The sequence below is a fragment of the Sphingobium sp. RC1 genome (genome assembly GCF_059738765.1).
On record NZ_AP027309.1, the window covers coordinates 115344 to 171739 of the forward strand.

Sequence of the window (56396 nt, forward strand, 5' to 3'; positions counted from 1 at the left end):
CGATGAACGCCTGCGCGCCCAGGGCATCGAAGCGCAACAGCTCCGCTGCGCTCACCTGCCCATTGGCAGAAATCGCGATGTCGCCGGAACCGATCGTGACCGCCTGTCCGCTGACCCGGCCGTTCACCGCCACCCGTCCGGCGGCATTCAACAGCACATCGCCACTCGCCACGGCATTGGCGATCGCCATCCCGCTACTCGACCCCAGGCTGATGTTCCGCCCCAGCGCCGTGATCGCACCCTGCGCCAGCAGATCGTTCACTACCAGATCGCCAGCCCCGGCATCCAACGCCGCCGCTCCACCCGAAGCCAGAGCCTGCGCGCTGATCCCCGATCCGTTCATCGTCAGCAGTCCCGCCGAACGCAGCGATGCGCCCGCCGCGCTGATGCCGCCCGGCGTGTCGAGGGCAATGCTGGCCGCCGACAGGCTGTCCGTGCCTGCCGTCCGTCCGGTATGGCTGAACGCGATGTTCGTGCCCGAATAGCCGGTCAGCGCGCCCGTCACCGCCAGCGCGCCACCGCCGTTGAACGCAAAGGACAGCGGCCCTTCCGTCAGGAAATCGGCCGCCCCATCGACCTGCACCACATTGCCCGACGCGGCAAAGCTGATGCCGGTGAAGCCCGGCACTACGGTGCCCAACGCATGCAAGGTCATCGGCCCGGCCACGCGCAGGCCGCCGCCCGCAGCGCTGCTGCTGTCGGTAAAGCTGATCCGGCCGCCCGCGTCGCCATTGGCGGTCATCGACAGTGAAGCCAGCTGCCGCTGCACACCCACGCCCAGCGCGACGCTGCCGCCGTTGGTGAGGGAAGCTGTCCCGCCGCTCGTCAGGCCGTCGATCCCGCCCGCGCCTGCCAGTCCCGCCGCGCCATCCGCGACGATGGAAAGCGGCCCCATCAGGAAGTCACCCTCGTTCGCTGCGAACGAGGCGACGCCGCCTGCGCCCGCTCCACCGTTGCCGCCCGCACCATTGGCGAGCGCCGGGTCGCTCGCAACGCCGCCATTGGCGCCCGCGCCGCCCTGACCAACCGCCGTGATGCTGTAGGCGGGAAGCGTCGAAATGCTGTTGCTTACAAGCAATTTTCCGCCGTCGATCCGCAATGTAGCCGACCCGCCCGCCGCGTCTCCGCCCGAACCGCCTGCGCCACCGGCAAGCCCGTCGATCCCGGCCGAACCGGCGCCGCCGGTCGCATTGCCGCTCAACACCAGTTCCGCGCCCGTTACCGCGCTCGCCCCGGCGTTCACCGCGAACAGCGCCGTCCCGCCCTGTGCGCCACCGCCATCCGCACCCGCGAGGCCCAGCCCGCTCTGGAATGCGCCAGTGCCGCCCGCGCCGCCCAGCGCTTCGGCCAGAACGCCGATGTCGTCCGCGTCGAGCGAGGTCGATGCGCCGGTCAGTCCCAGCGTCGCCGTGCCGCCAAAGGCATCGCCGCCCCGGCCCGCCGCTCCGATGAACGCCGCGCCGCCAGCGCCGCCAAAGCCGGAAGCCGACACGCGCAACTCGCCGCTGACGCTGGTCGCGCCAAAACCGATGTTGAGCGCAGCGATGCCACCAGTGCCCGTGCCGCCCGCGCCACTGCTAGCGCTATCCGCGCCCACGCTACCAAAGCCGTCGGCGCTGACGATCAGGCTGGCAAAGCTGGGATCGACGTCGATCAGCATGTCCGCCGTGCCGCCCTGGCCCGATCCGCCCGCGCCGCCCTGACCGGGTCCATAGGCATAGATGGGCTGGTCGTTGACATCGAAACCGCTGATATAGCCGTTGATGCCCGCCAGGCCGCCCTGCCCTTCGGCCGACACGGTCAACGCGCCGATCGCATGGCCTTCGCTCAGATAGGCGACGCGCGCCGTGCCGCCCATGCCGTTGCCTGCCGCGCCGCCGGCCGCATCGCTGCTGTTATTGCCGCCCGCGCCACCGACGCCCGCCGCCGACACCAGCAGCGACGGCGCGGTCAGCGCCCCGCTCGCCAGCGTCAGTTCCGCCGTGCCGCCAGTGCCATTGCCGCCCACGCCCGCTATGTAAAAGCCGCCCGATCCATCCGAACCGGCCATGCCGCCTGCGCCGCCATAGCCCAGCGCCCCGATGCTGAGGTCCTCAGTGACGATGATCTGGCCGGTGCCGCCCGCGCCCATCAGCAACCGGGCGGTGCCGCCGAAGCCCGCGCCGCCATCCGCGCCATTGGGGCCGTTATAATTATAATAGGCAAACGGATCGCCGCCGCCGCCCACGCCATTTGCCTCGATACGAATGGCATCGGCGTTCAGCACGCCGCCGCGCGATTCCAGAACGGCCGTGCCGCCTGTGCCCGATCCGGCCAGGCTCGATACTTGGTCAATGGCGTTCGCCGCCACCGCCTCACCACCGACGCCCCCCGCGCCCAGTTGCAGATTGGCGATGTTGGCGGTGCCGCCGGTCATCAGGAACTGGACCGATCCGCCCTGCCCGCTGCCAGCCTGAAACGGCGTGACGCCATCGCCGCATGACGGGCAGTTGACGGAGGAAGACCCGCCCTGCCCATTGGCCTCTGCATACAGGCTGCCCGCATCGAAACTGCCGCCCGCGACCAGGAAATTGACTGACCCGCCAGTGCCGTTTCCGCCATCGCCCTCGTTAAAGGCCGAACCTCCCGAACTGAACGCAGAGCCGCCGAAACTCAACGCGGCCATCAAGCCGAACGATCCTTCCGTGGAAGCGCCATCAGCCGAAGCATAGAGAGCGCCGAAACGCACCACCGCGTCCCCTGCTGCACCGGCCCGGCTCTCCACCGCTATGCCGCCGCCCAGCCCGTCGCCACCCCGACCCGCTACGCCATCGAAGGATTCCGTGCCGCCGCCCACGCCTTTCGCGTGCAGATACAGACTACCATCCGCCACAAAGCTCGCGTCGGTCGCATGGATCAGGATCGACCCGCCCGTGCCATTCGCCCCGTTTGCGCCATAGCCGCCCCGGCCATCGGCGGTGATGTTGCAATAGAAGGTGCAATCGGCGGCGAAACTGCCACGCAGTCCGTTTGCGCTACTTGCCGACAGGGTGATGCTGCCCCCTGTGCCGGTCCCCGCCGCGCCGCTGGAGTCCCCGCCCGCCGCACTGGCATATATGTCAAAACGGCCGGTCGCGATGCTACCACCCGCCGCCGAAACGTTGATCGTCCCGCCCGCCGCGTTGCCGCCTGTGATGGAAGGGAGGGGGAAGCTGTTTTGGATTCCTGCGGACGCCCTCAGAATCATGCCGCCAAAATCGATCGCGCCCGCCAGCGGCCCGCTCGGTCCTGCCGCGGTTCGTGCCGATACGGCGATAGCTCCGGCCGTCGCATTCCCTGCGCTGTCGCTGCCGACCCTCGCCGTCGCATCGGCATTGGCGAACAGGCTAGCCGCGCTGATCGAACCGCCTGCCGCGATGACATTGATTGCACCCCCCGTCGCATCGCCACCGGCCAACACCGGAGAATTAATGCCTCCCAGCCCAAAGGCGCTGGCGTCCAGCCGCATCGTCCCGGTAACGTCGATCTGGCCATTGCCCGTTGGCAAGGCGCTGCCGCCAAAGGTCAGGACGTCGATTGTCCCACCCGTGCCGCCAATCCCGGCGGCCAGGTTCATGTCGCCGCCGACGCTGATGCTGCCGCCCTGATCGGCGCGCACGGTGATCGCCTCGCCTGCTTTCAGGTCCATGGTGCCGGTGGCCGCTATGGCTCCCGCAGCGCCGGATTGCAGCGTGATCGATCGTTCCGCCGTCAGGTTGAGGTTCGCGAAGTTCGCAGCAGCGCTTGGCTGAACGACGATATTGCCGGTCGCGTGCCCGTTCACGTCCGGTTGCCAGGTCCCGCCGCCGATGCTGACGCTCGCCTCGCCGGTGCCGGTCACATTGCGCGCGCCGATGGCGTTGTCCGCTACGTCATATCCGGCGGCCAGCACCACCGCGCTGCCCGACTGCACCGCGCTTGCCGCCGCGTCGTAGCCGACATTGCCGGACAATAGCATGGTCAGCGCCTGATTCTTTGGCATCGCAACCATGAAGACATGCTGCGGATCGGTGACCGTCGCGCCCGGCCGTTCTGTGGTGCCCGTATGCACTACACCATTGGTATCGGTCGTGCCCGCGCTGATGCTGATGTCGAACAGGCCGTTATTTATTGTAATGTCGACTGCTTCTGCGCCGACATAGGCCGCCCCGCCGTTGACGCTGACCGTGCCGCCCTGCACCACGCGCGGCGCCACCAGCGCGACGTAGCTGCCGCTCGACAGCGCGTTGATCTGCGCGCCCGGTTTCAGTTCGACCGATGTCAGGACGTTGCCGGGACCGCGAAAGCGGATCTCGCCCCCGCTCCCATAAAGCCCGCCGGTCGTGTCGATGTCATTGCTGGTCAGCACCAGCGACCCGACATTGAACAAGGCGTTAGGACCAGCCACGATCCCGCCCGGCGCGTAGAACCACACCTTGCCGCCCGTGCTGCCGTTGATCTGACTTTGCACCGTGCCGTTCAGTTCGATCACTCGCGAAACCGACACTCCGCTGCCGTTCACCGGGAGGATTCGGTTGAGCACAGTGAAGTCACTGAAACCACTGAAGACGACAGTGTTATTCTGGGGAAGGAAGTCGATCGGGCCGGTGCCGCTCGTATCGTCAGGCGTCCAGTTGATAATCGCCTCAGACGAATTCAACGTGATGGTGTCGGTCCCGGCGGATGATCCTTGCGAAACAAAGGCATCGCCCGATTGTACCGAATAGCTGCCCTGAAAGGCCTTGTTGACCTGCGCCACGCCAGCGCCGCAGCCAACCGCGAGCGCAACCGCGCTGGAGCGGCCCAACAGGGTCAAAAGCCAGGATTTGCTACGTTTTGCCGACATTAACGCCTCCACGGCAGAATTCGAGTGCTAAGTGACAACAGCAACCGCGTGTCGCCCCGCTCCGTCTGCAACCCCGCGCGCCGCAGCGGCGTTGCCAACGTCAGGTCGATCCGCGCATGATTGGACCAGGTCGCCCGCACTCCGCCACCGGCCGAATAGAGCTTTTGCGGATCAAGCCCGGCAAAGACGCTGCTTTGGTGCCACATCCACGCCGCGTCGAAGAAAAGGAAAGGCTGCACCGCGATCGCGCCCGGCCCCTTCGGCGTGATCCGTCCGTAACGGACCTCCGCCCCGAACCCGACGCCGCTGTCCCCCGTCAGCGTGCCCGGATCATAGCCCCGCCCGACGGTATAATTGCCCGCGCTCATCTGTTCATAGGACAGCAGCGGGTCGGGGCTATATTGCGCGCGTGGCGACAGCGCGAAGGTCAGCTTCGGCGTTGGGCGATATTCCGCCTGCACCCCTGCCCTCATCAGAAAAGCGGAGGCGTCTCCGTCCAACTGTCCCGTCGGAATGCAGGCGGCCTGATTGCCGCAAGGCTCGCTCGCCCCCAGCCCGGCGAGCCCGTGGCGCAGTTCCAGATTACCGCCGATCCGCCATCTGGGTTCGATCGCCGAATAGCCGGTCGTGCTGCCCAGGCTGTCGGGATCGATCGCCTCTCCCTCCAGCCGAAGAAACAGCACCCGGAGCCGGTCGCGCGACAAGGGCAGAGAGCCGATGCGCAGGTCCTGATCGACCACGTCCAGCCCACCACTCGCCAACAGCGTGTGCACCTGTCGCCGCACGAGGGGATAGGTCAGGGCGGCCGAGGCGATCATCGTTCTGGACGACAGGTCCAGCCCGTCGATATCCGGCTTGCTCCAGGCATAGGTGAAGTCGCCCGACAACCGCAGCCCGTCGCTGCCCAGCGCCATGCTGTGCCCGACTTGTAACACCGTCTGCTCGCTCGGTTGCACGGTGTTGAAGATGCTGACGACCGTGCTGTCCCCCATCCCGGTCAGGTCGTTGAAGCGCACCCGCGCGAGGCCGCCGAAGCGGCCCACCGCATTGCTGCCGAGATTCTGGACATTGACGTCCATCTCTATCCGGCGGCGCACCACCTGCACTTCGCCGATGACCTCGCCGGGCGCCGTCCCGGCGGGACGCAGCGCCAGCCGCACGTCATAGCCCGGCAGGTCGCGCGCCAGCAGCAGGTGCCGTTCCGCCTCATGCACGTTGAACAGCGGTTGCCCCTTGAGCGCTTCCATATGCGCGGCAATCAGCCGTTCGCTCCGGCCCGCGTCGCCCCGCACCTCGATAGCGACCAGCCGCGCCATCAATATGTCGAAACGGACGGTGCCGCCTTTCTCGATCCGTTGCGGCGGGACCTGCACGGCCGCCAGATAGCCCAACTGCCGCAGCGCCGTCGCAGCCCGGTCGCGGACCTCGCACAGGCTGGCGATCGGCACGTCGCGCCCGGCTAGGTCCCCCCAGCTGTCCTTCAGGATGGCCGCGTCCACGCCGCGAAGGCCGTCAAACTGCACATCGGTAAAGTTCACGGTCACATTGGCAAAGCGCGGATCGGCCAAGGGGCAAGGCGCCCGCTCCACGCCACCCTCGACGGTCAGACGGCTTCCTTCGCCCGCGACATCGGCGGCCTGCTGCCCCGGGGACAATTCCTCCCGCGTGGGTGCGCGCGGGGCGACCTGCGCCATGGCGGGCATTGGCGCCATGGCAGTCAGTGCCAACGCCATCCGCCATTGCGCACGCCCCGTCATGCGCGATGTTGCTGCCCCCTGAAACCCCATAGCCGTCTCATTCCCCCAAAGTGCGACGGGAGCGGCCATATGGCCTGTCGTCCCTGTCGCTGCGACCGTCCGGGAAAGGCGCTCTGCCCGTCGCCCGTCGGCTTATCAAGTCCCTAGCGCGCCGCCGTATCGATCAACAGATCAAGCTGCGCCTGGCATCCATGCGCGATCAGCGCCGATGCCATGTTGTCGATGCCGCCAGCGGGCGCTCCCAGCAGCGCGAAGCGAATGTCGGTGGAACGCCCATCGGCATCCACCCGATAGGTTGCGCCATCCTTGACCGGGAGCGCTGCGGGCCATGCCGCCATCGCCTCCCCAGCGGCGAAGCTGGCCGTACCCTGCGCGCCACCGCCGCTGATGCTGACGGCTGCCGATTTTTTGACATCGGCTCGCCACAAGCGCACGGCGGCGGGATCGGACACGCATAGCGGCCCCGGCTGCGCAACATCGACCAACCACAGATTGGGGCGCTTCGCCACCGCAGACGCGTCCCCCAAGGCGCCGCGCACGGCCCCGGTGCGCGCCCGGCGAACCCTTTTCGTATCAAGCAGCGCGGCCATGGTCACATTGGAAGCAGGCACTGTCGCCGCTGCGGTCACGCTGAAACGGCCCGGTCCACGCAGCGTTCGCGTGCCCTTCGCATCGAGCAAGGTCACCACGTCCCCCGCCTTCAGCAGAAGTGCCCCGCCATCCGCCAGCTTCTTGCCCGGCGCATAGCTGCCCGCCGAGGGTCCCGAAGACCGCACCACCAGGCTGTCGGCCCATGCAGGCGTCCCAGCGCCCACGGCCACCGCCATCCCGAGCGCCATCGCCCCCTTAGCCCAGACCATAAGTTCCTCCGTCCCCAATATATTCATAGCGATACACCAGATTGGCGAGAGCCGCATCATCCGGATGCTCCTGCGCCACTGCCTTGAGATCGGCCAGCCCCGTCGCCCGCTTCTCCGCATCTTCGGTGTCGAAAACGGCAAGCGCGGCGCTCAGTCGAGCGCGATCGGCGGTCGCGAAATCAGGCGCTGGTTCAAACAGGTCGACCGGCGTTGACCGCCCGCGAAGGCGGACCCGGCCCATCGGCCGCCACCAGTCGAGGCCGGATCGTTCCATTGCTTCTCGGGAAACCAGCACTGACGTTTCCAGCGCCTTGTTCGCCGCTTCCAGCCGCGCGGCGGTGTTCATGCTGTCGCCCAGAGCCGTATATTGAATGCGCCCTTCGCCGCCGAAATTCCCGACGATCGCATCACCATGATGCAGCCCCACCCGCGTTCGACCGATCGGCGGGACGCCGGGCGGCAGATCGCGCCGGAACACCTCCCCCGCCTGCCACATGGCATAGGCGGCGAGCGCGGCGTTGCGCCCGTCATCCTCGCGCGCGATCGGCGCGCCCCAGAAAGCCACAACCGCATCGCCGACGAATTTGTCGATGGTCCCGCCATGCGCCAGGACGACGTCGCTCAACATGTCGAGATAGCGGTTCAGCAACTGCGCCACCATTTCCGGGGCGATTGCGTGGCTAAGTTTGGTGAAGCCCTCCAGATCGGTGAAGAGGGTGAAGATGGGCCGTTTTTCGCCGTGCAGCGCCAGCTTCTCCGGCTCCGCCAGAATCTGCGCGGCGATGTCGCGGGGCAGATATTTGCCCAGCGCCGCCTGCGCGAAGCGGCGCTGTTGCGAATTGACCGCCCTTGCCGCGGCGCTGACTGCCGCAAAGGTGACGACCCAGCCCAGCGCCCAACCGGCGGCGGGCAATCCTTTGGTTTCCCAGCCGCTTGCCTGCAACCAGAGCGGCAAGCCCGCTATCGCCACGGCCTGAAGTCCAAGCGCGGGCACCAGCCAGAACCAACGGAAATCCGCGAGGCTGGTGAGCGCTGCGGCTAGCACGATGACCGCCGCCGCGATCCACAATGCCCAGCCGGGGACCGCAGGCAGCACAGCGCGATCGAGCAGTTGCGCCAGCATGGTGGCATGGACTTCCAGCCCGATCATGGTCGATTTCGCCTGCCGTCCGGACAGCGGCGTTTCGAACTGATCGATATCGACGATGTCGCCGCCGATCAGCACATGCCGACCCCGGACCATTGGGGCCAGAGCAGCGGCCATGGAGGGGTCCGCGAGCAGATCGATCTGAAGGCTCGGGATCACGGGTTCTTCCGATCCGTCCGCTTGGGGCCGCGGCATGCGGAAACGGATAGCGCCGCCATAATGCGCAAAGGATGCCGACGGGTGCATCGCCAGCGACAGCAGCGGTGGCTGGCCCGGCACTGGCTTTGGCCAGCTGCGCGCGACATTGTCGGAATCCGTTTCCAGGCGGATGCTTGCGGGCCTGACCCTGGAGGTCCGCGCCTCAGCGATGAACCGGTCCAGATATTGCTGCTGTTCAAAGATGATCTGTTCGCGGTTGTCGCCGAAATTGGCGTAGCCGAGCCAGACCGGCGTGCGCATCGCGTGCAGCGCCGACAATAGCTGCGCGTCTTCATCCTGCGGCTGGTCGAACAATATATCGATGCCGATAGAGGTTGCGCCCATCGCGTCCAGATTGCGCAGCGCCCGCGCCAAAAGCCCCCGATCCAGTGGCGAGCGTTTGCGCGTCGCGATCAGCGTCTGGTCATCATAGACGACCATCAGGATGCGCTTGTCCTGCTCGACACGGGGGGCGAAAGTGGCCGTGCGCCAATCATACAGGCCGCGCTCCGCGTCGGCGGTCGGCATCTCCCGCTCTGAACCGGCGGCGCCCAATGGTTTGGTCCAGTTCCACCCCGCAACGAACAGCGCCAGCAGCAATAACAGCGCCGTCCCGGCAAGCCGCCATCGCCCCGCGTCCTGCATGACGCGCGCGCCGCGGCGCAACAGGCCCTGCGCCGCCATCGGGATCAGCGCCGGGCGATCAACGGACGGGCGCCATCGCCTATGACGGCAAAGCCGGACCAGTAGAAAGGATGCGAAGTATCCGCGTCGTCCATCAGCTGAATCTGGGCCGAACGCAGCGCCTCAGCCACGGGTTGGTCGGGAGCCGCCGCGAACAGCCCGGCCATCAGCCTTTCGGTCGCGCGATATTCTTCGGGAGCAGGCCAATGGCTCGCGATGATGGAACGGCCGCCCGCGCCGATGAATGCGCGTACCAAGCCGTCGAGCGCTCCGCCGCTGCCGGAAAGCCCGGCCGCGCGGGTCGTTTCGGCCCCCGCCGCCCCGGCCGTGTCGCAGGCCGACAATATGACAAGGTCCGCATCCAGCCGCAGATCGAAGATTTCGCCAAATTGCAGCAAGCCGTCCGACCCGGCCTTTGGCGCAAAGCTGGTCAGCAAGGCTGGACGGGCCGGGCATCCCGCGCGCGGCGGCGTGACAAGGCCGTGGGTGGCGAAATGCAGGATGCGGAAGTGGTTGAGGTCATTGCGCGCCTTGACCGCCTCGTCAGTGAAGGCCGCGCCGGTTACCAGTTCGCTGCCCGAGGTTCCAACCGCCTGCGCCGCCTGACGCAACTCGTCCGCCGGGATCGGGTGACTCCACTGGGCAGGCGACCAGCTGCAATCGTCAGCCTGACCGGGCAGCGCGCCACGCGTCAGGGCGGCAAGCCTTGGTCCGGCAATCGGCGCATTGTCGCCAAAGCCGATATAGCTTTGCGGTGCGCCCGACGGCGGCGTCAGCCGGGCGTCGCGGAAGGCGCGAGCCGACAAGGCGGTGCTCACCGCATGATCGCGGCCGAGCCAGTCGATGCCCCGGAAGTCGAACTCATCGCCGCCCTTTTCCAGCCGCGCGGCATAGGCATCGACGCCCGGCTGACTGGCGACCAGCAGATTGACCGGCAGTTGCAGCATCGCGCCGTCCGGCTCGAAGATCAGATGCCGCGCGGCCTTCAGCCGTTCATCGATCGGGCCGAACAGGTCGAGATAGAGGCTGCGCGCCACCGGCAGATCGAGCGCATAGGTGGACTGCACACCCGCGACATCGGTCGAAATCGTATCGCGCAGCGCCGCGACCTTGCGCGCCACCTCGCCAGCGCTGATGGGCAAGCGGAAGCCCGTTGCCCCCTGCCCGTCTATCCACAGCGCGTAGAGGGCATCGCCAAGCTGGGCGAGCTTGTAATAGCCCTCCCCCGCCTTCAACGTTCCGCGCATTTCCCCAAGGGTCAGCGCTTGCGGGCTGACGGCACGATATTGCGGATAGGCGGCCAGTGCCGTCAACGTCGCGGCCTGATCGGTCGCCAGCGCGTCGATCTCCGCCTGCCGCCGCGCGATCTCATCCTGGGTCGCGCTGTCGTCGCTACCCGCTTCACGCAATTGGGCGAGCGCGATGCGGCCGCGCTCTATATCGCGCGACAGAGATGTCGACTGGCGGAAAAGACGCGCGGCCTCTCCGTCGCCCGCCGACAATTCGCGGCTCAGCAATTCCAGCGTCTCTGCCGCACCGGGTCGCACCAGCAATTGCGACGCTTCGAACAGGTCCGCCGCCAGTTCGGGGCGTCGGGGCATTTCGGACGTGAGCAGCGTGAAATAGGGCTGCAACTGGTTCGCCATCGCCGTCAGCGTGCCACGATTGGCCACGGTGGACGTCATGATCGCGCGATAGGTCTTCAGCGCCTCATCGGTCCGCCCGCGCCGCACGAGGAAGGCGCCCAGCCGGGCACGCGCGCCGTTGAGGGCCATCGTTTCGGGATATTGGGCGGCGATCAGGCTGACGGCTTGATTGAGCCGCGCCTCGGCACCGCCATAATCCTGTTCCGCTTCGTGCGTCAGCGCGATCTCGCCCAGCAGTTGCGCGCGCAGGCGGGTGATCGATGTCACGCGGCCATCGCGCACCCGCTGCACGTCGTGGAGCGCCTGGGTGAGCACGGTGCGCGCCTCCCGAGGCTTGCCCGACAGGCGCAAGATGGTGCCGCGCAATTGCTGTGCTTGCGCATCGAGTATGGCCGCCCGCTCACGCGGCGTAAGTGCTGTATCCTGCCGTACGCCCAGTGCCCGCGTTTCAGGCGCCCCACTGCTCAGTTCCGCCGCCACGTCGTTCGGCAGGGTCAATGCGCCATCAGTGCCAGCGGCAAGGGCCGTACCGCCTTCCACGGGCTGGTCGAGCAAGGCGAGCGCGCCCTGAAGGTCCTGCTGATTAAGGTGATGCACAGCTTCGAAATTACGGCGCAGGCGGAGTTGGACAGCATCTGCCGTCGGCACTGCGCGAGCCTGGGCAAAGGCGGCATCGGCCTGATCGAACAGGCCAAGGTTGGACAATTGCAAACCGTGGTTCACGAGATATTCGTGTTGTCGGTTCGCCCGTTCGGCGGGGCTTAAGGCTTGCGTATCGGGATCGCGGGCGAGGCGGTCGGTCAGGCTGTCGAAAAATTCGGCGGCCTCGGCATAGTTGCCGGAAGCGTTGCGGCGATAACCCTCCGCCATCACGGTCTGCGGGTCGAGGGTCGCCGCCTGCATCCGGGCAAAGGCTGCCGCATTGCCGCCGCCGGTCGTGACGATGTCGATCTTGCCCGGCACGGTGCGACCCGACGTGACGGTGCGGAGGCCAAGGTCCAGGACCGTGTCATAGGGCGCGAAGCCCTGCGTCACATAAAGCGTCTTGCCCCGTTCGACGGACAGGATGCGGTAAGCGCCCGCTTCGCTGGAGCAATGGCGGACTGTTACTGCGCCAATATCGGGCAAGGTCATTCCGCCCGGCGCACCGCAGTTCACGGCAGATCGGCGCGATGCCGACAGTCTTTCGAGCAGCGCCCCTTCGTTATCGACCCCGCTCCGCCGGAGCGCATAGATGCGGCCTACCGGACGCGCGGCGTCACGACATACAACGGCCCAGGCGCGATCGAACATGGTGCGGCTTGCCGGGTCGCCGTTGACACTTTGCGCCTGACAGAGCGCTCCGCCGCCGCTGCCGATGCGAAAGCTGTCCTGCAACAGCGGCCGGTCGAGCTCCGACTGCGCGGCCAGCGCAGATGACAGGCCCAAAGCGCCCAGCCCGGCCAAGATCCGACAGAAATTTCCTATAGCGCTCAAGGCTATCCCCCCAGCCTCGCCGGATCTGTCCGTGCAAGCCCCCCATGGCGGGACCCGGCGCGCTCTTCATAGCGCCGCCCCAGCTTGCCGCAAGGTAAAAGAGGGGTGTCGCGCCGATCCGATGCAGCGCTTAAACCAGCATTTCGTTGGGGGTGAGCGCCGCCGCCTCCCGCAGGGACGCAAGGTTGGGGATCCGCAGCCACTTGGATTGCAATTCCACCAGCCCCCGTGCCCGCATAGTCTGTAGCGTCCGGTTGACATGCACCGGTGTCAGGCCGGTAAGGTCCGCAATTTCCATCTGCGTAAGCGGCATCGCGCATTGCTGGCCATAGGTCAGACCCGACGCACGCATGCGTCCGAACAGTTCCAGAAGCAGATGCGCCAAACGCTCCAGCGCGGTCTTGCGGCCGAGCGTTACCAGCCAGTTGGTCTGCCGATCGATGACCTCGGCCAGGCTTTTCCAGCAGGCTTGATGGCTTTCCACCAGAAGCGTTCCATCGGAAACGCAGGGAAGGCGCGTGGCCCGCACATTGGTGAGCGCAACTATGGGCTGAGAAGGCCGTTTGCCCAGCGCCCAATGTGGTTCGCAAATGTCGCCGGGCAGGTACAGACCGGTGATCTGGCGCCGTCCGTCAGGTAGCAACCGATACCGGCACGCCCAGCCCTCATCAATTTGGAAAATGGCTTCGGGCTGTTCATCCTCCCGAGCGAGAAACTGATGCGGACGAAAATGGCAGTCGGATTCCTTAACCGCAACCTGGCCTAACATGGGCAATTCCCTGTCGATGCCCCCATGAAGAGCATAGCTAAAATATGTAAGCCGCCCTTTACCCATGTTGGAGCCATTAAGCCGTTGCGGCGAAATGGTGCGTAAGGACGACAGTCGTCCGGACTATTCAGTTTGACTTCATTGTGACGGTGAGTTGCCCTCGCCAGTCCGACAAATCCGATAAAAGCAATTTAGATTTGACCTATCACATTGCATATATATGTTCTAAGATTGTAATTTGATGTTTTATACATCATTCGAGGGCCAATGATCACTTCTCAGCAAATGCGGGCCGCACGAGCATTGCTCGGAATTGATCAGCGCCAGCTGGCCGCCTTGGCGAGCGTTTCCCTGCCTACGATCCAGCGCATGGAAGCGTCCGATGGGCAGGTGCGAAGCGTCGTTGATACATTGGTGAAGGTGATCAGCGCGCTCGAAGCGGCAGGGATCGAGATTATCGGCGAGAATGCGCCGAGTAGTGGTGCGGGACGTGGTGTCCGCCTCAGGGAAACAGCGTCCGGCCAGCAACCCCGGCGCGTGCCCTCCGTACTGTTCGATCAGACGGCCCAAGACGATGGATCGTAACGCGCGACTTGTCGCCTTCACGCCCAAGCTGATTACGGTCCTGCGCGAGGGCTATTCGACCGATCGCCTGCGGCGCGATTGCATTGCCGGACTCACTGTCGCGATTGTCGCCCTGCCTCTTGCCATGGCGCTGGCGATCGCGAGTGGAGCGTCTCCTGACAAGGGACTCATCACGGCCGTTATAGCCGGTTTCCTGATTTCAGCGCTCGGCGGATCGCGGGTTCAGGTCGGTGGGCCGACGGGCGCCTTTGTGGTCGTCGTTTTCGGGGTCATCGCACAGCATGGCTATGACGGACTGCTCCTGGCGACGCTGATGGCTGGGCTGATGCTGATCATTGCCGGATATTCGGGCCTGGGCAGTCTCGTTCGCTTCATTCCCCAACCCGTCGTCATCGGATTCACCGCAGGCATCGCCGTCATTATCGCGTCGAGCCAGGTGAAGGATTTTCTCGGCCTGCGGATAGACGGCGGTGTCCCCGCCGATTTCATCCCCAAATGGCAGGCCTATTTCTCTGCGCTGGGCAGCATTCAGATACTGAGCTTGGCGATCGGCGCCGGGGCGCTGGCGCTGATCATCGCCCTGCGCAAATGGGCGCCACGGGCGCCGGGATTCCTGATCGCAGTCATATTGGCAGCAGCGTTGGCGGCGCTGCTCCAGTTGCCGGTGGAAACGATCGGATCGCGATTTCCAAACCTGCCCACCGGAATCCCTGTCCCCGCTTTGCCAGATTTCTCTCTTGCCAAGCTTCAGGCAGTCGTCCCCTCTGCATTCACGATTGCGTTTCTGGCGGGAATCGAGGCACTTCTTTCTACGGTCGTGGCCGACGGCATGATCGGATCAAGGCATCGATCCAATCAGGAGCTTGTCGGCCAGGGCGTCGCCAACATCGCATCCGCATTGTTCGGTGGCCTGCCAGCGACGGGTGCCATCGCCCGCACAGCGACCAACATCAAGGCGGGCGCCATCACGCCCATCGCCGGCATGATGCATGCGCTGTTCCTGTTGCTGTTCATTCTATTTGCCTCGGATCTCATGGCCTTCGTGCCGCTGGCAGCACTCGCCGCCATCCTGTTCATGGTCGCCTGGGGCATGAGCGAACATCATCGCTTCATCCAGCTGCTGCGGATGCCCAATGGCGACCGGGGCCTGTTGCTGCTGACCTTCGGCCTCACTGTTCTGGTCGATCTCACCGTGGCGATCGGCGTAGGCGTGACGCTGGCTTCGCTGCTCTTCATGATGCGCATGAGCCGCACGGTAGAGATTGCGAACGACAGCGGTAATGAAACGCCGCCATCCGAAGAAAAAGAGGACATCCACCAGCGCGATGCGCTTCCGCCGGGTGTAGAGGTGTTCCGTGTCGATGGACCGGTCTTCTTTGGCGTCGCGAATGAATTGCTCGATACGCTGCGGCGGGTCGGCCCCACGCCGAAGGTCATCATTCTTCGGCTGCGGCAGGTGCCCCTGCTTGATGCGAGCGGCGTGACGGCGATCGAGGAAATCGTCCGGCAAGCGGCCTCCGCCGGGACGCAGATCATAGTTTCAGGCGTTCAGGCACAACCCATGACGATGCTCAAGCGGGTATCGCTGGGACCGGCGGATCGGCGCATCATCTTCAGCGATGATTTCCCCGGCGCCCTCCGCCTCGCAAAGGCGATCATTCTCGCACCAACTTCCGCGGTACAGCGGCTCAACTAACCATCAGAACCAGGGATTTGAAATGACCGATACAAACGACGAATATGTATATGACGAAGCTTCGGGCGAGTGGATTTCCGCGGCGGAGGCTGCTGCCAAGGACCAACTCGCAGACCGGGTTGAAGTGCATGATTCCGCCGGTAATCTTCTGGCGGATGGCGACAGCGTCATCACGATCAAGGATCTGAAGGTGAAGGGCGCCGGGCAGACGCTGCGCAAAGGCACCGTGATCAAATCGATCAGGCTGACCGGCGACCCACAGGAAATCGACTGCCGCTATGAGGGCATCAAAGGCCTGGTTCTGCGAGCCGAGTTTGTGCGCAAGCATTGATCTGCGGCGGGGTCCAAAACGCTGGCATGGAGATGGACGGATCGCTCCGGACTTGTAGCTGGACAGTGCGTCAATCCGCGCGCGCGGCGCGACGTGCGCTCCATCCCATGCGCCCCTTTAGCAGTTCGCACAGAAAGAGAACGCAGGCGGGCATGAGGATCAGGAGGGCCAAATCCGTCAGCTTCAACGGAGCAAAGTCCAGAACCTGACGTAGGGGTTCCAGCATGAATATGAGCGCACAAGCCAAAAGAACGAGCAGCGCGACATAGCGCAGCGAAACATTGTGTCGCCAGACGGCGCTCGTCAGCGATGTACTGAAGGACCGATTGACCAGCACCAACGCCATGATGGACGCCACCAGCCCAAAGAAGAGGAGCGCCCGCACGCGGCCAGGGTCATAGGCCCAGAGGGTTGCGCAGATGTGGAGAGCGAGGAGCAGCGCGAAGGCAATTCCGCCATAAGCGATGCTTGGCAGGACCAGACGTCCGGCAAAGAGGCGTTCGTCCGGATTGCGCGGTGGCCTGCGCATGATACGGTTTTCTTCCCGTTCGGCTTCGAAGACGAGCGCGCAAACCGGATCGATGATCATTTCGAGAAGGGCTATCTGGATTGGCCCCAGCACCAACGGCAGGTCCAGCAGAAGTGGGGAAACGGCAAGCCCTGCGATCGGCACATGGACCGCGAAGATGAAACCTATGGCTTTGCGGATATTGTCATAAATGCGGCGGCCGAGCCGAATGGCGACGACGATGGCGCCGAAATCATCCTCAACCAGGACGATGGCCGCAGCCTCCCGTGCTACGTCCGTGCCGCGCTTGCCCATGGCGATGCCGATATGGGCGGCCTTTAGCGCCGGTGCGTCATTGACGCGCCCGCATCTTGCGCGTGTGAAAGACCCGATCCGCCTCATAGGCGACATCGATGGCCGGATTCATCGTGAGCGTGACGATCCTCTTCATGCCCGTAAGGCTATCCCCCGCTCCCCCCGGCTGTAATAGGTATATGTCCCGATGGGCGACGCATTCGGGACGTGGGAAATAGGCTTCTCCATCTTGTCAGTTGAAGGAGCATCGCGATGCGAACACTTCCGCTATTGGCCGCCGTGCTGATCACCAGCGCGTGTAAACCGGCGAACGAGACGGAAGCGCCCGCGCCCCAGACGAATGGTTCGACGATGAACTATGTCGAGGAGATCGCGGCATTGCCCAAACAGGCCCGGGATGCGGCATTTTTCCGTGCTATCCGGGATGCTGGCCTGCCTTGCCAGCAAGTGATCGACAGCAGCCCGATGCCCGGAACCACCCCGCCGTCCGCTGCCTGGAAGGCACAATGCGAGGATGGGACTTATCATCTCATCCAGATCCAGCCCGACGGATCGGCCGTGGTCGCCAGCCGGACCAATCCTTGAGGCCGGATCGTGCGCTCCAGGCCCGCCGGAGAGTGACCATGACGCAACGAGACAGCCCCACGACCCGTCTATGGCTGATATTGGCCATAGTCGCAGCCACGTTGATCCTTATCCTCCTGGCCGCCCAATTGATCAGCGGAGAATGGCTATGGATCATCCTGAACGGGCTATTGCAGCACGAACTGGGCTGAACTTGCCATAGAGGTCACAATCACGCCGATTGGGTATGCCGTTGCCGACGCGCATCATCCAGCAGCTTGACCACTTCGGCATCGCTCGTCTGATCGAATACCACATAATGCGCGCCGACCGCATAGAAGGGATGGGGTTCGTAAAGGCAGATGATGTCGTCGCATTCCCCCCGTAGACCTGCGATCACCGCCGCAGGCGCCACCGGCACCGCCAGAATGAGCCGCGCGGGATGCGCCTTGCTCATGCCCTTCAGCGCCGCCTTGATCGTGCCTCCGGTTGCTATGCCGTCATCCACCACGATCACGGTACGGCCCGCTACCGGAACGGGTTCATTATTCCCCAGATAGACGCGCCAACGCCGATCGATTTCAGCCAGCTGCTTGCGCATCTCGGCGCGGATATACTCCGGCGTGGGGGCCAGCTGCCGCACGATTTCCTCATTGAGGACAATTTGCGGTTCTGCCCCATCGACCACCGCGCCGATGCCCAGTTCCTCATTGCCCGGCGCGCCGAGCTTGCGCACGAAGAGAAGATCCAGATCCGCATCGAGCGCTCTTGCCACTTCGAAGGCGACTGGCACGCCTCCTCGCGGCAAGGCAAGCACCAACGGATGGCTTGGCGCAAAACGTGCCAACGCCTTGGCCAAATGGACGCCTGCATCACGACGATCGTGAAACAGCATGGATTGAGGCTTCATCGGGTCTCCCCCTTCAGGTGAGAGTTGAACCAACGTCAGGCCAGGCTGATGACGATCAGGAGCGTCGCGGCACAAACACGGCCCAGAGCCTCACCTGTCGAAGGATTTCACTTCGCCTACACAACGCTATCTTTTCCAGGATCACCAAGAAATACGAACTGATGAATGCCGATTTAAAATTATGAAAATCAACATGATTATTTTTAAGTTCTAAGTTTCTCCTCCAATAGAATCCGTACTGACGTCTGCGTTTCTCATCGACTCACTATCGTTCACAGCAGATGAACATTGCTCGACTTACTCGAACGATCCCGGCGCCGCGTTGCCGCAGATTTGGCGCGAAGGCTGGCAACCCGCTGGTGCTGATGCTTCTTGCCGCACCGATACGGGCACGCAATGATTTCAGCATGATGCTATAGAGGGGGCATGAAACGCATTGCGCTCTGGCTGTTGCCGCTGGCGCTGCTGGCGGCGGCGGCGGTTTATTGGCTGCTCGCCGAGCGAGCGCACGACGTCAGGCTCATACCCGTTCGTGTCGGCAATGCGGTCGAACTGGTCTATGCCACCGGCTTTGTAGAAGCGGAACATCCTGTCACCATATCCGCGCGCCTTACCGCCCCTGTCCGTCAAGTGCTGGTGGAGGAAGCGCAGCGCGTGGAGCGCGACCAGCCGCTCATCCTGCTGGATGACGAGGAACAGCGCCATGCTGTGCAACAGGCGACGGCACAGCGTCGCGTTGCCTTGCAGGACGAGCGGCGCACGCTCGCGCTGTTCGCCAAAGGGCGGGTCACGCGGGCCGCTCGTGATTCCGCCGTTGCAGCGGCCGACAGTGCAAAGGCGGCGGAGGAAGGCGCGCGTGCCCGCCTCAATCAGATGGTGGTGCGGTCAGGCATCAACGGCATCGTCCTGCGCCGCGATGTGGAACCGGGCGATCTCGCAACCCCTGGCCGCGCGCTCATGACGCTGGGCGATCCCGCCAGCGTCCGAATCACCACAACGGTCGATGAACGCGACGTGCCGAGGATTCGCGCAGGCCAGGCGGCGCTGATGTCGAGCGATGCCTGGCCCGGTCGGGTGCTGCATGGCCAGGTCCGCGAAGTGACGCCCGGCGGCGATCCCGAACAGCGCGCCTTCCGCGTGTATATCGTTACCGACCAGCGTCTGGCGCTGCCGCTCGGGCTGACGCTGGAAGTCAACATCGTCACCCGGCGCGCGGATCGCGCGCTGCTGGTGCCGACGAGTGCGATAGAGGATGACAAGGTCTGGGTCATCCGCGACGGACGCGCTCATGCCCGGGCGGTGCGGACTGGCATCGCTGGGTCCGGCGATGTCCAGATCCTTTCAGGTCTATCGCAAGGCGAAATGATCGTGAGAGCGCCCGAGGGCAAACTCTCGGACAATATGCGGGTGCGGGTAACGCAATGAGCGGGCAGCTCTGGCTGTTGGCAAGCATCGCCGCCCGGCATCTGGTAGGTCGGCGCCGACAGACTCTGGTTGCCGTGAGCGGCGTTGCGGTAGGCGTCGGCTTCTTCCTGGCCGTCTCCGCGATGATGATCGGAAGCCAGAATGATTTCATCAAGACGCTGATCGATGCGGCCCCGCACATCATCATTTCCGACGAACTGCGCAGTCCGCCCCCGCAACCGGGCGTCAGATTATACAAAGGTGCGGCGATTGACCTACGCCATTATAAGGTCCGCAACGAAGTGCGCGGGCTGAAAGGCTGGCCGGAGATACTGCGGGCCGTCAATGCAATGCCCGGCGCGGTCGGCTCACCCAGTCTGACGGGGGCGATCACCTTGCGCAGCGGCGGGCGGGAGGAAGCGTTGACGATCGTTGGCGTCGATCCTGCGGTCGAAGAGAAGGTCAGCGCCATTGAGGACAAACTGCGCACCGGACGCCTCCGCGATCTGGAAAGCACGCAAGGCGGCATCATCATCGGCGAGGAGATGGCGCGGCGCCTCGGCCTTGCCATGGGCGATGGCGTGGGTGCGACCTCCGCATCGGGCAACAGCCGTTCGCTCCGCATCGTCGGCCTGTTCAAGCGCGGCCAGACTCAGCTGTCCTCGTCGCTCGGCTATGTGCTTCTGCGGGAAGCGCAATCGCTGCTGGGCCGACCCTTCATCATCAATCGCATCGGCGTGCACCTGGACGATCCCTATGGCGCGCAGCTCATCAGCCGACGCCTGGAAGAGCGCTTTGCCTACAAGGCGGAAAGCTGGGAGGAGCGATCGGCAGACCTGCTCTCGCTACTCGTGACCCGCAATGTCATCATGTACAGTGTCGTCTCGGCGATCCTGCTGGTCGCCAGCTTCGGCATCTACACCGTCGTGTCGAACAGCGTGTCGGACAAGAGACGCGACATTGCGATCATGCGCTCAATCGGCTTTTCCGAAGGCGACCTCCAACTGATTTTCGTGTTCGAAGGGTTGGCGCTGGCGCTGGTGGGCATCGTTGCAGGATGGTTACTGGGCTACGGACTGCTGGCGATACTGGGTTCCCTCCACTTTCCCATCGGTGGGGACAATGAACGTCTGCCGCTCGATCGATCGGCCCGGCAATATGTCATCGCCGCTGCGGCCTCGCTGTTTTCGGGTGTGATCGCGGCCTGGCTTCCTGCGCGGAAAGCGGCACGGGTCGATCCCGTCGACATATTGCGGGGCGCGGTATGAGCGCGATCATGCAGGCGCAGGGCCTTTCTCGCGAACTGGCCGGACCACCCCCGGTCACGCTGGTTGCCGATGTTTCGCTGACGATTGATCCGGGCAGCTTCGTCGCCATCGTCGGGCCGTCGGGCTGTGGCAAATCCTCCCTCCTCTATCTACTGGGGCTGCTGGACCGTCCGATCGAAGGGTCCCTACTGTTTGAGGGGCGCGACATGAACGCGCTGGACGGCGACGAACGCGCGCAGATCCGACTCACGCATTTCGGCTTCGTGTTCCAGTTTCACTTCCTGCTGCCCGAATTCACCGCACTGGAAAATGTGATGCTGCCGATGCGCAGGCTGGGCCGACTGTCGCCAGCACAGGCGCGGGAGAAGGCACAGAGTTTGATGGCCGCCGTCGGCTTGGCCAAAAAGATGGACAAGACGCCCAACCGCCTGTCGGGCGGCGAAAGGCAGCGCGTGACGATCGCCCGAGCGATCGCGAACGATCCCGCGCTGGTGCTCTGTGACGAGCCCACCGGCAATCTCGACAGCCAGAACAGCGCCCACGTGGTCGAGATGTTTCGCGCCCTTGCCCATGATCAGGGCCGCGCGGTCGTGTGCGTGACCCATGATCCCGACGTCGCCGCCGCTGCCGATGTGCAGATATCGATGCTAGACGGCCGTATCAGCGGAACCGACATTCGATCGCGATGAACGAGAACTCAAAGGCTCCTTACTGCTGAAATCCCTGATTTTTGACGCACGTCAATTCGTCGCCGGGACTGAAGATTTAATGTCTTTGGAAAGGAGACATAAAATGGATCAGCTGTTTGGCCTTTACTTCCCGCATTTCGTCGCTGGCCTGATGCTCGTGTTCATGCTCGTTCTGGGCGGCCTCAGCGTCCAGGACGCCATGCGCGGCGACCGGAATTGAGTGAAGAGCAGCCGCCCTTCCACGCCGTGGGCGGACGCGAAGGGGTCAGCAGGATCGTGGATCGATTCTATGACCTCATCGACTCCGTCCCTGCCTATCGCGACCTGCGGGCGATGCATGCCGATGACCTGACGCCTATGCGGCGGTCGTTGAGCGGTTTTCTGTGCGGCTGGCTGGGTGGCGACAGCGACTGGTTCGCCGCCAACCCCGGCAAGTGCATGATGACGCTGCACGCCCGCTTTCCCATCACCGATGCCGTTGCCGTTCAATGGACGTCTGCGATGCGGAAGGCGATGGAGGATTGCGGCGTCGAAGAGCATCTGGCCGCACGCATTGGCAGCGTCTTCGACGCGATGGCGTCGGCCATGGTTCGCGCCTGATTCCGACTGCCCCGCGCATGTCACCGGGGGCAGTTCTTGCATCACCGGCTTGCATCCGAAACCGCAAGGATGTGGTCCGCACGGCCGGGGAAGATATAATCGAACTCCAGAACCACGCCGCCGCCCAAAGGGCCATCGACGATCAGGTCTGTCTCGCAAAAAGCTTGCACACCATTGCGGCCATAGGTGTAGCGCGTGACGCCTCTATAAACTGGTGACGCATCAAGCCGGGCGTCGATCTCCGCGTCGCCCGGCTGAGCGCGATTGACCAGAAACTTCAATCGCCCGGCAAAGCGCACATCATTGGCCTCCAGCGCCTGGAGCGCCAGATAGCGATCTTCCAGCTGCTCAAGCGATGCATGCAGGAACCCCACATGAAAATCATATTCAGGATCGGCTGCCTGTGCAGCCCGATAGGCTGAAACAGCGGGGTGCTCGCTATCAGTGCCCAACCCCAGCGCTTCGCGCGCCGCGGTCAGCAGCGCCGCTGTCGCCGCCGGTAGCGGGCTGAGATAGACGATGTTGTCCCCGTCATTGGGGGCAAGGACATTGGTGGTGAAGCGATAGAATATGCCGCCTTGCGGCAGTTCCATTTGCTGGGTCTTCATGAGCCCGGCGGTTTCCAGCAGCAATGCAGCCGCCGGACCATCTTCAGGCCGAGGATAGTGCAGGTTAACGTGGCTGATTGTCTGCGCCGCCTTTGCGCGCATGGTCGATTGGACGTTCATGCTGTTCCTCTCTGCCGCAGCCTCTCGCCCGGCCCGCAGATAGGAAGGCGAAGTGGCCTCAAGCGCCTTGAGGCAGGTCAAATTTCAAACATGCGCGTAGCATTTTGTTATATTTGCAACGAAAATTGTCGCTTGCTCAGCGCATAGACCACGAATGATCGGAGAAAAAATCGCTTCATGAAAGCGAAAATTCCCGAAATTTGATGATGGTCAATTCCCTCCTGGTCGTCCCGGTTCATCATGGCGCCACAACCGACTGGAGGACGACATGGAAGTCGCGGCTCTCGCCTACAGCATCATTACGTCCCGCGATCTTCAGCAATGGGTCCGCTTCGCCGAAGACATCGCGGGATTTTCCGTCCATGCGCTTCCGGGCGGACTGGCGCTGCGTATTGACGAGCGCGCGGGGCGGCTGTTCATCATCGAAGGCGATCGCGACGGCTATTGCGCCAGCGGCTGGGAAGTGCGCAACGAAGAGCAATATGCGCAGGCCCTTGCCGCGCTCGATGCGCGAGGCATTGCCTATACACATTCGACGCAGGCGGAGCGGGCATTGCGCCATATCACCGCCATGGTGTGGTTCCACGACCCTTCGGGCAACCGCCACGAGCTATGCTATGGCTATGTCAGCAGCTTCGCGCCCTTCTGCTCACCGCAAGGCTCGCGCTTCGTTACCGGCGACCTTGGCTATGGCCATGCCGTACTGCCCGCCCCGAATATCGCAAAGACGCGCAGCTTCCTGAGCGCAGTGCTGGGCCTTGGTCTGTCCGACTTCATGGTCCACCGCCCCGCTGGCGAGGGCGGACCCGAAATGCGGATCGACTTCCTGCATTGCGCCAATGGCCGTCATCATAGCCTGGCCTTGTTCGAAGGCGAGGTGCCATCGGGCTGCGTCCATCTGATGGTCGAAGTCGCGACGATCGACGAGGTCGGCCACGCCTATGACCGCATGCTGGCGTCCGGCGCGCGTCTGATGGCGACGCTCGGCCGCCATACCAACGATCACATGATCAGCTTCTACGTCGAAACGCCCGGCGGCTTCGCGCTCGAATATGGCTGCGGCGGGCGGGTCGTGGACTGGGACCGTCACACCGTTTTCGAAAGCACATCGGCCAGCCTGTGGGGCCATGATTTCAGTGTCGGCTTCGGCGCCGACGAACAGGCGAAACTGGCCAACGCGGCCTGATCAGAGGGATAGGGAATATGACGCTTGCCAATGCGACCACCGCGCCCGCCATGGCCGATCTTGTCGATCGCGCGGCGGCGCTCGTGCCGGTTCTGCGCGAACGGGCCGACGCCTGCGAAGCGGGCAACAAGGTGCCGGACGAAACCATCCGCGATTTCCAGGAAGCGGGCTTCTTCAAGATTCTCCAGCCCGGCCGCCATGGCGGATATGAGATGGACATCGAAACCTTCTACGCGGTGCAGATGAAGCTGGCCGAAGGTTGCATGTCCTCCGCCTGGGTGCTGGGCGTCGTCGCCGTGCATAACTGGCAGCTCGCCCTGTTCGATGCGCAGGCGCAGGAGGATGTGTGGGGCAAGAATGAAGCCACGCTGATCTCCTCCTCCTATATGCCGCGCGCGCAGGTGACCCCGGTCGAAGGCGGCTATCGCATCAGCGGGCGCTGGGGCTTTTCCAGCGGCGTCGATCATTGCGATTGGGCGTTTCTGGGCGGCCTCGTCAACGATCCCGAGACCGGCGAGCCGGACTTCTGGACCTTCCTCGTCCCGCGCGGCGATTTCAAGGTGCTGCCGATCTGGGACACGATCGGCCTAGGCGGCACGGGTAGCCATGATGTGACGGTGGAGGATGCCTATGTCCCCGCCTACCGCACCCATCGGTCGAAGGACGGCTTCGCGTCCACCAATCCGGGGGCAAAGGTCAATCCCGGCCCGCTCTACAAGCTGCCGTTCGGGCAGGTCTTTGTGCGCGCCGTATCTTCCTCGTCCATCGGGGCGCTTCAGGGCGCGCTCGACTGCTTCATCGAGAAGGGCGCCAAGCGCAGGAGCGCCAATAGCGGGGCCAGTGCCACGGCCGACCCCGATGTGCAGATGGTGATCGCCGAAACCCGTGTGGCGATCGACGAGATGAAGACCATCCTGTTCCGCAACTTCGCGCACCTCACTGAAAAGGCGCGCATGGGCGAGCAGGCGGACCTTGAAACCCGTCTCCACTACCGTTTCCAGTCCGCGCAAATTTCCGGTCGCTGCTGCGCGCTGATCGCCCGCATCTTCGCAACGAGCGGCGCGGAAGCCATTTATCGCGGCAATCCGATCGCCCGTACCTTCTGCGACATTCATGCCGGGCGGGCTCATGTCGCGAACAATCCGGGCGTCGTCGGCCGCAATTTCGGCGGGGTCATGCTCGGCGCGCCGAACGGCGACAGCTTCATCTAAGAGGAAAGGCAGAGATCATGGCAAAGACAGCCGAATATGGCCTGGGCGAACTGACCTTCCCTCGTGGCTGGTTCATGGTCGCGATAGCCGATGAGGTGACGCAGCAGCCGCAGCCCGTCCGCTTCTTCGGACAGGACATGGCGCTGTACCGGGGCAAGAGCGGGCGTGTGGTGCTGATGAATGCCTATTGCCCGCACATGCGCGTCAATATTGCGCGCAACAGCACATCCTATGTCGTGCGCGACGGCAATCAGGTGGAGGGAGATTCGATCCGCTGCCCCGCCCATGGCTGGCGCTTCACTCCCGAAGGCCAATGCGACGACATTCCGTATTCGACGCACAACATCCCCAAGGCCGCCTGTATCAAGTCGCATAAGGTCGTGGAAAAAGCCGGCTGCATATGGATGTGGCATGACATGGAAGGGGCCGAACCAGACTATGACCTGCCCGACTTCGCCGAATGGGGCCGCACCGGCGAAGGATGGGTCCGCTGGCAGGTCGACCATCTGGGCACCCTGCCGATCCACCCGCAGGAAATCCTCGACAACATGACCGACTATGCGCATTTCGCGCCGGTCCATGGTTCATCGGGCAATGTCTTTTTCGAAAATGAATTTGACGGTCCCATCATGCGCCAGCGCTTTGCGTCGGGTCATCGTACGCTAGTGGATGGCAGCGCCATGCTGGAAACCGACACCTGGTACACCGGCCCCGGCATCCTGCTGTCCCGCATGGAGGGCAAGCACCCGTCGCTCATGATGATCTGCAACACGCCGGTCGAGGATGGCGAGGTCCGCGTCTGGTTCGCGGTGATGGCGCAGACCGCTGCGAACGGCCAAGCGACCGTGGAGGAACGCGCCACCGCCCGCGCCTATCATGAAGCCGGACTCGCCGCCTTTTCACAGGATTTCGAGCTGTGGAAATATAAGGAACCGGCCATCAACATCCTTCAGGTGCCGGACGACGGGCCGTTTCACAAGGGACGGCTATGGTATCGCCAATTCTACAATCCGCGCGTCCGCGCGAGCGAGTTCCAGAAGCGGGTCAACGGCGTCCATACCACCGTGGACCTGCGCGGGAGCAAGGCTGCGGCCTGAAATCCCGTAGCTAAGGGATCGGCGGCGGAGCTTCCCTTAGGGCCGCTCCGCCGCTGCCATATGCACTGCCCGATTTTGACGCACGTCAATGTGTTCGCGACAAGTAAGTATATACTCACTTCTTGAGCGAACCGGCATTTCTGCCTCCGCGCAACCAAGAGAGGAGCGAAGATGAACGCGCGTAGCCAGCCACATCCGGCGATCACATGCCCCCTGCCCATCGCCGACCGGGATGGACTTCGCAGGGCGTTGCAGGACGCCAACCTGCCTAGCCTGCTGATGGTTTACACTACCTATGCGCAGGACCGCGAATATCTGGACAGTTTCGCGCCCTACCTGACCGGCATCTACACGGCAGAAGCGCCTTCGAACGTGCCGGAGGAAATGGCGCAGGAGCTGCGGGACCGTCTCTTCGCGTTGCTGACGAACCCGACGCCGCCGGTGGAACGCCCGATCGATCCTGAACTGCTGCGCCGGATGATGGGCGTCAGCGTGGGTGAGGATGTCGATCCAACGATCATGCCGGTGCTTTACGACCAGATGGGCTTTGAACGCACCGTGCCGCGCAAGGACATGCCCGGCCGCATCCATCCGTCCGCCGGTTTCCGCGTGCTGGTGATCGGCGGCGGCATGACGGGCATTGCCGCAGGGATCAAGCTCGGCGAGGCGGGCTATGACTATACGATCATCGAGAAGAACCCTGACCTTGGCGGCACATGGCTGGAAAACCGCTATCCCGGCGTGGGCGTCGACACGCCCAGCCACTTCTATTCTTATTCCTTCGAACTGAACCCGGATTGGAGCAGCTACCACCCCAAGGGGCCGGAGATTCACAGCTATCTGACCGGCGTCGCCGACAAATATGGCATCCGCGACCATGTCCAGTTCGGCACGAAGGTGCTCGCTGCCCGCTGGAGCGATGCGGACAGCAACTGGCACGTCACCTTACAGGATGTGAAGACCGGCGCGGAACGGGTGGAAGTGGTGAATGCGGTGCTACTCGCCCACGGCGTGCTAAACCGCTGGTCCTTCCCCAATATCCCCGGCCTGGACAGCTTCAAGGGCACCAAGATGCACACCGCCGGATGGGACCCGGACATGGATCTTACCGGAAAGCGCCTGGCGGTGATCGGCACGGGCGCCAGCGCCGCCCAGCTCGCGCCCGCGATCGCTGACAAGGTTTCCAGCCTCGTCATCTTCCAGCGGTCGAAACATTGGGTGCTCAATAACCCGGAAATCACCGCACCGGTGAACGACAATATCCGCTTCGCGCTGCGTAACATTCCCCATTACAAGGAATGGTTCCGCTTCCGCGTTTACTGGTTCACCGGCGACGGCCTCTATGGCAATGTGAAGAGGGACCCGAACTGGCCCAACCAGGACGTCTCGATCTCTGCCCAGAATGACGGCGCGCGCAGCTATGCGCTGCAATATATCCATCGCAAGCTGGCGGGCCGTCCCGACCTTATTGAAAAGGTCGTTCCCGACTATCCGATCTTTGGCAAGCGCATCGTTCTGGACGCCGACGGCGGCTGGCTCGACACTTTGCTGAAGCCCAATGTCACGCTGGAAACCGACCCCATCGATCATGTCGAGGAAAATGCGATCGTCACCAAAAGCGGCAAGCGCTACGAAGTCGATGTGATCGCGCTCGCCACCGGATTTGAACTGGCCCCCGCACTCGGCCCGCTCAAGGTCTATGGCCGGGGCGGCTGCGATCTGGCGGCGGCATGGGGCAAGGACGAGGCGCGCGCCTATCTGGGCGTGATGGCTCCCGCCTATCCCAACTTCTTCATGACGCTCGGGCCGAACAGCGCACCCAATCATGCTGCCGGGGTCAACATGGTTCTGGAAGCGCAGATTCACTATATCGTCGAAGCGCTCGACAAGATCGTCGCCGCTGGCGGCAAGGCGGTCGAGCCGACGGAACAGGCCTATATCGACTGGAATGAGAAGGTCGACGAGCAGATGAAGCAGATGGTCTGGACCCACCCCAAGGCGAAAAGCTATTATCTGAACAGCAAGGGCCGCAACTATGTGTCCTGCCCGTTCAAACTAGCCGAGTACTGGAACTGGACGCGCAATCCTGATCCGGAGGCGATGGTCATTTCCTGACCGTCAAAGACCAGCAAAAAGGAGGCCAGATCCCAGCGGATCCGGCCTCCTTTTTCTATTATTCCTTCGGACGATTCCCTATTCCTCGTCGATCAGTATCCGCACTGCCGCGCCTTCGCTGTCATCGAACTGCCCATCCCGCAGCGCCCAGAAAAAGGCGGCGAGGCCCAGCAGGCCTAGGAACAGGGCGATCGGGATCAACAGTCCAAGGCCGGTCATTTCGCGGCTCCTTTCAAGCGCAATGCATTGGCGATCACAAGCAGCGACGATGTCGACATGGCGATCGCAGCGACCAACGGCGTGACCTTGCCCGCCACCGCCAGCGGCACCGCCAGCACATTATAGCCGATGGCCAGCGCGAAATTCTGCTTCACCACGGCAATCGTCCGGCGTGACGCGCGAACAGCCATCGCCACGGGCGCCAGCCTGTCGCCCAGGAATACAGCGTCGGCCGTCAACTGGCTCGCATCGCTGGCAGAGGCCGGAGCCATGCTGGCATGACCCGCGGCCAGAGCCGGGCCGTCATTCAGCCCGTCGCCCACCATCAACACCTTCTCGCCGAGCGCCTGTAACCGCCCGACCAGCGCCAGCTTATCCGCCGGACGCAGATGGCCGATCGCCGTCGTGCCGGTCGCGCGGGCAATCTCCTCCAACGCCTCGGGACGATCCCCGCTGGCAATCAGCGTCTTGAGGCCCATCGAGCGCATCTCGCTCAGCGTTTTGGCCGCATCCGGGCGCAGGGCGTCGGAAAAGTGCAGCAGCACCGAACGCTCGCCGAACCGATATTCGCTCGCAAGGCCGAACAGGCTGACGACGCTGCGTGGCCGGGCCAGCGCCACCGCTACGCCATCATGATCTGCGAAGACGCCCTCTCCCGGCACTTCGCGGATACGGTCGAGGGACGCGGGGGCGACTTGCCGAGCCTCCAGCGCCTGCCGCAGCGCGTCGCTCAATGGATGACGAGAGACCCTAGCCAGCGCCAGCAGGATCGACTGATCCTCACACTCCAGCCGGTCGAGCGCCTGCGGCACCGGACGGCCCAGCGTCAGCGTGCCGGTCTTGTCGAACAGCGCCTCGCTCACTTCCGCCAGCCGCTCCAGCGCCGACCCGTCCTTCACCAGCACACCGCGCCGCATCAGCGCGCCGCATGCAACGATCTGCGCCGCCGGGACCGCAAGGCCGAGCGCGCAGGGACAGGTGATCAGCAGCACGGCGACCGCAATCAGCAGTGCCTGATGTGCCCCCGCGCCCGCAATCATCCAGCCGGCAAAGGACAGCGCGGCGAGCAAATGGACGCAGGGCGCATAATAGCGCGCGGCACGGTCGGCAATCCGGACATAGCGGGACTTCCCCTGTCCCGCTTCCTCCATCAGCCGGGCGATGTCGGCGATGACCGTGTCGGCCCCGGCGGCCGTCACTTCGACGGTGATCGGCCCTTCGATATTCATCGCCCCGGCCTGAACGGCATCGCCAGCCCTCACACGTACCGGCGCGCTTTCGCCGGTCAGGAAAGCGAGGTCGATGCCGCTTTCTCCTTCAACGACCCGACCGTCGGCGGCCAGCCTTTCGCCCGCCGCGACGATCATGCGCATGCCGGGACGCAGCGCACTGGCCGCTGTCCACTTGCTGCGGCCACCTTCGCCCAGCACCAGCGCGCCCGGCGCCGTCTGTTTCAGCAACGCCGCCACGCCTGCCCGTGCCCGCGCCCGCATCATGCTGTCCAGGCAACGTCCCGCCAGCAGGAAGAAGAGCAGCATCACGGCGCCATCGAACCAGGCATGCTCCCCCCCACTGATGGTTTCGAAAAGGCTCATCGCCGTGGTCAGCAGCACGCCGATGCTGATCGGCACATCCATGTTCGTGCGCCCCTGCCGCAACGCCGCCCAGGCGGAACGGAAGAAGGGCTGGCCCGCATAAGCGACGGTCGGCAAAGCGATCAGCGCCGACAGCCAGTGGAACATCGTCCGCGTCGCGCCTTCTGCGCCTGACCAGATCGACACCGACAGCAGCATGATGTTCATCGCCGCGAAGCCCGCCACGGCGAGCGCGCGCACCAGCGCCCTGCTCTCGGCCGCCGCGACATCCTGACCCGGATCGGCGAGCGGTTCGGCGTCGAACCCGAGCGCGACGATTGCGGCCTTCAGTTCGGGCGGCGTCAGTACGGGATCATGGCTGATCGCGACCCGCTTGGCGCTCATATTGACTCGCGCCGACAGGATGCCGGGCGTCAGCGGCAGGCCATTCTCGATCTTCGAGATGCACCCTGCGCAGTGGATGCCGGGCACTGCGAACAGGCTCTCCTTTGTCTCTAGCGGCGCTTCCCCAATCGGGGCGGGATGGCTGGCCATCAGTCGATCTCCCGCAACAGATGTTCTTCTCCGCCGCCATGGCGAATGTCGAAGCGCAGCCGCCACCGGCCACCGGGCAACGCACGGTCGCTCACATAAAGGCCGGGCGCGGTTTCATGGAGTTGCAGCACAATGTCGGGCATCTGCCCCAGCGGGTGCTGCGCCACCGCCCGCATCCAGGCACCACGCACATTCAGCGTCATCCGCACATGGCACGCCTGGTCCAGCGTCACCCGGTCGCGCCATCCCAGCTTTTCCTGCGCACGGGCCTCCGCCAGCCAGCCGTTGAACTTCTGGCTGGCCACATAGCTATTCTCCACCACCGTTCCGCCGAACGAACGCACGGCGACCGTCGCCATCAGCGTGTTGACCGCGATCACCACCGCGAAAAAACTGATAAGTATCGCCGTCATATGCCAGCCGGTGAAGGAACGGGCTTGTTTCATGTCAGGGCCTTTCAAATCGGGCGGCTTCGCTGCCGACACCGCCTTCGCGATCCGTGGCGCGGATCAAGAAAGCGAAATCCTGCCTTGCCGGACCAGCGGACGGGAGGACGAGGAAAAGGCGCAGCTTCGCTACGCTGTCGGCGGGGATGGTGGTGCGTACGGAGGCGCTGGCCTTGTCGCGCGATCCGATGTCGGTCCACATCTTCGCGCCAGGAAGGCCGGTCAGGCTGACCTCCACGGCGCGTGGCCGGGTCTCCATATTCCGCAGCTTCAACGTATAAGCATTGCGGATCGCGCCGTCCGACAGGCGCACGAAGATCGGGTTGCGATCCTGCTGCGCACTGATGTCGAGCCGCGTCCGCGCACCCAGCGTGAACAGCATCGCCGCACCAATGCTCGCCCACACACCGAAATAGGCGATGGTCCGCGGGCGCAGCAATGTCTTCAGCACCGGTTTTGGCGCCGTACCTTTCTTCTCCGCCTCCGCGTCGTCCTCGGTACAATAATCGATCAGCCCACGCGGCCGCCCGATCTGCTCCATGACCTTGTCGCAGGCGTCGATGCACAGCGCGCAGGTGATGCAGCCGATCTGCGGCCCTTCACGAATGTCGATGCCGGTCGGGCAGACCGCGACGCACTGGTTGCAGTCGATGCAGTCGCCAAACTCGCCCGGATGCGCCTCCGCCTTTTTGAGGCTCCCACGCTTTTCGCCGCGCCAGTCCTTATAGGTAACGACGAGCGACTTCTCGTCGAGCATCGCGGTCTGGATGCGCGGCCATGGACACATGTATATGCACACCTGCTCGCGCATGAAGCCGCCAAGGATGAAGGTGGTGGCGGTCAGCACTGCCACCGTCCCATAAGCGACCGGCGCTGCCGTGCCGCTCCAAAATTGCTGCTGCAAAGTGGGCGCATCGGCGAAATAGAAAATCCATGCCCCGCCGGTGATGAAGGCGATCGCCAGCCAGACGGACCATTTAGCGAGCCGTCGCGCCAGCTTGGCTGCGCTCCATGGCGCTTTAGCCAGCTTCAATTGCGCATTGCGATCGCCGTCGATGAAACGTTCGACATGCTGATAAAGGTCGGTCCACACCGTCTGCGGGCAGGCATAGCCGCACCACGCCCGCCCCACCGCCGAAGTGACGAGGAACAGGCCGATCCCCGCCATGATGAGCAGCCCGGCGACATAGTAGAATTCGTGCGGCCAGATTTCGATCGAGAACATGTAGAAGCGACGGTGCGCCAGATCGACCAGCACGGCCTGGTCCGGCGCATAAGGCCCCCGGTCCCAGCGCAGCCATGGCGTGCCCCAATAGATGGCGAGCGTCACCGCCATGATCGCCCATTTTAGGCGACGATAAAAGCCGTCCACCGCCTTGGGATAGACGCCCTTGCGCTTTTCGTAGAGCGAGGGGGAGTCCGCCATCAGCATCGGCTGCTCCCGGTATGAGGGGACAAGCTACATTCACACACTCCCGTCATCCCGGGCTTGACCCGGGATCCCGCTTCTTCCCCACGCCCATGACAAAGGGTAGCGGGACCCCGGATCAAGTCCGGGGTGACGAAGAAGGGGCGGTTGTTATTGCGCGGCATTGCCCGGCACCTTGGGCGCAACCTTCACGGGCACTGCCTCACCCCCGCCCAGGCTGTGCACATAGGCGGCCAACATCCGGATCGTCGCCTTGTCCAGCTTGTCGTCCCAGCGGGGCATCACACCATGGCGGCTGTTCCAGACGGTCTCATGGATAGTGTCCGTGTCGCCGCCATAGAGCCAGATCGCATCGGTAAGGTTCGGCGCACCCAGCTCCCGGTTCCCCTTCCCCGCAGGTCCGTGGCAGACGGCGCAGTTGTCGGCAAAGACCCTGCCTCCCCGCTGCGACGCCGGGCTGGGGCGGCCCTGCCCGCTGATCACGCGCACATGCGCCACCACGTCGTCGATCTGCGCAGCGGTGAGCAACTGATCCTTGCCGAAAGCGGGCATCAGCGACTGACGGGTCGCTGCATGATCGGGATTGCGGACGCCATCGGTGATGGTCTTTTCGATCGCAGGCAGATTTCCACCCCACAACCAGTCGTCATCATTCAGGTTGGGATAGCCTTTCGACCCCGCCGCGCCCGATCCATGGCACTGCACGCAATGCACGCGAAACGCAGCGCGCCCACCCTCGACCGCCGCCTGCATCAGTTGCGGCCGCGTCGGCAGCGCGTCGATGGGGGTGTCGGCGATCGCCCGCCGAACCGGTGCAATCTGCTGTTCGCGGACGGCCAGTTCCTTATCCAGCGCACCACGGCTCGACCAGCCGAGCACGCCGCCAGTCGCCCGGTCGATCATCGGCAGGGCGGGATAGGCGATCACGTAACCGATCGCGAACAGGATCGTCGCGTAGAAGGTCCACAGCCACCATCGCGGCAGCGGCGTATCCAGTTCCTGGATGCCGTCCCACTCATGATGCTTGATCTCTGTGCCGGTGGCGGCGTCGATGCGCTTGTCATCAGCCATGATCGGCCTCCGCATGCTCAGTCTCGAAAATGGCGCGCGCGGCCTGCGCACTGCGCTCGCGCCCTTTGGGCCGGAAATGCCAGCCGATCAGGACGGCATAGGTCACCCCCATGAACACCAGCCCCCAACTGTCGGCGAAATGCCGCAAGGCGTCGTAGCTCATCGTTCGACCTCCTGCGGCCTGGCGCTTTCCACATCGACCAGCGTGCCCAGCATCTGGAGATAGGCGACCAGCGCATCCATCTCCGTCACCTTGCCGGGATCGCCGTCGAAATCGCGCGCCTGCGCCTTGGGATAGCGTTTGATCAGGTCCTTGGCGTCCGCATCGGGATCGGCCTGCGCCTTCAGATCGTCATTCGCCTTGGCGATGTCATCCTTGCTGTAAGGCACGCCGACGTCGGTCAGCGCGGTCAGGTCCTTGCGCATGTCCGCAGGCTTCAATTCCCGCTCGGCGAGGAAGGCATAGCCCGGCATGATGGACTCCGGCACCACGGCGCGCGGGTCCTTCAGATGCTGGACATGCCATTCATCCGAATATTTGCCGCCCACGCGCGCCAGGTCTGGCCCGGTGCGCTTCGATCCCCATTGGAACGGGTGATCATACATGCTCTCCGCCGCCAGGCTATAATGGCCATAGCGTTCCGTCTCGTCACGGAACGGCCGGATCATCTGGCTGTGGCAATTGTAGCAGCCCTCTCGGATGTAGATGTTCCGTCCCGCCAGCTCCAGCGGCGTGTAGGGGCGCATGCCATCCACCTTCTCGATCGTGTTGTCGATCCAGAAGAGCGGCGCGATTTCTACGATGCCGCCGATGGCGACTACGATCAGCGACGCGATGCCTAGCAGAGAAACATTGCGCTCCAGCTTGCCATGGTCCCAGAACTTACCCTTGGTCTTGCTTGTCATGTCTTGGCGTCCTTAAGCAGGCTGGGCGACAAGCGGCCGATCCGTCGCGGGATCATAGGCCGCATCACTCATCGGCTTCTCGGCGCGCAGCGGGCTGCCCGCGATGGTCTTGCCGATGTTCCAGGTCATGATGATCGCCCCGGCGAGGTACATGAGGCCGCCCGCAGCGCGGATCACATACATGGGGAACATGGCGCTCACGACTTCGGAGAAAGCATAGACGAGGTAACCGTCGCTCCCATATTCGCGCCACATCAGCCCCTGCATGATGCCCGCGACCCACATCGACGAGGCGTAGAGGACGATGCCCAACGTCGCGAGCCATAAATGCCAGTTCACCAGCCGCAGCGAATAGAGCCGCTCACGCTTCCACAGGCGCGGCGTCAGATAATAAAGGCAGGCGAAGGTAATGAGCCCGTTCCAGCCCAGCGCGCCGCTATGCACATGGCCGATGGTCCATTCGGTATAGTGCGACAGGCTGTTGACCGCCTTCACCGACATCATCGGCCCTTCAAAGGTGCTCATGCCGTAGAAGGCCAAGGCCATCACCATCATGCGGATGATCGGATCGGTGCGGATGCGATCCCAGGCGCCGTTCAATGTCATGAGGCCGTTGATCATCCCGCCCCAGCTCGGCATCCACAGCATGACCGAAAAGACCATGCCCAGCGTCTGCGCCCAGTCGGGCAGCGCGGTGTAATGAAGATGGTGCGGGCCTGCCCAAATATAGAGGAAGATCAGCGACCAGAAGTGGATGATCGACAGGCGATAGCTATAGACCGGCCGTTCCGCCTGCTTGGGCACGAAATAATACATCATGGCGAGGAAACCGGCGGTCAGGAAGAAGCCGACCGCATTATGCCCGTACCACCACTGCGTCAGCGCATCCTGCACGCCTGCAAAAGCGCTATAGCTCTTGGAACCGAGAAAGCTCACCGGCACCGACAGGTTGTTGACGATGTGCAGCATCGCGATCGTCAGGATGAAGCTTAGGTAAAACCAGTTCGCCACATAGATATGCGGTTCACTGCGGCGCAGGATGGTGCCGCCGAAGACGACCAGATAGGCGACCCAGACGATGGTCAGCCAGATATCGACATACCATTCGGGCTCGGCATATTCGCGCGCCTCCGTGATGCCCATGACATAGCCGGTGGCGGCCAGCACGATGAACAGCTGGTATCCCCAGAATACGAACCGCGCGAGCGAGGGAAAGGCAAGCCGCGCCCGGCAAGTGCGCTGCACGACATAAAAGCTCGTCGCAATAAGAGCATTGCCGCCGAATGCGAAGATCACCGCCGACGTGTGCAGTGGTCGCAACCGCCCGAAACTGGTATATTCAATGCCAAGGTTCAGCGCGGGGAAGGCCAGCTGCAAGGCGATGTAGAGCCCCGCCAGAAACCCCGCCAGTCCCCAGAAGACGGTCGCGATCACGCCCCAGCGGATCGGATCGTCATCATATTTCCCCTGATCGGCGGGCATCTTCAGCAGTCCGCGAGCGATTGCGGCATAATCCGCGCCACCAATCGTCACCACCACCATCAGCAGCGCCGCCGCGCAAGCGATGGCCATGTGGACGGCAAAGCCGCTGTCCACCGCCATCAGCGCCGCCAGCAAGGCGACCACCGCCAGCGCGAACCAGCCGCCCGATTTCAATAACAATCGATCCATCGGATTTCCCCGCGAAAGGTCTTTGCAGCGTCCCTCGTCCGGTCGCCGCCCCTATGCTCTGACCTCTGGCAAAGGCAGCGCGGCGGGTATGTAGGGGAATGTCCTTAGGCAGATTGTCGCCACTCATCCCCCTCCCGCCTGCGGGAGGGGGCCGGGGGGTGGGGTGGCGCAACATCAATGCCGATTCCCGAGGCCAGCCGAGAAGCTCGCTTCGCTCGCGCCCACCCCTAACCCCTCCCGCCTGCGGGAGGGGAAAGTCTCAGAACACCGGAAACCCGCTATCACTCGCCCTCGGCCATGGCCTCCAGCCGATCCGCATCGGAAATCCGAACGCCGCGCCGCCCGGCCAGCGCGATCACGCCCAGTCGCTTCATGTCGCTGATCTGACGCGAGACGGTTTCTATGGTCAGCCCCAGTATGTCCGCGATCTGCTGGCGCGACAGAGGTAGGTCAATCACGCCGTCGGGGTCCGCGCGCAGCCGTCGGCTCATGTCCAGCAGGAAGGACGCGACCTTCTCTCGCGCATTCTTTCGCCCCAGCAGCAACATCCAGGCTCGCGTCCGATCAAGGTCGTCCAGCGTCCGCTGGAGCAGCCGATGCTCGAGCTGCGAATGCTGGCGCGCAAAGCCGTCAAAAGCGCCGCGCGGGTAGAGGCAAAGCCGCGCATCGGTCAGCGCCGTTACGCTATGCGGCGTGCGCGCGCCGAAGGGCCGCCCGATGAAATCGGATGCATACACCACGCCCACAATCTGCTCGCGCCCGTCGCCGGTGGATGTCGCAAGCTTCAGCGTGCCTTCGATTACGTTGGCGACGACCATGCTGTCATCGCCCTCCCACATCACCGTCTGCCCGGCTTGCAGCGTCACGCGCCGCCCGATCCGGTTGAGCGCGGCGCGCTCCTGCGGGTCGAGATCGGCGCAGATCGCCTGATCGCGCACCTCGCACCGATCGCAATATCCTGCGCCGCAGCCTCCGGCAGCCGGGGTCATCACCGCCGCCATTTCGGCATTGCCGGGCGCCTTTTGCGCCAGATCAAATTGCATATCCATGCCCGCTGCATGCCGCCATGCGGGTTTCAGACCTATCCGTAAATCTCCCTAGCGATCCCCTCCTCCGTCACCCCGGGCTTGACCCGGGGTCCCGCTTCTTCAATGCCAAAACTATGGAACGCGCACGAAAAGGCGGTTGGGTTTACATCATGAGCGATCGATATCGCGGAACGATGTATGTGGGCGTGACGTCAGACCTCTCTGCCCGCATCCACCAACATAAGTCCGGCACCGGGTCCGATTTCTGCGCGCGCTATCGCTTGTACCGACTGGTTTGGGCCGAACGGAGCGACGACATCTCGGCATGCATAGAGCATGAGAAGCGCCTGAAGCGCTGGCAACGTCAGTGGAAATTCGCGCTTATCGAGCGCGCCAATCCGAACTGGGGGGACATGTTCGAACTGCTCGCCTGAAGGTAGCGGGACCCCGGGTCAAGCCCGGGGTGACAGCTATACCCTCACCCCACCCCCGCGTGGAACGCGATCCTCAACGCTTCGGCCAGACTCTTCACCTCCAGCTTCTGCATCAGGTTGGCGCGATGTATCTCCACTGTGCGCGGGCTGATACCGAGGTCGAAGGCAATCGTCTTGTTGGGCAGTCCCTCGACCAACCCGTCCAGCACATCGCGCTCCCGATCGGTCAGCGCATTGAGCCGCGCCCTTGCATCCTCCGCCCGCGCTCCGGCCCCGCGATCGGCCGCCGACAGCAGCCGCGCAGCCTCGACACATCCCAGCAGCGCTGCCTTCTCGAACGGCTTTTCGATGAACTCGCTCGCGCCCGCCTTCATCGCCGCGACCGCCATGTCGATGTCGCCGTGGCCCGTCATGATCACCACCGGCAGCATGATGCCGCGCGCGCGCAGTTCCCGCTGCACCTCCAGCCCGTCAATGTCGGGCATGCGCACGTCCAGCAGCACACATCCCGACTCCAGCCCGGCCGCCTCCTTCAGGAAAGCCGTTCCCCCCTCAAACAATCGCACTGCATAGCCGCTGGTTTTCAGCAGGAAGGACAGCGACCGGCGGATCGCCTCGTCATCATCGACGACATAGATGGGGAAGGGTTCGCTCATGCCTTAATCCGCGCGATCGAGGGTGAAGTGAAAGGCCGTGCCGCCCCATTGCGACGGCTGTGCCCAGATGCGGCCGCCATGACCTTCGACGATGGTCTGGCTGATCGACAGACCGACGCCCATGCCTGACGCTTTGGTGGTGGTGAAAGGGGTGAAGAGCTTACGCGACATGTCCGGGTCCAGACCCGTTCCGCTGTCGGCAACGATCACTTCGACCCGTCCGTCCTCGGCGGGGGCAGCGGACAGGCGCAAGATACGCGCGGGGCTGCTCGCCATCGCCTCCATCGCATTCTTGATCAAATTGATGATCACCTGCTGCAACTGCACCCGATTGACCAGCACCTTGTCGATGCGCCGGTCGATGCTGATGTCCATGTCGATGCCCCGGCTGTCCATGCCGATGAACGCCAGCGCCGCGCCTTCCGCCAGCAGCCCGCGCAACGATTCAGGCTGGCGCATCGTCTCGCCACGCTTGATGAACTCGCGCAGTGACCGGATGATCTCTCCAGCGCGCAGAGCCTGCCGCGCGCTTTCGTCCATCGCCTCGCGCAGCATTTCGCGATCCACCGGCCCGTCCGCATCCAGCAGGTCGCGTCCGGCCTCCAGATAGTTGGTGATCGCAGTCAACGGCTGGTTCAGCTCATGCGCCAGCGCGGACGCCAGCGTCCCCATCGCCGTCACCCGGCTGGCGTGCGACAGTTCCGCCTGAAGGTCCGCCACGCGCCGCTCGGCCTGTTGCCGTTCGGTCAGGTCGCGGATGAAGCCGGTGAACAGCCGTTGCCCCCGGTCCTGCACCTCGCCTACCGACAATTCGATCGGAAAGGTCGATCCGTCCCGCCGCCGGGCGCTGGTCAGTCGGCCGATGCCGATGATCCGCTTTTCGCCCGTGCCAAGATAATGGCTGATATAGCCGTCATGCCGTTCCCGGTCCGGCGATGGCATCAGCATAGAGATATTCTCGCCCAGTACATCGCTTTCCGCATATTGGAACATGCGCTGAGCCGCCGCGCTGAACGACACGATGCGGCCCGCCATGTCGATGACGATCAGCGCGTCGGGCACCGTCGCCAGGATCGACCCCAGCAGCGCCTGTTCCAGGCTATGCTCGCGCTCGCTCAAGCCTTCCGTGTCATCGTCGTCCGCCACCGCCATCGGGTTACAATGCCCTGTCTTCAATGCGCCAGCAAGACAGGCACGCGTCCTTCGCGCAGCATCGTTCGGGTCACGCCGCCGAACACGAACTGGCGCAGCCGGCTGTGACCATAGGCGCCCATCACCATCCAGTCGGGCTTCAGCGCTTCGACGGCAGCTATCAGAGCATCCTCCACAGCTCGGCCGTCCCGTGGCCAGCTATGGACTTCCGCTTTGATCCCATGGCGGGCAAGATATTCGGGGGCATCAGTCGCGGGGAAGGTATTTTTGCTCGCTTCCTCCACAGTCACGATGTGCACATCCTGCGCGAGCTTCAGCAGCGGCACCGCGCCCCGCAGCGCCGCCGATGCTTCCTGCGATCCATCCCAGGCGACCAGCGCCCGCCCCGCCACCATCAGCGATTTCGCCGATTGCGGGACCGCCATCACGGGCACCGGCCCTGACAGGGCCAGTTCGGCGGCGATCGGCGGTGGGTCGGTGAGTACTCTGCGCGGCCCTTCAGGCAGGGTCACGATGATGACATCGGTCAATGTCGAGGCGGCGAGTAGACCATGAAGAATATCGCCATCGAATTGCCGCCAATCCCAACTCACACCTTCCGCGCGAAGCCTTTCGTCGGTGCGCGACTTGATTCGCGCGTCGATTTCACGCAGCTCGTTGATGATGGAAGGCGCCAGCGCCGCGCCGCCATACATGTCTGCGGCCACCATGTCGGGCATTTCCGTCACCTGAACACAACGAATGTGCGCCCCCGTCGCGCGCGCGATGTCGCACGCTGCTTGCAGGCGGCTTTCCGCGCCTCGATCGTCATGGATATGAAGCAGTATCGATTTCATCTCACATCTCCTGCCGAGGAACCGTAACTTGTCCTTGCTGGCTAGGATCTGACGGTCTCCGGCGCCATCCGGGATAGTCCTTATAGTCTTTATCCCCCGAAAACCCGATCTGGGTGGCATGACATGGACAACGATACGCCTCGAACTCGCACGCACGCCTGCTTTTCCAAACGGATCGGCAGCTCGCAGCTATGTCATGCGCCTGCCGCTCGGCCAGAACGGCCTGATCGACGAGCAGGAATATCGGCATAAACCCGAATTCGCCACCGTCCGGCGCTTCTGGCCGAATGAACCAGACCGCCATGGCTGGCTGCTACGGACTTCCAACGGCTGGGCGCTATCCTATGAGCCGGGTGAGGAGGATGACGAGCAACTCTTCCGCCTGGACGCGCATGCGATTCAGCCCGGCAGCTATCTGACGCTGACGGAGCCGGATGGCGAGCGCCTGCCCTTCGTGGTGAAGGCGCTCGCCGCGGCATAGGGTTCAGAACTTTACGCCCACACCCGCGCCAAAGACCAGCGGATCGAGATGCACGCGAACCTTCTGCACGCCCGCCGCCGCGGTCGACAGCCGGGCCGTGGTATCGATATCGATATATTTGACATCCAGGTTCAGGAACATGCTGTCCGTCAAATCGACATCAACTCCGGCCTGCGCCGCCCATCCGAAGCTGTCCGACATGCGCACCCTGGTCGCGCCCACCGCGCCTTCCAGCGCGTTCGACGCCCTTTCATTGTAGAACAGCGTGTAGTTGACGCCCGCTCCGACATAGGGACGGACCTTGGCTTCGGGCAGGAAATGATATTGCGCCGTCAGCGTCGGCGGCAGCACCCAGGTGGATGCCAAACGGCCGATCGCCCCGGTCGTTCCAGTGCGCCCGCTGGCGCTGTGCTTGGTCGTGGCGGCGATCAGCTCAAAGCCCACATGGTCGGTCGCCATATAGGTCACGTCGATCTCCGGCATCACGCTGTTATCGACTTTCACCTTTTCGCCCGGAAAGGCGGGCAGCACACTCCCGCTTCGTTCATTTGGCGCAACCATGATGGCGCGCAACCGCACCAGCACGTCGCCCTGCGCGGCCTGCGCGGGCGCGGACATGGCGACGCAACCAGCCGTCGCTCCGAGTAAAATGGTCTTGATGTGCATTTCCGGGTTCTCCGTCCCTGTTGTCAGTGACTTGGCTTTGCCCCGGCGCCGCACGCCCGGCATTGATCCGGCGCAAGCGGCAATTTGACCTGGCTCAATGCTGCGCGCGCTGCCCCATGCGATCCGGTTAAGCCATGTGGACCTATTATCCTGACCTGCTGGCCCAGCCGGTGCCGCGCTACACCAGCTATCCCACTGCCGCGCAGTTCACCGCCGATGTGGGCGCGGATGACCTTGCAGCCAGGCTGGATGGGATGGAAACGGACGCCCTCCTCTCCCTCTATGTCCATATCCCCTATTGCCACGACATATGCTGGTATTGCGGCTGCAATACAGGGGCGGCCAATCGCGCCCAGCGGTTGACAGCCTATGTGGAGGCACTGGAACGAGAGATGGCTTCCATCGCGGGACGCTTGCGTGGACGCGGACGCGTCGCGCGGATCGCCTTTGGCGGCGGTAGTCCCAATTCGCTGCCGCTCGTCGATTTCGTCCGCCTGCTTCAGCAATTGCTGCTCTGTTTCGATGCACGTGACGCCGAAATCTCGGTCGAACTGGACCCGCGCCGCCTCGACGCCACCTGGATTTCCACCATGGCGGCCATGGGCGTCAGCCGCGTCAACCTTGGCGTACAGACCTTCACCCCGCATGTTCAGGCCGCGATCGGCCGCATTCAGCCGCTCGACATGGTGGAGCGAGCCGTCGATCAACTCCGCGCAGCCGGGATCGCGATCGGTTTCGACCTCATGTATGGCCTACCCGGCCAAAGCCTCGACGATCTTGCGGCGACTTTGGAAGCAAGCGTCGCGATGCAACCCGCCCGTGTCGCCCTGTTCGGCTATGCCCATATGCCGCAGCTACTGCCCCGCCAGCGCCGCATCGACGGCAGCAATCTGCCCGATCTCGCCGCGCGCTTCGACATGGCCGCACAAGGCTATCGCATGTTAACCGCCGCTGGTTATGCGGCGATCGGCTTCGACCATTTCGCCCTGCCGCAGGACGGCCTGGCAATATCAGCCCGCGACGGACGGCTGCGCCGCAACTTTCAGGGCTTTACCGATGATCCCGCCGATATCCTCCTGGGTCTGGGCGCCAGTGCGATCAGCCAATTTCCGGACCTCATCGTCCAGAATGAAAAGCAGGCCGGGCCTTGGCGCGAACGCGTAGAGCGCGGCAAGCTTTCCGCCACCCGCGGCACGCTGCGCACGGGCGATGACGGGCGTCGTGGCCGGATCATCGAGGCGATCCTCTGCCGGGGCGAAGCGCATGTGGGCACTGTCCTGCCCCAGCCGGACCTGTCGCGCTTCGAGCGAATTGGCCTATTGCGATTGAGCGAAGGCCGAGTGCAACTGACCCCCGGCGCGCTCCCCTACGCCCGCAGCATAGCCGCCGCATTCGACAGCTATCTGCAACCAGCGGAAAAGCGGTTCAGCCATGCGGTTTAGTGCGCTGGCGCTGGCAAGCCTCGCCTTTGCCAGCCTCTCGGCCGGACAGGTGCCCCACTTTGCGGCGCGTTCGCCCTATTTCTGCGGCCCAGCCCCTCTCGGTTGGAGACCTCCGGGCCGACACAAGCCCGCGCTGCCTTCGGACGAGAAAATGGGCTGCCACTTCCTCATGTGCGGACGCAAGCGAATCAAGCCAGAGCAGATGGATCTTGCTCCCCTTAGTTGAACCGTTCACGCCGTCGTCATCCTGGACGACCGAACTAGCAGCATGTTAGACCGCGATGACGGGAAACTCAGACGCCGCGCAGCGCGACATAGGCCCCCACGGCGGTCACCGTGACGGCGAACAACCGCTCCAGCAGCCCTTTGCGCGCCGCCATCTTTCGGCCGAGTGCGATACCGATAGCCGCCCCACCGACACCGCCCGCGATCAATACCCCCACGAGTGACCAATCGACAAAGCCCGACAGCGCATAGGAAGCCGCAGTAGTAAGGTCCAGCGCCGTGACGACGACAAGCGACGTTCCCACTGCATTGTTGAGCGGCATGGCAGTCGCCATCATCAGCCCCGGCACAATCAGAAAGCCGCCGCCGATCCCGAAAAAGCCGGCGGCCAATCCCACTCCAAGGCCGATCGGAACGAGGCGCGGCAACAACCGACCAGCGGTTGCTCGCGACAGTCGTACATCGGGCGCGTCGGTGGTGCGCTTCGTCCGCAGCATGGAAAGCCCCACGCCGATCATCAGCAAGCCAAACAGCATCAGCAATCGCTGGCCGTATATGGCCTTGCCGATTTCCGCGCCGATCGCCGCGCCAGTGACGCCAGCTCCCGCGAAAACGAGGGCGCATGGCCATTTCACTGTACCGGCGCGGGCATGGCCGATCAGGCTGAAAGCCGCATTGGCGGCTACGGCGACCGCTGCCGTCCCGATGGCGGCATGAGCAGACCCCACGCCCACCACATAGACCAGCAGCGGCACGGCAAGGATCGAGCCGCCGCCGCCGACCAGACCCAATACGGTCCCGATCAGGCCGCCCGAAGCCAGAGCCGCAACGATCATAGCCGGAGACATGATCGGCCTACGCGCCGAGAGAACGGCGATTCCATGGCATCGCCTGCAACAGCTTCGCCATGCCGCACCAGCCGGTCGCCCCCGCCATCATCAACCCCGCGCCAACAAAGGCCGATAGGCCGAAAAAGGCAGGAGCAACGAGGAAACCGAGCAGGGCGCCCAGCAGCACAAGGCTACCGGCCACCAGTTGCACCTGCCGCATGATCTCCAACGGCTGTGCCCGGTCGAGCCGCGTCGGCAATCCCGCCGCGCGCCAGCCGTCCAGACCGCCCTGAAGTATATGGCAGGGCGTGAAGCCCGCCGCCGCCTGCAAGGCTGCCTCATTGGCTTGCGTTCGCATGCCTGACTTGCAGTGAAAGATGATTGGCCCGGCCACCTGTGGCAGTTCCTCCAGACGATCGAGCGGGACATGAATCGCCCCCGCAATATGCTCGCGGGCATGTTCGTCAGGTCCACGAATATCGACGAGCGTGGCGCCCTTGGCCACGGCTTTATCCGCGTCGTGCGGAGTAATGGTTGGGATCGGCATCGGATCATTCCTTGCAGAAGATAGTGTAGAGACTGGCGAGGAGCTGTTCCGTCCGCGCATCGGCGATGCGATACCAGAGCGTCTGGCTCTCCCGTCGAAAAGCGACCAGCCCCTCCTCCCGCATCCTGGCGAGATGCTGCGACAGGGCGGATTGCGACAAACCGACCTGTTGCGCGAGGTCGCCCACGGTCATTTCGCCATGTTCGACCAGCTTGCACAGCACCATCAGGCGCCGGACGTTGCCCATCGCTTTCAGCAGGTCCGAGACTTCGCCCGCCTTCTTTTCGAAGGTGGCGAGGTTCATCAACGGACGGATCATCATGTACTCCATTAGATATTGCTAATTTAGATACATGTAATATATTGTCAAGGAGCAATGGAGGACGACATGGACACAAAGCCCCTGATCGAAGCCTTTTTCGACGAGGCGACCTATACGGTGAGCTATCTGGTCGCTGACCCCGAAACCTGGGAGGCGGCAGTCATCGACCCGGTGATGGATTTCGACATTGCCAGCGGGGAAGTTGATACGCGCTCAGCCGAGCGGCTGCTGGCCTTTGCTGAAAAACAGGGTTGGCGGATCACTATGGTGCTGGAGACGCACGCCCATGCCGATCATCTGTCCGCAGCACCCTTTATCAAGAGCAGGACCGGTGCGCCGATCGGCATTGGCGAGCATATTTGCGACGTGCAGAAAATCTTCCGTCCCGTCTTCGGACTCAACGACATGCGGATCGATGGTTCGGATTTCGACCGGTTGTTTCGAGATGGCGAACAGTTTGCAGTGGGCATGCTGCGCTTCACCGTCATGCATGTTCCTGGGCATACACCTGCGGACATCGCCTATCTGGTCGGCGATGCGGCCTTTGTCGGCGATACATTGTTCATGCCCGACTATGGGACGGCGCGGGCGGATTTCCCCGGTGGCGACGCTCGCATTCTTTACCGTTCCATCCGGCGGCTGCTGAGCCTGCCCGATGAAACCCGCCTGTTTCTGTGTCACGACTATAAAGCGCCCGGCCGCGATGACTATCGTTGGGAAACGACAGTAGGTGAAGAACGGCGTGCAAGCGTCCATATCCATGACGGAGTGGATGAAGACAGCTTCGTCGCCATGCGCGAAGCCCGTGATGCGACGCTGCCCGTGCCTCGCCTGCTGTTGCCTTCGATTCAGGTCAATATCCGCGCAGGTCATTTCCCCGAAGCCGAAAGCAACGGCGTTCGCTATCTCAAAATTCCGGTGAAGATGAAGACGATTTGACTGCGACTTATACCTATCGCGATCTGCTCCGATGCGCTTAGGCTAGCTGCGACCATGTTCAATATCGCTCACCCCTATCTTTCCCTGATCGCATCGATCGCAGTGGGCCTGCTTGTAGGGATGGAGCGCGGCTGGACACAGCGGAACTTCGGCAAGGGGCGCAGGGTCGCGGGCTTTCGCACCTTTGGGCTGATCGGTTTACTTGGGGGGCTCGGCGGCCTTGCCCCCGACATGGTCGCCGCTGCCCTGGGCCTGGGCGTCTCGGTCGTGCTGACGGTCGGCTACAGCCGAAGCGCCGATCAAGATCATCTGTCCGCAACCACAACGCTGGCAGGCCTACTGACCTTCGGCGCCGGTTTCTGCGCCACGCGCATCTCGCCTGCTTTGGGCCTGGCAACAGGTGCGGCGATCTTTGCGATATTGAGCTCACGGCAATCGATGCACGCTCTGCTCCGGGGAATGGATGAGAGCGAGATTGAGGGTGTGTCCCGCTTCCTGCTGGTGTCTCTCATCATCCTGCCGCTACTGCCAGATGCCTCCTATGGCCCTTACGACGCCTGGAACCCCAGGAAAATCTGGATGGTGGTCGTCTTCGTGATGGGACTGTCCTTCGCCGGTTATGCGATCTCCAGGCGCTTCGGCCGCGATCGCGGCGTGTTGCTGGTCGCGCTTACCGGGGCCATTGTGTCGTCCACCGCCGTCACCGCCGATTATGCCAGGCGGCTCCGCGACGAACCCGATGGCCGAGGATTATTGACGGCAGGCATTGCGGTGGCATCAATCGTGATGTTCATAAGGGTGCAGTTGGTAGCACTCGTCCTCGTTCCCCGCGCGCTACCGTCTCTGGCACTGACCATGGCTCCGGCAGCGCTTGTAGCCGTCGCGTTCGCCCTGACCGCATGGCGCGCCCACGGCAAAGGCGGCAACGGAGCCGCCGTCGCCAATCCCTTGGGCTTTACCCCCGCACTCCTGCTGGCTGCCCTTGTCGCGGGATTGTCGCTCGCCGCGCGTTGGGCATTGGAACATTTTGGGCAGGAGGGCATGGCAGTCGTCCTGACTCTCACCGGTATATCGGACGTCGACGCCGCCGTGATGACGATGGCGGGGCTCCCGCCACATGCGATCGATGATCAAACCGCTGGCTTCGTACTGGGCGGTGCGGTGTTGGCCAACACTCTGGCCAAAGGCGTCATGACGGTGGGCATCGGTTGGGGCCACGGCGGCATGAGAGCCGCAATACCGCTGTTCGCTGCTCTTGCAGCGGCAGCGGCGAGCCTTGCCGCCTGGATCGCGATCGGCTGACCGTCTGCTCCTTCTATTGACCCAAGGGGAGCACCGCCGCCGACTTCCCCCGGCCGCGATGAATTCCGAGCTGCATAATGCAGGTTATGAACTTTACCAGTGGCACCGGAACATCATCCTGCCGTGCTCGCTCTTACCACAGAGAGTAGCGGCGTCAGCCCCCGATTTAGCTGCTCCAAGGGCAGGTTCTGAGAACACTGACGCGCGTTTGAAGACCGGAGCTCTCGTCAGGAAAATAGATCGCCATGTCCACGATAGATCTGCAACCTCAAGTCCAGAGCAATGCCCCGCCTGTTCCCCGCGATCTGAAACATGTGTCGCTAAAGGAGGATATGGAGGTACAATATTGGTCCCAGCGTTTTCAGACATCTCGGCGCCAATTGGAGGAAGCGGTGGAAAAGGTCGGCCATAGCGTCAATGCGGTAGCCGACTATATCGACCGAAACCGCTGACGTGCCATGAACCACATCGACCCACCACCGCCCCGTAATACAGGACGGGCGGCTGCCTTGATCGTCCTGGCGATAGCCGTGATCATCGCAATCCTCTTCATCGGTCGCAACGTGTGGCATGGGGAAGAATTGCAGAATAATCAGGAGGCTGGCACCAACGTCGTCGGTAATTATCAGGGGCAGCCCACCCTCTGATCGAAGAAAGCAGGCTTTCTCTAGAAGCGCGCCGGGCTAACCCTGATTGGAACGGGTTCGGGGAGACGCCGCCACCCCAAATCCTCGATGACGTCATTGCTTTGCACTGCTTCCCGGCCCCGGCTGCGGTCGAGCGACCAGGTGATGTGGAAGGTGCCTCCATCTGGCCGTCCACTATGACCGCCTACGACAACGATCAGGGCCTGGAGCCCTTCACCGTCGCTGATGCTGCCGACAATCTCCGCCTGCTGCAGATCGGGCAAAGGCTCATCCTCTGCCACGCCGGATTTCAGCGTAATGTGATCTGCCACGACATCCGGCCAGATCGGCGGGAAGCGGCGGAGGAGGGACAAGCGCTCGGCCTCATCGATTTTCCAGCCGATAGCCGACATGTCGTGCTTCTCCAAAGCCCTGCCGATAAACGTCCCAGCCGCCCATTAGTCGCACACGGGACGTTCCACGGAGTAACGGGCTAGCTTCCCATCAGCTTTCCAGCATTTCGCGGATGCGGGCGGAGAGCATTTCGATCTGGAATGGCTTGGTGATCATCTGCATGTTGTTGGACAGGAAGCCACCCCGCACGGCGGCTCCTTCCGCATAGCCCGTCACAAACAGGATGGGCAGGTCGGGCAAATGCGCTCGCGCGATTTCCGCCAATTGCCGCCCGTTCATTCCCGGCAAGCCAACATCCGAGATCATGAGGTCGAAACGCCGCCCGGACTCCAATATGCGCACCGCCTGCTGTCCGTCGGCGGCCTCTGTTGCCTTGTAGCCCAGTTCCTCAAGCACATCGCGCACGAGGAGCCGGACGGACTCATCATCCTCGACCAGCAGCACCGACTGGCCGTCACCATGGTGAATGGCGGCATGTTCCAAGGTTTCGGCTTCAACTTGCTGTTCCGCAACCGGCAGGAATATCCTGACCACCGTTCCTTCGCCCACCGTCGAGTTGATGCGCACCAGGCCATTCGACTGCTTGGCGAAGCCATAGACCATCGACAGGCCCAGGCCCGTACCCTGCCCGATCGGCTTGGTAGTGAAGAAGGGATCGAACACCTTGTCCAGCGTATCGCCATCGATGCCGACGCCGGTGTCAGACACCCCAACCATGATATAGCGGCCCGGCGTGATGCCTGGATTGCGCGCGCAGCACTCCGCATCCAGTTCCACCTCTTCGCATGACAGCGTCAGGCGGCCGCCATCAGGCATCGCGTCGCGGGCATTGATCGCAAGGTTGATGATCGCGCTTTCCAGCTGATTGGCGTCCACCAGCGCCGTCGGTAACGGGGGGGAGGAAAGGATTACCACCTCGATCGATTCATTCATGGTGCGGCGAAGCAGGTCCTCCAGCGAATGAATGAGCTTGCAGACGTCGGTGGGGCGGCTGTCGAGCGACTGCCGACGGGAAAAGGCGAGCAATCGGGACGTCAGCGCCGCCGCGCGCTGCGCCGATGTGCTGGCGGCATCCATGAAGCGATCTAGGTCGTCCAGTCGACCGCTGGAAATCCGGCGCTTCAGAATGTCGATGGCTCCAATGATGCCCGTCAGCATATTGTTGAAGTCATGCGCGATTCCGCCGGTCAATTGGCCGACCGCCTCCATCTTCTGCGCCTGGCGCAACGCTTCCTCGGCACGGGCGCGTTCTTCCGCCTCGGCTTCCAGTCGCAGCAGCGCCTCCCGCAATTCAAGGGTGCGGGCGTCGACCTCCTGCTCGAGCCGCTGAGTCGCCTCCGCGAGCGCCTGCTGGCTCCGCTTCTGCTCGTCTATGTCGACGATTACGGAAATGGAGCCTGTAACCTGTGAGCTGCCGGGGTCGAGCAGCGGCACGCCACTTATCCGGGTCCAGACCGGCGGACCTTCTGTCGGGTGATGCAGAAACTCGATCCCTCGCACCTGCTCGCCCTTCAGAGCGCGCATCGTCACGAAGCGATCGCGCGTGATACGGGTGCCGTCCTCTTCATAGCCTTCCCACCGATCCTCGGCGTCGGGCAATCGGGCGGGGATTTCTCCGCTGGGCAGGAAACGGCGGAATGCGGGGTTGGAAAGCAAAGTGCTGCCATCGACATTGATGAAGGCAACGCCGACCGGAAGATTTTCGAGCAACGTATTGAGGCGGCTGCGTTCTGCATTGATGGCTGCAAATTGGTCGCGGATCTGCAATTGCTTCTGCCGAGCCCTTATGCCCGACGCGACGGCGCTAATCAGCGATTCCCCGCTGACCGGCCGTTCCAGCAGGATGACGCTAAGCGCGTTATCGGGCAATCGGCGCCTTATGGCCTCACTGGAACCAAAGCGGCCCGCCTGCCGTCCGGCGAGCAGTATGAAGGGAATGTCCGACCATGCAGGCTGCGCATCCAGCGCGCGGTGCAACGGACCCAGGTCGGTGAACAACGCTTCTTCCGTGACGAGTGCGACGCCTGTCTGCTCGTCGATCGCCTCTGCCATCTCGGTTAGGGTGGGGCAGATTTGGACCCGATGCCCCTCCCCCCGCAGCAGCCGCGTCACGCTGTCGGCGTCGCTGCCATAGGGTGCGCTGACGATGACCCGGAGGGTTGAGGATGCGGCGGCCTTATGCACGGCCGTCGCGGTCCTCCATCAGTGGTGAAGAAGCTCCCAGATATTCCGGCGTCCCGGTCAGCACGCCCCTGAAATCAGAGAGCGGCGCGCCGACGCGAACGCCATGGGTATCGATCCTGAATTCGCGGATGGAGTCCTCATGCGCGCCGCTGCGGTGCTTGATGACCGACAGCGCCTTGCGAATGCGCCCATCCGCCTCGAAAAAGCGCATAAGGATGACGATGTCCGCAATGTAGGACACATTCAGTTCGTCGGTTCGCATCGACCCGAAGAAACCCTGCTGTGGATTGACAAGCAAGGTCACGACGCCCCGGTGGCTGAGGTACGACAGAAGCTCATGCAATTGCAGGATCAGCTGCTGTTCCTGGGGCATGGCCGCCAGATATCCGTTGAGGCTGTCGATCAGGATGATGCGTGAATCACGCTCCTCCACTTCCTGCCTGACCATGGCGGCGAATTCGCCGGGCGCGACCTCGGCCGGATCGATCTGGCGGATGACAAGGCGGCCGTCGTCCATCAAAGCCTGTAGATCCGTTCCGAACAATCGCGCTCGGGCGATGAGCGTGCCGATCCGCTCATCAAATTCATATATCACCGCATTTTCGCCGCGTTCGCAGGCGGCGATGACATATTGCAGGGCCAGCGTCGTCTTGCCCGCGCCCGCAGGACCCGTGATGAGCGTGCTGGTGCCGCGTTGGGGACCGCCGTCCAGAATGGCGTCGAGCTCCGGAATCTTGCTGGGCACCGGTTCGCCGACGAACGGCGCATGATGGTCGGACGCGATGAGGCGGGGGAATATGTCGATGCCGCCCTTGCGGATGATCATGTCGTGATAACCGGCGACGAAATCGACCCCGCGCATCTTTTGAATTTGCATGCGCCGCCGCGCCGCGCCGAAATCGAGCGTCAGCCGTTCCAGCGTTATCACTCCATGGCAGAGACTATGCAGGTGATTGTCGCGGATACCCGCGCCGCCGGTCAGGTCGTCCACCAGCAGAACCGTGGTGTCGATCTGCGCGAAAAATTGTTTGAGGAACAGCAGCTGGCGCCGGTAGCGGAGTGGGTCCTGCGCCAGAAGCCGCAATTCGGACAGGCTGTCGAACACGATGCGACGCGGCTTTAGCCGTTGCACCTCCTCCCGGATCAGTTCGATGGTGCCGCCCAGTTCCATTTCCCAGCTGTGCAGGATCGATTGGTCCCGTCCTATGCCCAGCACGGAATCGGCAGAGGCAAGTTCGAAGAGGTTGACGTTGTTCAGGTCCCAGCCGTGCGAGGCAGCGACGACCGATAATTCCTCGCTGGTTTCCGACAGCGTGACGTAGAGGACCGGCTCGCCCGCCGCCACGCCTTCGAGCAGGAATTGCAGCGCGAGCGTCGTCTTTCCCGATCCGGGAGCGCCTTCGACGAGATACAGCCTCTGGGCAGGCAGACCCCCGCCCAATACCAGATCGAGCCCTGAATTGCCCGTCGAAACGCGATCAAAAATCCCTGTCATTCAACCATGCCTCCGTCAGCACGGACGTCAGCATATCGATCAAAGTCACAAAATCCATCCCCTGCCCAAGCAGGATCAGACGCACCGCACCGCAAAATCATCAAGCTATAACGCCACAATATCCTGGCGGTTGCATCGTCATTGCAATGGCTTAACGATCGGGTGCATCGTGGGGCGCAGAGATTGCGTCGGTGCCATCGGGGTGGGTGTCGGCCGGATTCACTCTATGCTGCTTCCTTGCAGCGGCGACGGCGCTGGATCATAGGCGGCTGACACATGCAGTGCTGATAGGAATAGTAGAGTGACCCAATCCTGCGACCTAACGATCCGAATGCGGCGGGCGGCATTCAACCGGGCGTTGGCCGAGATGGACCTGAGCGCGATTGGCCCGTTGCTGTCACTCGCCGCGATACTCGTGACCGGCAGTGACAGCGGGGTGATCAGCGGCCGGAAGGCGCAGCTGATGGCATGGAAGCGCGAGTTCGCAGCGCCCGAGCGCACTATCTATATCCGGATGCCCACCAGCATCACCGTTTCGCCGGTCGAACCGATCGCGATGGAACAGGGCGAATGGAAAGGTATGGCAGCGGCCACGCAGGAGCTGACCGCGTCCGGCATCTACAGCGCGAAATGGCGCAAGATTCGGGACGAGTGGCTGATCGAGGCGGAAATCTTCGTGACGCTCGCCTGATATACGCTGGCCCGGTGGATGAGACCGGGCCAGCAGATCGTGATTAGCCGAGAGCCTTCGCCATGACCCGGCCGAGCCGTTCGGCAAAGGCGCGCGGATCGGTGGGCAATTCACCATCGGCAATCCGCGCCTCGTCCAGCAGCAGCCAGGCGGCATCTTCGCGCAGGCTGTTGTCGTCCTGAAGGCCGCTCAGCCGGACGATCAGGCTGTGGCGCGGGTTGAGTTCGAGCACGGGCATAGAAGCCCCAGCGCCGCGACCGGCGGCGGCCAGCAGCTTTTCCAGCTGCCGATCCATGCCATGTTCGGCCGCGACGAGGCAGACCGGGCTTTCGGTCAGCCGCTCGGACACGCGGACATCGGATAGCTGATCCTTCAACAGATCCTTGGCGAAATCGATGAAGCTGCTGACTTCTTCCGAAGCAGCGGGCGCAGCCGCCTCCCCTTCGGGCAGGGGCACGAGGCTGAGGTCGGCAAGGCCCTGCGTTACCGATTTGAAGGGCTTGCCATCATAATCGACGCCAGCGGTGACCCAGAAGCTGTCCACCTGATCGGTCAGCAGCAGCACCTCGATCCCGCGCGCGCGGAAACCTTCCAGCTGCGGCGAGGAAGCGAGGCGATCGAGGTCGGAGCCGGTGGCGTAGTAGATCGCCGTCTGGTTCTCCTTCATGCCCTCGGCATAGTCCTTCAGCGAGCGCCAGCTGTCGCCGGAGGTCGTGGATTTAAAGCGGGCTAGGCCGAGCAATTGCTCGCGGCGGGCGAAGTCCTCGTACAGCCCTTCCTTCAGCACTGCGCCGAAATTGTCCCAGAATTTGATATAGGCTTCGCCGTCATTGGCGGAGAGCTTCTCAAGCTCGCTGAGGACGCGGTTGCTGACGCCCTTCTGGATCGCCGCCAACACCGGGCTCTGCTGGATCATCTCGCGCGACACGTTGAGCGGCAGGTCGCTGGAATCTACGAGACCGCGCACGAAGCGCAGGTAGCGGGGCAATATCTCCGCCTCATCGGTGATGAAGACGCGGCGGACATAGAGCTTCATGCGGCCCGTGCGGTCGGGATCGAACAGGTCGAACGGCTTCATTTCGGGAACGAAGGCCAGCACGGAATATTCGTGCAGACCCTCGGCCCGATAGTGCAACGTCAGCGCGGGCTGGTCAAACTGGCCGGCGACGCTGCGGTAGAAGTCGGTATATTCCTCCGCTCTGATCTCGCTCTTGGGCTTGGTCCAGAGCGCAGCGCCATCCGCGATCTGCTCGGCCTCCGCATCGGGCTTCTCCTTGAGGAAGATCGGCACCGGAACATGGCCGGACTGGTCCTTGATGATCTGCTGGACGCGATAGCGTTCAGTGTAGGACGCGGCGTCTTCCTTAAGATGCAGGATGACGCGGGTGCCATGTTCGGGCGCCTCGGCCGTTTCGGCGGGTTGGACGGTATAGGTGCCAAGGCCGTCGGACGACCAGCGCGCCGCCTGGTCGGAGCCTGCGCGGCGGGACAGGACATCGACGCGATCCGCAACCATGAAGGCCGAATAGAAGCCGACGCCGAACTGGCCAATCAGCTGCGTGCCTTCCGCTTCCTTGGCGCTGGCGACGCGTTCCATGAACGCCTTCGTGCCCGAACGCGCGATCGTGCCGAGCGCATCGACAAGTTCGCCCTCGCTCATGCCGATGCCGTTGTCCTCGATCGATAGCTGGCGGGCGTCGGGATCGAGCGTCACCGTCACTTGCGGGCTGCCACCAGCGGCGAGCGCGGGATTGCTGAGGCTCTCATAGCGCAGCTTTTCGCAGGCGTCGGCGGCGTTGGAGATGAGTTCGCGCAGGAACACATCCTTGTCCGAATAGACCGAGTGCACCATCAGGTGCAGCAATTTGGCTACGTCAGCTTCGAAGGAACGGGTTTCAGGAGCAGCGTCGGTCGGGTTCGTCATGGCGTTTCTTTCATGCCCTCCAATGAATTTTGGCCGCCGGGACAAATGGCGCGGGGAGTGGCGGGATTCAAGCTGGATTGGGGTTCAATTCATGAATGAGAAGGTGAATTGAGCGCGTTCAGAACGGCAGGAGGGGGCGGAAAAGCATATGTAACTAACATATGTGTTTGGTTACATCCAATATGCTGATATAGCCCGGAAATGCTGGATTTTTCTTCATCTCCGGAGCAGGCGTTTCTTTTGTTGGGGAGGCTCGACGGGCGGCTTGCCAACAGCCCGGCCACCGACATCTGGCTTGCCCGGTCGCGCCTTAAAGGGGCCGCGGCGCTGGCCAGTGTCGCGTCCGTGCCCATTTCCTTCGGAGATTTGCAGGACTGGATTTGCGGGCGGACGCCCCCGCCCCGCCATAGCGAGGGGCTGAATGACCCCTTGTCGATCGCGGCGCTGGTTCATTTCGTGCTTTCGGCGAGCGAGGGCGAGCGCGATCCGATAGCGCGGGCGACGCTGAACATATCACGCCAGCTGCTGGACGACAGGAAAGAGGCACAGATCTGGGCATCAGATGATCTGGTACGCTTCGGCCCGGCCTGGCGGGCGGTTCAGGCGGTCGTGGAGGCCCCCTACCCTTCAACGGGCGTGGAAGAGGTGGCAGAGCGCCTCCTCGCGGCGCGGGAAGACCTGGCGGCTCCGATGAGCGAGGGACAATTGCTGACGACGGCGGATGGACGGCAGTTGCAGATTGATCCCCGGCGGACAGATTTGGGATGGGTGGTGGCGGCGCACATTCCGGCGGCGCTCGAAGCGTGCGGGTTGACGGCACGGCGACTGCCGTCCTTCGTCGATCTGCCCCGATTTCCCGGCGTGGATATAAGGACGCTGACGGTGCAATTGATCGAAATGATCGGGCGGCAGGCGGCGCAAGGATTGGCGGAACTTGACCGGATTGAAGCGCGGCTCAAGAAGCTGCCCGAAGAGCTGCCAGTGACAAAGCGGAGCAAGGCGCCCCTGCTGATGCGGTTGGAACTGGCCTATCCGGGTTTGAGCAAGGTGGCGATAACGCGCCTGCTCGGCATCTCCCACCAAGGAGCGACCAAATTGGTGTCGCAGCTTGCCACTTCTCTCCCTTCCAAAAACTAGAAGAATCTCCTTCTGGTTATAGGGTTTAGTAGAAAGTTAGAGAGTTAAGCCTGCGTGGGATGCGGCAAAAGTGGCGGGGATAGGCGAGTCGGGCGAACCGGGCTGTTCCCGAAAGGTCGGGCTTTTGTTCCCGGAGTGTCGAGCGTGGCGTTCCTGATGTGTCGGGGAAACGTTCCTGAAGGAGCGTTGGCCGTTCCTGGAGTGTCGATGGTGCGTGGTTGCTCGTCGGATTGGCGCAGGGATTGAATCAGTTGCATCAGTCGGCTGCTCAATGTCGTTCAAAAGCTGTGGATGAAATGAAATTGGCAGTCGCTTCGGGAAATCAGGTGCCGAACGCACTATAGAGCAACCGACACTTCGGGAACGCTTATGCGCTAACGAGCAAGGCCTGACTGACGAGGGGACCTTTGGGGCCGAAAGGTCAGAGGCGGTGGCGGTTCTTTTCATGGAAACGGCGCACGAAGCCGATGAAGGCTTTCTGGTAGTTGACCGGCGTGCGCGTCGGGTCAGCGTCGAGCCAGTTGCGGAAATCCTGATGGAGGGACTGATAGTCCCAACCCGGACATTCGGTGCGCAGCGTGGCGAGGGTTGCGTCGGTGAGTTCGCC

The 56396-nt window shown here is 63.3% G+C and carries 52 protein-coding genes (2 of these 52 cut by a window edge); 22 read left to right on the top strand and 30 right to left on the bottom strand.

All coding sequences use genetic code 11. The annotated features are described in order from the left end of the window. The 6 genes from AC6JBC_RS16815 to AC6JBC_RS16840 all read right to left on the bottom strand — a co-directional run. A protein-coding gene (locus AC6JBC_RS16815) for a histidine kinase (protein WP_498026607.1) crosses the window boundary here: on the bottom strand, positions 1 to 4843 show its 5' portion. The gene continues 935 nt to the left of window position 1, outside the view; 4843 of the gene's 5778 nt are visible here — the first part of the coding sequence; the start codon lies at positions 4841 to 4843; its stop codon lies off the left edge, out of view. After that, a complete protein-coding gene (locus tag AC6JBC_RS16820; protein ID WP_498026608.1) occupies positions 4843 to 6600 on the bottom strand; it encodes a ShlB/FhaC/HecB family hemolysin secretion/activation protein in 1758 nt (585 codons plus the stop codon). The genes AC6JBC_RS16815 and AC6JBC_RS16820 overlap by 1 nt, the downstream gene beginning before the upstream one ends. A 143-nt stretch (positions 6601 to 6743) precedes the next feature. Continuing rightward, positions 6744 to 7460, bottom strand: a complete 717-nt coding sequence (locus tag AC6JBC_RS16825; protein ID WP_498026609.1) for a hypothetical protein — start codon at positions 7458 to 7460, stop codon at positions 6744 to 6746. Further along, positions 7447 to 9489: a CHASE2 domain-containing protein gene (locus AC6JBC_RS16830; protein WP_498026610.1), complete on the bottom strand. Its 2043-nt coding sequence runs from the start codon at positions 9487 to 9489 to the stop codon at positions 7447 to 7449. The genes AC6JBC_RS16825 and AC6JBC_RS16830 overlap by 14 nt, the downstream gene beginning before the upstream one ends. 5 nt (positions 9490 to 9494) lie before the next feature. Continuing rightward, the gene (locus tag AC6JBC_RS16835) at positions 9495 to 12581 is read right to left on the bottom strand and encodes a CHAT domain-containing protein (RefSeq protein WP_498026611.1); all 3087 of its coding nucleotides are present in this window, start codon (positions 12579 to 12581) and stop codon (positions 9495 to 9497) included. A gap of 160 nt (positions 12582 to 12741) precedes the next feature. Further along, on the bottom strand, positions 12742 to 13380 hold the full coding sequence (locus AC6JBC_RS16840) for a Crp/Fnr family transcriptional regulator (protein WP_498026612.1): 639 nt from the start codon (positions 13378 to 13380) through the stop codon (positions 12742 to 12744). Positions 13381 to 13647: 267 nt separating this feature from the next. Between AC6JBC_RS16840 and AC6JBC_RS16845 the strand changes: the two genes are divergently transcribed. Genes AC6JBC_RS16845 through AC6JBC_RS16855 form a run of 3 tightly spaced genes read left to right on the top strand, consistent with a single transcriptional unit; the run spans position 13648 to position 15992 of the window. Further along, positions 13648 to 13965, top strand: a complete 318-nt coding sequence (locus tag AC6JBC_RS16845; RefSeq protein ID WP_464780591.1) for a helix-turn-helix domain-containing protein — start codon at positions 13648 to 13650, stop codon at positions 13963 to 13965. Continuing rightward, positions 13955 to 15661: a SulP family inorganic anion transporter gene (locus tag AC6JBC_RS16850; RefSeq protein ID WP_498026613.1), complete on the top strand. Its 1707-nt coding sequence runs from the start codon at positions 13955 to 13957 to the stop codon at positions 15659 to 15661. The genes AC6JBC_RS16845 and AC6JBC_RS16850 overlap by 11 nt, the downstream gene beginning before the upstream one ends. 22 nt (positions 15662 to 15683) lie before the next feature. Then, a complete protein-coding gene (locus AC6JBC_RS16855; RefSeq protein WP_449469547.1) occupies positions 15684 to 15992 on the top strand; it encodes an alkylphosphonate utilization protein in 309 nt (102 codons plus the stop codon). Positions 15993 to 16062: 70 nt separating this feature from the next. Here the strand turns inward: AC6JBC_RS16855 and AC6JBC_RS16860 are convergent, their stop codons facing one another. Continuing rightward, entirely contained in the window at positions 16063 to 16911 is an 849-nt protein-coding gene (locus tag AC6JBC_RS16860) for a cation transporting ATPase C-terminal domain-containing protein (protein WP_498026614.1), read from the bottom strand. Positions 16912 to 17067: 156 nt separating this feature from the next. Here AC6JBC_RS16860 and AC6JBC_RS16865 point away from each other — a divergent pair, with 156 nt between their 5' ends. Beyond that, on the top strand, positions 17068 to 17400 hold the full coding sequence (locus AC6JBC_RS16865) for a hypothetical protein (RefSeq protein WP_498026615.1): 333 nt from the start codon (positions 17068 to 17070) through the stop codon (positions 17398 to 17400). A 38-nt stretch (positions 17401 to 17438) separates the two neighbouring features. Next, positions 17439 to 17591, top strand: coding sequence for a hypothetical protein (locus tag AC6JBC_RS16870; protein WP_498026616.1), 153 nt, complete (start codon positions 17439 to 17441; stop codon positions 17589 to 17591). A gap of 20 nt (positions 17592 to 17611) precedes the next feature. On the opposite strand, the gene AC6JBC_RS16875 is transcribed toward AC6JBC_RS16870, so the two are convergent. After that, on the bottom strand, positions 17612 to 18289 hold the full coding sequence (locus AC6JBC_RS16875) for a phosphoribosyltransferase (RefSeq protein WP_498026617.1): 678 nt from the start codon (positions 18287 to 18289) through the stop codon (positions 17612 to 17614). A gap of 426 nt (positions 18290 to 18715) precedes the next feature. Here AC6JBC_RS16875 and AC6JBC_RS16880 point away from each other — a divergent pair, with 426 nt between their 5' ends. The 4 genes from AC6JBC_RS16880 (at position 18716) to AC6JBC_RS16895 (ending at position 22250) form a co-directional block, all read left to right on the top strand. Next, positions 18716 to 19714, top strand: a complete 999-nt coding sequence (locus AC6JBC_RS16880) for an efflux RND transporter periplasmic adaptor subunit (protein ID WP_498026618.1) — start codon at positions 18716 to 18718, stop codon at positions 19712 to 19714. Then, on the top strand, positions 19711 to 20961 hold the full coding sequence (locus AC6JBC_RS16885) for an ABC transporter permease (protein WP_498026619.1): 1251 nt from the start codon (positions 19711 to 19713) through the stop codon (positions 20959 to 20961). The genes AC6JBC_RS16880 and AC6JBC_RS16885 overlap by 4 nt, the downstream gene beginning before the upstream one ends. Continuing rightward, positions 20958 to 21650 (top strand): ABC transporter ATP-binding protein, encoded by a 693-nt coding sequence (locus AC6JBC_RS16890; protein WP_498026620.1) that lies wholly within the window; start codon positions 20958 to 20960, stop codon positions 21648 to 21650. The genes AC6JBC_RS16885 and AC6JBC_RS16890 overlap by 4 nt, the downstream gene beginning before the upstream one ends. 216 nt (positions 21651 to 21866) lie before the next feature. After that, positions 21867 to 22250 (top strand): group II truncated hemoglobin, encoded by a 384-nt coding sequence (locus AC6JBC_RS16895; protein ID WP_498026621.1) that lies wholly within the window; start codon positions 21867 to 21869, stop codon positions 22248 to 22250. A 41-nt stretch (positions 22251 to 22291) separates the two neighbouring features. Here the strand turns inward: AC6JBC_RS16895 and AC6JBC_RS16900 are convergent, their stop codons facing one another. Beyond that, positions 22292 to 23059, bottom strand: coding sequence for a hypothetical protein (locus AC6JBC_RS16900; protein ID WP_498026622.1), 768 nt, complete (start codon positions 23057 to 23059; stop codon positions 22292 to 22294). A gap of 187 nt (positions 23060 to 23246) precedes the next feature. Between AC6JBC_RS16900 and AC6JBC_RS16905 the strand changes: the two genes are divergently transcribed. From AC6JBC_RS16905 to AC6JBC_RS16920, 4 genes are all read left to right on the top strand, one after another. After that, positions 23247 to 24164, top strand: coding sequence for a VOC family protein (locus AC6JBC_RS16905; protein ID WP_498026624.1), 918 nt, complete (start codon positions 23247 to 23249; stop codon positions 24162 to 24164). A gap of 17 nt (positions 24165 to 24181) precedes the next feature. Continuing rightward, positions 24182 to 25375, top strand: coding sequence for a flavin-dependent monooxygenase (locus tag AC6JBC_RS16910; RefSeq protein ID WP_498026625.1), 1194 nt, complete (start codon positions 24182 to 24184; stop codon positions 25373 to 25375). 17 nt (positions 25376 to 25392) lie between these two features. Beyond that, positions 25393 to 26472, top strand: a complete 1080-nt coding sequence (locus tag AC6JBC_RS16915) for a 3-ketosteroid-9-alpha-monooxygenase, oxygenase component (protein WP_498026626.1) — start codon at positions 25393 to 25395, stop codon at positions 26470 to 26472. A gap of 171 nt (positions 26473 to 26643) precedes the next feature. Then, on the top strand, positions 26644 to 28587 hold the full coding sequence (locus tag AC6JBC_RS16920; RefSeq protein ID WP_498026627.1) for a flavin-containing monooxygenase: 1944 nt from the start codon (positions 26644 to 26646) through the stop codon (positions 28585 to 28587). 78 nt (positions 28588 to 28665) lie between these two features. Here the strand turns inward: AC6JBC_RS16920 and ccoS are convergent, their stop codons facing one another. From ccoS to AC6JBC_RS16965, 9 genes are all read right to left on the bottom strand, one after another. After that, positions 28666 to 28806 carry a cbb3-type cytochrome oxidase assembly protein CcoS gene (gene ccoS, locus AC6JBC_RS16925; protein WP_464789437.1) on the bottom strand — a complete coding sequence of 47 codons (141 nt, stop codon included), beginning with the start codon at positions 28804 to 28806 and terminating at the stop codon, positions 28666 to 28668. After that, on the bottom strand, positions 28803 to 30935 hold the full coding sequence (locus tag AC6JBC_RS16930; RefSeq protein WP_498026628.1) for a heavy metal translocating P-type ATPase: 2133 nt from the start codon (positions 30933 to 30935) through the stop codon (positions 28803 to 28805). The genes ccoS and AC6JBC_RS16930 overlap by 4 nt, the downstream gene beginning before the upstream one ends. Beyond that, positions 30935 to 31381 (bottom strand): FixH family protein, encoded by a 447-nt coding sequence (locus tag AC6JBC_RS16935; protein WP_498026629.1) that lies wholly within the window; start codon positions 31379 to 31381, stop codon positions 30935 to 30937. The genes AC6JBC_RS16930 and AC6JBC_RS16935 overlap by 1 nt, the downstream gene beginning before the upstream one ends. 1 nt (position 31382) lies before the next feature. Then, the gene (gene ccoG, locus AC6JBC_RS16940) at positions 31383 to 32813 is read right to left on the bottom strand and encodes a cytochrome c oxidase accessory protein CcoG (RefSeq protein ID WP_498026630.1); all 1431 of its coding nucleotides are present in this window, start codon (positions 32811 to 32813) and stop codon (positions 31383 to 31385) included. 147 nt (positions 32814 to 32960) lie between these two features. After that, positions 32961 to 33881 carry a cytochrome-c oxidase, cbb3-type subunit III gene (ccoP, locus tag AC6JBC_RS16945; RefSeq protein WP_498026631.1) on the bottom strand — a complete coding sequence of 307 codons (921 nt, stop codon included), beginning with the start codon at positions 33879 to 33881 and terminating at the stop codon, positions 32961 to 32963. Next, a complete protein-coding gene (locus AC6JBC_RS16950; RefSeq protein WP_449469602.1) occupies positions 33874 to 34044 on the bottom strand; it encodes a cbb3-type cytochrome c oxidase subunit 3 in 171 nt (56 codons plus the stop codon). Before AC6JBC_RS16950 ends, ccoP begins: the two co-directional genes overlap by 8 nt. Then, positions 34041 to 34787, bottom strand: a complete 747-nt coding sequence (gene ccoO, locus AC6JBC_RS16955; protein ID WP_498026632.1) for a cytochrome-c oxidase, cbb3-type subunit II — start codon at positions 34785 to 34787, stop codon at positions 34041 to 34043. Before ccoO ends, AC6JBC_RS16950 begins: the two co-directional genes overlap by 4 nt. A 12-nt stretch (positions 34788 to 34799) precedes the next feature. Then, the gene (gene ccoN / locus AC6JBC_RS16960; RefSeq protein WP_498026633.1) at positions 34800 to 36458 is read right to left on the bottom strand and encodes a cytochrome-c oxidase, cbb3-type subunit I; all 1659 of its coding nucleotides are present in this window, start codon (positions 36456 to 36458) and stop codon (positions 34800 to 34802) included. A 281-nt stretch (positions 36459 to 36739) separates the two neighbouring features. Then, on the bottom strand, positions 36740 to 37507 hold the full coding sequence (locus AC6JBC_RS16965; RefSeq protein ID WP_498026634.1) for a Crp/Fnr family transcriptional regulator: 768 nt from the start codon (positions 37505 to 37507) through the stop codon (positions 36740 to 36742). Positions 37508 to 37620: 113 nt separating this feature from the next. Here AC6JBC_RS16965 and AC6JBC_RS16970 point away from each other — a divergent pair, with 113 nt between their 5' ends. Beyond that, on the top strand, positions 37621 to 37920 hold the full coding sequence (locus AC6JBC_RS16970; protein ID WP_498026635.1) for a GIY-YIG nuclease family protein: 300 nt from the start codon (positions 37621 to 37623) through the stop codon (positions 37918 to 37920). Positions 37921 to 37964: 44 nt separating this feature from the next. On the opposite strand, the gene fixJ is transcribed toward AC6JBC_RS16970, so the two are convergent. The 3 genes from fixJ to AC6JBC_RS16985 are packed head-to-tail and all read right to left on the bottom strand — an operon-like array spanning position 37965 to position 40564. After that, a complete protein-coding gene (gene fixJ, locus AC6JBC_RS16975) occupies positions 37965 to 38576 on the bottom strand; it encodes a response regulator FixJ (protein ID WP_498026636.1) in 612 nt (203 codons plus the stop codon). 3 nt (positions 38577 to 38579) lie between these two features. Next, the gene (locus AC6JBC_RS16980) at positions 38580 to 39728 is read right to left on the bottom strand and encodes a sensor histidine kinase (RefSeq protein ID WP_498026637.1); all 1149 of its coding nucleotides are present in this window, start codon (positions 39726 to 39728) and stop codon (positions 38580 to 38582) included. Between the two features lie 20 nt (positions 39729 to 39748). Continuing rightward, positions 39749 to 40564, bottom strand: coding sequence for a universal stress protein (locus AC6JBC_RS16985; protein ID WP_498026638.1), 816 nt, complete (start codon positions 40562 to 40564; stop codon positions 39749 to 39751). A 118-nt stretch (positions 40565 to 40682) separates the two neighbouring features. Between AC6JBC_RS16985 and AC6JBC_RS16990 the strand changes: the two genes are divergently transcribed. Further along, the gene (locus AC6JBC_RS16990; RefSeq protein ID WP_498026639.1) at positions 40683 to 41045 is read left to right on the top strand and encodes a hypothetical protein; all 363 of its coding nucleotides are present in this window, start codon (positions 40683 to 40685) and stop codon (positions 41043 to 41045) included. Between the two features lie 3 nt (positions 41046 to 41048). Here AC6JBC_RS16990 and AC6JBC_RS16995 read toward each other — a convergent pair whose 3' ends face one another. Beyond that, complete coding sequence (locus AC6JBC_RS16995; RefSeq protein WP_498026640.1) at positions 41049 to 41711, bottom strand: OmpW/AlkL family protein; 663 nt, start codon at positions 41709 to 41711, stop codon at positions 41049 to 41051. Between the two features lie 134 nt (positions 41712 to 41845). Here AC6JBC_RS16995 and hemN point away from each other — a divergent pair, with 134 nt between their 5' ends. After that, entirely contained in the window at positions 41846 to 43153 is a 1308-nt protein-coding gene (hemN, locus tag AC6JBC_RS17000; protein WP_498026641.1) for an oxygen-independent coproporphyrinogen III oxidase, read from the top strand. A 293-nt stretch (positions 43154 to 43446) separates the two neighbouring features. Here hemN and AC6JBC_RS17005 read toward each other — a convergent pair whose 3' ends face one another. Genes AC6JBC_RS17005 through AC6JBC_RS17015 form a run of 3 tightly spaced genes read right to left on the bottom strand, consistent with a single transcriptional unit; the run spans position 43447 to position 45077 of the window. Further along, a complete protein-coding gene (locus tag AC6JBC_RS17005) occupies positions 43447 to 44226 on the bottom strand; it encodes a sulfite exporter TauE/SafE family protein (protein WP_498026642.1) in 780 nt (259 codons plus the stop codon). Between the two features lie 7 nt (positions 44227 to 44233). Continuing rightward, entirely contained in the window at positions 44234 to 44755 is a 522-nt protein-coding gene (locus tag AC6JBC_RS17010; RefSeq protein ID WP_498026643.1) for a rhodanese family protein, read from the bottom strand. A 4-nt stretch (positions 44756 to 44759) separates the two neighbouring features. Further along, positions 44760 to 45077 carry an ArsR/SmtB family transcription factor gene (locus AC6JBC_RS17015; RefSeq protein ID WP_498026644.1) on the bottom strand — a complete coding sequence of 106 codons (318 nt, stop codon included), beginning with the start codon at positions 45075 to 45077 and terminating at the stop codon, positions 44760 to 44762. A gap of 66 nt (positions 45078 to 45143) precedes the next feature. Here AC6JBC_RS17015 and AC6JBC_RS17020 point away from each other — a divergent pair, with 66 nt between their 5' ends. The 4 genes from AC6JBC_RS17020 (at position 45144) to AC6JBC_RS17035 (ending at position 47965) form a co-directional block, all read left to right on the top strand. Next, positions 45144 to 46016, top strand: coding sequence for an MBL fold metallo-hydrolase (locus AC6JBC_RS17020; protein ID WP_498026645.1), 873 nt, complete (start codon positions 45144 to 45146; stop codon positions 46014 to 46016). Positions 46017 to 46070: 54 nt separating this feature from the next. Further along, the gene (locus tag AC6JBC_RS17025; protein WP_498026646.1) at positions 46071 to 47318 is read left to right on the top strand and encodes an MgtC/SapB family protein; all 1248 of its coding nucleotides are present in this window, start codon (positions 46071 to 46073) and stop codon (positions 47316 to 47318) included. Between the two features lie 245 nt (positions 47319 to 47563). After that, positions 47564 to 47770, top strand: coding sequence for a DUF3606 domain-containing protein (locus tag AC6JBC_RS17030; protein ID WP_498026647.1), 207 nt, complete (start codon positions 47564 to 47566; stop codon positions 47768 to 47770). 6 nt (positions 47771 to 47776) lie between these two features. After that, positions 47777 to 47965 carry a hypothetical protein gene (locus tag AC6JBC_RS17035; RefSeq protein ID WP_498026648.1) on the top strand — a complete coding sequence of 63 codons (189 nt, stop codon included), beginning with the start codon at positions 47777 to 47779 and terminating at the stop codon, positions 47963 to 47965. A 20-nt stretch (positions 47966 to 47985) separates the two neighbouring features. Here the strand turns inward: AC6JBC_RS17035 and AC6JBC_RS17040 are convergent, their stop codons facing one another. The 3 genes from AC6JBC_RS17040 to AC6JBC_RS17050 all read right to left on the bottom strand — a co-directional run bounded on the left by AC6JBC_RS17040 (position 47986) and on the right by AC6JBC_RS17050 (position 52037). Beyond that, positions 47986 to 48357 (bottom strand): hypothetical protein, encoded by a 372-nt coding sequence (locus tag AC6JBC_RS17040; RefSeq protein ID WP_498026649.1) that lies wholly within the window; start codon positions 48355 to 48357, stop codon positions 47986 to 47988. A gap of 91 nt (positions 48358 to 48448) precedes the next feature. After that, the gene (locus AC6JBC_RS17045; protein WP_498026650.1) at positions 48449 to 50542 is read right to left on the bottom strand and encodes a hybrid sensor histidine kinase/response regulator; all 2094 of its coding nucleotides are present in this window, start codon (positions 50540 to 50542) and stop codon (positions 48449 to 48451) included. Continuing rightward, entirely contained in the window at positions 50535 to 52037 is a 1503-nt protein-coding gene (locus AC6JBC_RS17050; protein WP_498026651.1) for an ATPase domain-containing protein, read from the bottom strand. Before AC6JBC_RS17050 ends, AC6JBC_RS17045 begins: the two co-directional genes overlap by 8 nt. 301 nt (positions 52038 to 52338) lie before the next feature. On the opposite strand from AC6JBC_RS17050, the gene AC6JBC_RS17055 reads away from it, so the two are divergent. After that, on the top strand, positions 52339 to 52728 hold the full coding sequence (locus tag AC6JBC_RS17055) for a nuclear transport factor 2 family protein (protein WP_498026652.1): 390 nt from the start codon (positions 52339 to 52341) through the stop codon (positions 52726 to 52728). A gap of 43 nt (positions 52729 to 52771) precedes the next feature. Here the strand turns inward: AC6JBC_RS17055 and htpG are convergent, their stop codons facing one another. Continuing rightward, on the bottom strand, positions 52772 to 54652 hold the full coding sequence (gene htpG, locus AC6JBC_RS17060; RefSeq protein ID WP_498026653.1) for a molecular chaperone HtpG: 1881 nt from the start codon (positions 54650 to 54652) through the stop codon (positions 52772 to 52774). 201 nt (positions 54653 to 54853) lie between these two features. Here htpG and AC6JBC_RS17065 point away from each other — a divergent pair, with 201 nt between their 5' ends. Then, positions 54854 to 55789 (top strand): hypothetical protein, encoded by a 936-nt coding sequence (locus AC6JBC_RS17065; RefSeq protein WP_498026654.1) that lies wholly within the window; start codon positions 54854 to 54856, stop codon positions 55787 to 55789. Positions 55790 to 56210: 421 nt separating this feature from the next. Here the strand turns inward: AC6JBC_RS17065 and AC6JBC_RS17070 are convergent, their stop codons facing one another. Next, a protein-coding gene (locus AC6JBC_RS17070) for a replication initiator protein A (protein ID WP_498026655.1) crosses the window boundary here: on the bottom strand, positions 56211 to 56396 show its 3' portion. 1020 nt of this gene lie beyond the right edge of the window; only the last 186 of its 1206 coding nucleotides appear in the window; its start codon lies off the right edge, out of view; its stop codon occupies positions 56211 to 56213.

Bases quoted from the DNA above. Each gene is read 5' to 3' on its own strand.
- AC6JBC_RS16820 (WP_498026608.1), bottom strand. From the start codon at position 6,600: ATGACGGGGCGTGCGCAATGGCGGATGGCGTTGGCACTGACTGCCATG.
- AC6JBC_RS16825 (WP_498026609.1), bottom strand. From the start codon at position 7,460: ATGGTCTGGGCTAAGGGGGCGATGGCGCTCGGGATGGCGGTGGCCGTG.
- AC6JBC_RS16830 (WP_498026610.1), bottom strand. From the start codon at position 9,489: ATGGCGGCGCAGGGCCTGTTGCGCCGCGGCGCGCGCGTCATGCAGGAC.
- AC6JBC_RS16840 (WP_498026612.1), bottom strand. From the start codon at position 13,380: ATGTTAGGCCAGGTTGCGGTTAAGGAATCCGACTGCCATTTTCGTCCG.
- AC6JBC_RS16845 (WP_464780591.1), top strand. From the start codon at position 13,648: ATGATCACTTCTCAGCAAATGCGGGCCGCACGAGCATTGCTCGGAATT.
- AC6JBC_RS16850 (WP_498026613.1), top strand. From the start codon at position 13,955: ATGGATCGTAACGCGCGACTTGTCGCCTTCACGCCCAAGCTGATTACG.
- AC6JBC_RS16855 (WP_449469547.1), top strand. From the start codon at position 15,684: ATGACCGATACAAACGACGAATATGTATATGACGAAGCTTCGGGCGAG.
- AC6JBC_RS16860 (WP_498026614.1), bottom strand. From the start codon at position 16,911: ATGTCGCCTATGAGGCGGATCGGGTCTTTCACACGCGCAAGATGCGGG.
- AC6JBC_RS16865 (WP_498026615.1), top strand. From the start codon at position 17,068: ATGCGAACACTTCCGCTATTGGCCGCCGTGCTGATCACCAGCGCGTGT.
- AC6JBC_RS16870 (WP_498026616.1), top strand. From the start codon at position 17,439: ATGACGCAACGAGACAGCCCCACGACCCGTCTATGGCTGATATTGGCC.
- AC6JBC_RS16875 (WP_498026617.1), bottom strand. From the start codon at position 18,289: ATGAAGCCTCAATCCATGCTGTTTCACGATCGTCGTGATGCAGGCGTC.
- AC6JBC_RS16880 (WP_498026618.1), top strand. From the start codon at position 18,716: ATGAAACGCATTGCGCTCTGGCTGTTGCCGCTGGCGCTGCTGGCGGCG.
- AC6JBC_RS16885 (WP_498026619.1), top strand. From the start codon at position 19,711: ATGAGCGGGCAGCTCTGGCTGTTGGCAAGCATCGCCGCCCGGCATCTG.
- AC6JBC_RS16890 (WP_498026620.1), top strand. From the start codon at position 20,958: ATGAGCGCGATCATGCAGGCGCAGGGCCTTTCTCGCGAACTGGCCGGA.
- AC6JBC_RS16905 (WP_498026624.1), top strand. From the start codon at position 23,247: ATGGAAGTCGCGGCTCTCGCCTACAGCATCATTACGTCCCGCGATCTT.
- AC6JBC_RS16910 (WP_498026625.1), top strand. From the start codon at position 24,182: ATGACGCTTGCCAATGCGACCACCGCGCCCGCCATGGCCGATCTTGTC.
- AC6JBC_RS16915 (WP_498026626.1), top strand. From the start codon at position 25,393: ATGGCAAAGACAGCCGAATATGGCCTGGGCGAACTGACCTTCCCTCGT.
- AC6JBC_RS16920 (WP_498026627.1), top strand. From the start codon at position 26,644: ATGAACGCGCGTAGCCAGCCACATCCGGCGATCACATGCCCCCTGCCC.
- ccoS (WP_464789437.1), bottom strand. From the start codon at position 28,806: ATGACCGGCCTTGGACTGTTGATCCCGATCGCCCTGTTCCTAGGCCTG.
- AC6JBC_RS16930 (WP_498026628.1), bottom strand. From the start codon at position 30,935: ATGGCCAGCCATCCCGCCCCGATTGGGGAAGCGCCGCTAGAGACAAAG.
- AC6JBC_RS16935 (WP_498026629.1), bottom strand. From the start codon at position 31,381: ATGAAACAAGCCCGTTCCTTCACCGGCTGGCATATGACGGCGATACTT.
- ccoG (WP_498026630.1), bottom strand. From the start codon at position 32,813: ATGCTGATGGCGGACTCCCCCTCGCTCTACGAAAAGCGCAAGGGCGTC.
- ccoP (WP_498026631.1), bottom strand. From the start codon at position 33,881: ATGGCTGATGACAAGCGCATCGACGCCGCCACCGGCACAGAGATCAAG.
- AC6JBC_RS16950 (WP_449469602.1), bottom strand. From the start codon at position 34,044: ATGAGCTACGACGCCTTGCGGCATTTCGCCGACAGTTGGGGGCTGGTG.
- ccoO (WP_498026632.1), bottom strand. From the start codon at position 34,787: ATGACAAGCAAGACCAAGGGTAAGTTCTGGGACCATGGCAAGCTGGAG.
- ccoN (WP_498026633.1), bottom strand. From the start codon at position 36,458: ATGGATCGATTGTTATTGAAATCGGGCGGCTGGTTCGCGCTGGCGGTG.
- AC6JBC_RS16965 (WP_498026634.1), bottom strand. From the start codon at position 37,507: ATGGATATGCAATTTGATCTGGCGCAAAAGGCGCCCGGCAATGCCGAA.
- AC6JBC_RS16970 (WP_498026635.1), top strand. From the start codon at position 37,621: ATGGAACGCGCACGAAAAGGCGGTTGGGTTTACATCATGAGCGATCGA.
- fixJ (WP_498026636.1), bottom strand. From the start codon at position 38,576: ATGAGCGAACCCTTCCCCATCTATGTCGTCGATGATGACGAGGCGATC.
- AC6JBC_RS16980 (WP_498026637.1), bottom strand. From the start codon at position 39,728: ATGGCGGTGGCGGACGACGATGACACGGAAGGCTTGAGCGAGCGCGAG.
- AC6JBC_RS16985 (WP_498026638.1), bottom strand. From the start codon at position 40,564: ATGAAATCGATACTGCTTCATATCCATGACGATCGAGGCGCGGAAAGC.
- AC6JBC_RS16990 (WP_498026639.1), top strand. From the start codon at position 40,683: ATGACATGGACAACGATACGCCTCGAACTCGCACGCACGCCTGCTTTT.
- AC6JBC_RS16995 (WP_498026640.1), bottom strand. From the start codon at position 41,711: ATGCACATCAAGACCATTTTACTCGGAGCGACGGCTGGTTGCGTCGCC.
- hemN (WP_498026641.1), top strand. From the start codon at position 41,846: ATGTGGACCTATTATCCTGACCTGCTGGCCCAGCCGGTGCCGCGCTAC.
- AC6JBC_RS17005 (WP_498026642.1), bottom strand. From the start codon at position 44,226: ATGTCTCCGGCTATGATCGTTGCGGCTCTGGCTTCGGGCGGCCTGATC.
- AC6JBC_RS17010 (WP_498026643.1), bottom strand. From the start codon at position 44,755: ATGCCGATCCCAACCATTACTCCGCACGACGCGGATAAAGCCGTGGCC.
- AC6JBC_RS17015 (WP_498026644.1), bottom strand. From the start codon at position 45,077: ATGATGATCCGTCCGTTGATGAACCTCGCCACCTTCGAAAAGAAGGCG.
- AC6JBC_RS17020 (WP_498026645.1), top strand. From the start codon at position 45,144: ATGGACACAAAGCCCCTGATCGAAGCCTTTTTCGACGAGGCGACCTAT.
- AC6JBC_RS17025 (WP_498026646.1), top strand. From the start codon at position 46,071: ATGTTCAATATCGCTCACCCCTATCTTTCCCTGATCGCATCGATCGCA.
- AC6JBC_RS17030 (WP_498026647.1), top strand. From the start codon at position 47,564: ATGTCCACGATAGATCTGCAACCTCAAGTCCAGAGCAATGCCCCGCCT.
- AC6JBC_RS17035 (WP_498026648.1), top strand. From the start codon at position 47,777: ATGAACCACATCGACCCACCACCGCCCCGTAATACAGGACGGGCGGCT.
- AC6JBC_RS17040 (WP_498026649.1), bottom strand. From the start codon at position 48,357: ATGTCGGCTATCGGCTGGAAAATCGATGAGGCCGAGCGCTTGTCCCTC.
- AC6JBC_RS17050 (WP_498026651.1), bottom strand. From the start codon at position 52,037: ATGACAGGGATTTTTGATCGCGTTTCGACGGGCAATTCAGGGCTCGAT.
- htpG (WP_498026653.1), bottom strand. From the start codon at position 54,652: ATGACGAACCCGACCGACGCTGCTCCTGAAACCCGTTCCTTCGAAGCT.
- AC6JBC_RS17065 (WP_498026654.1), top strand. From the start codon at position 54,854: ATGCTGGATTTTTCTTCATCTCCGGAGCAGGCGTTTCTTTTGTTGGGG.